The following is a 56,351-nucleotide window of genomic DNA, read 5'->3' on the forward strand; positions in this document are numbered from 1 at the left end:
GACAGTCGTGGCGGAATCATGCACATCAAGTTTGCGGATCATGGTGTAGCGAGTACTGCGTTCCACGCAGTTCACAAGGGACGTTGTGCCTCCTTGCCCGATGATGAGATCGCCTTCCCAATGTCCTGGAATAGCACGGTCTTCAACACTGGCAGGGCGCTTGCTGATGCGGTAGTCCTCACCAATCCAGCTTCGATTACCGCGAGCTGGCAGGCGCGATTGCGGCCTTCGGCCGGTACGCCCAGAACACAGGGCTTTTTCTACCTTCAACTACTGGCGCAAGGCACCTTTAGCTTGGATATAGAGAGCTTGGTAGATGGTTTCATGACTAATCGACATTTCCCCACCTTTACCGAAGCAGCGGGCAAGATAGTTCGAAATCTGCTCTGGTGACCACTTCGTGTTCAACCCCTCGATGACAAAGGCCCGCAACTGCGGGTTGGTATCGAGTTTACTTCACTTCGACTAGCTTCCCACGCGAAAAAGAACCACCCCACACACCCGCACCCACAAAGCAGACGCAAGCACGCAAGGTGGTAAAGCTTCCAGGGCTAGCGCGCGATGCGGATCGCTACCGTCAGGGCGAAAGCGCCCAGGACGGCGATGCCCGCATAAACAATGGCCCACGCCATTCCCAGGCCGTCGGAGGTCAGGCTGGCAGCAGCACTGTATATCCATGCCTGTACGGCGCAGATCCCGGCAATCCCCACGGTTACGCCTGCAGCTTGATCTAGCGGCAAGGCGAGAAGGTTATAGGCCACGAGGGCGACGATAGCGAGAATGGTCAGAGTTAAAGGCATGCTCATGGCTGTCCTTTCTGTCGGGGTGAGCGTGCGCGTTGATCGTCTCATGCGTGTGTGCACACCCCTGGCGGCTGCTTTCGAGGAGCGTCTAGAGGTTGATGTTTTTGTAGCGGTTCCAGGCGTGGCGCTGGCCGATGCCGTGTTCGACCATGATGTTCATAAGTTCGTCTTCGGGCGCGGTTTCTGCGGCGTAGCGCAGTTGTTCTGCCATGTGGTCGAATTGGCGGCGGTAGGATGCACGGGGATGTCGTCGGCGCCGGCACTCCGCACTGGGGATGGTCAGCCCCGTCGACTTCGAGAACCAGTCCGGTTCAACCACCAGCAGAAAAGAAATAGCTGCCTAACCACTAGGTAGCTCCACTACTTGTCCACGATTTGCGGGCAACCCCACGTTGCGGGAATTAGTGCGAGTATCGGAGACGGTGGCGTAACCAGCGCCGCAGATGCTGTCGGCTTGGGCGGAGAGGATCTGGTTGATGAAATCGCCAAGCATTTGGCGCATTAAATCTGGGGAGGCTTGGGTCAGCAGTTCTTCGAGATACTCGGTGGGGTCGATATGATGGGGGTCAGCGGCCATCGCGGTGCGCTTCCTTTCGAGGATAGGTAGAAGGATTCGAAAGGTACCCGCGATGGTCGCCGCATTCGTTCACGGCACCGACATCAGCGGGTCACAGATGCACCACGCTAGCGGACGCAACCCGAGTTCGACGCCCTGGTCAGCAAGCTTGGGCCCATTGTGGAGTGGGGCTAGCGGGCGGGCCCGAGATGTGCAAGGTATTTCCACTAGTCCAGCTTCAGACCATGCTGCTTTAGGGCATACCCACCACTGCGCGCACCGTAGGACGCCTGAACGTAGAGGCACTCACTCGCAAGGGTGGGTGACTTTCGCTATGCCGGGCCACCACGCCAGCCACCCCCACACAGAGGTAGGGGTGACGCCGGTCACGTGATTGATTTAGGCTGTCGTAGCTCGCATTTTCTAACTAATTGAAATCGTTTCCAACTGGAATCCAACCTATTTCCAACCAGAATCTTGTGTTTGGGTTGGTATATTTGCCACACTTCCAAGTGGAACAACATGAAGCGAAAGGAGGAAGCACAGTGAATCTCTTGAAGCGCCACGAGCAAATCGTGGACATCCTCAACTCCGAACAATTCGTCCGTGCCAGCGAGCTGGCGGAATTGTTTGACGTCTCCGTCGAAACCATTCGCAAGGACCTCAACGAGCTGCAGGACAAGGGAACCATCGTCCGCGTCCACGGCGGGGCCCAACTGGCCGAAGGTAAGAAGGAGTCCGCCTACGATCGCCGCCGCAGCATCCACCAGGATGAGAAAGCCACGATCGCGGCGCTGGCGTTTCCCTACATCGAGAATGGGCAAACCATCTTTCTCGACTACGGAACTACCACCTACGCCCTGGCACAGGAGTTGGCAAAATCCAACCTCAGTCTCACCGTGGTGACCAACACCCTCCCCATCGCCCAAGTGTTGTCCGAACATCCCACAATCCAAACCATCGTGCTGGGTGGAATCCTGCGCAAGAACGAGAACTCTTTCTACGGCCCGCTTGCGGAGTCCGCAATTGATTCCCTGTACTTCCACGTCGGTTTCTTCGGCTGCGCGGGCATCAACGCCCAAGCCGGAGTGACCAACTTCCACCCCATGGAGGTTGCCACGTCCAAGAAGGCCTTCTCCCACTGCGGATCCGCCTTCATCCTGGCCGACTCGTCCAAGTTCGGCGAGATCGCTCCCCACAAGTTGGACGATCTCTCCAGCGTCACCGCGTTTATTACCAACGCGTCGCCCTCAGCGGAGATTGTCACCGCCATCGAATCGGCTGGTTCCCGACTCATCACCACATCGGAGGTTATCGATGCTCTTTGATTCCGCAGTTCAGTTCCCGCGGCTGCACGTCGAATCCCAGGCGGAGCTGTTCAAGGTCCTCGGCAACGCCGCCATCGAGGCCGGCTACGCCAAGCCCGAATATGTCGACGCGCTGCTCGCCCGCGAGGCCGAGTACCCCACGGGCCTGCCCATCTCCGGCGGCGTGGCCATCCCCCACACCTCCGCCGAGTTCGTCACCGGCAACACCATCGCCGTGGCAACGCTGGACACCCCGGTTATCTTCCATGAGATGGGCGGAGACGCAGACTCCACGCTGGAGGTCTCCACCGTCCTGCTGCTCATCCTTGGCCAGGCCGACATGCACGTCAAGCTTCTGTCCCAGCTCATCAAGAAGATCCAGAAGTCGGACTTCGTCGAGGAGCTGCAGGCAGCACCGGATGCCGAGGCACTCGCCGCCATCCTTTCAGCCACGTTCCCCGAGAACTCCGAGAACCCCGTATAACGGAATACCCCACTTCCACAAACCACAACCACTCAAGACAAGGACATCATCATGAGCAAGAAGAACATCATCGTTGCCTGCGGCGGCGCCGTCGCCACCTCCACCATGGCCGCCGACCGCATCCGTGAGCTCTGCAAGGAGAACGGCATCGAGGCCGACGTCTCGCAGAACCGCATCAGTGAGCTGGGCTCCGTCGCCTCCACCGCGGACCTCATCGTCACCACCGCCAAGGTGGATCGCGATTACGGCGTCCCGGTGGTCCACGGCATCGCCTTCGTCTCCGGCATCAACGTTGAGGTCACCGAGCAGAAGATTCTCGACGTCCTCAAGGGCTAGTTCTCACGAGGCTGACGCAATCGCGCCAGTCAACACAACAGCTCAAATGCAAAGGGTCAAGCGCCATTGGCGTGACGCTTGACCCTCATAACAACCAGATGCCCGCCATTGGCGTGGCGGCACCTGTTTCCCCTCCACAAACCAACTCGAGAAAGGGAACGCAATGGATACATTTCTCAACGCAATCCAATACATTGTGGACCTAGGTCCGTCGGTGATGCTACCACTCATCATTTTCGTCCTAGCCCTGTGCTTGCGTCAGTCCGTTGCTAAGTCACTGCGCTCCGCGCTGACCATCGGCGTCGGCTTCGTCGGCATCTCGCTCGTCGTCGACTTGCTCACCAGTTCCATGGGCCCAGCCGCCCAGGCCATGGCCGATAACTGGAACCTCGGCCTCACGGTCGTGGACCTCGGCTGGCCCGGCACCTCCCCCATGGCATGGGCCTCGAACCTCGGCCTCGTGGCCATCCCCGTCGCCATCGCGGTGAACGTGGTCATGCTGCTCACCAAGACCACCCGCGTCCTCAACGTGGACATCTGGAACATCTGGCACATGGCCTTTACCGGCGCCATCGTCCAGATCGCCACGGGCAGCTTCTGGCTTGGCATCCTCGGCGTCGCTATCCACGCCGCCATCGCCTACAAGCTCGGCGACATGTGGGGCAAGGTCACCGATAACTACTTCGGACTCGAGGGCGTGGCCATCCCCCACGGCACCTCGGCCTACATGGGCGTCTTCGCCACCGTCGTGGACGACGCTATTGAGAAGATTCCGGGCCTCAACAAGATCAACCTCACCACGGAAAAGCTCGAAGAGCGCATGGGCGTCTTCGGCGAGCCGCTCATCATCGGCTCCATCCTGGGCTTCATCATCGGCCTGCTGGGTGGCTACCCCATCGGCGACTCCCTCAAGCTCGCTGTAGAGATGGGCGCCGTCATGTTGCTCATGCCCATGGTGGTCAAGCTCATCATGCAGGGCCTCATGCCGGTGGCCGACTCGGCCAAGAAGATCCTGCAGAAGCGGTTCTCCAACGGCGAGTTCCGCATCGGCCTAGACCCGGCCCTGCTCCTGGGCCAGCCACAGGTCATCTCCGCCTCCCTCATCTTCATCCCGTGGACCGTCATCCTCGCGGCCCTCATCCCGGGCAACACGGTCCTCCCGTTCGGCGACCTGGCCACCATCGGCTTCTTCGTCGCCATGGCAGTCGGCGTCCACAAGGGCAACATGTTCCGCACCCTCATCTCCGGCACGTTCATCATGGTCATCACGATCTGGATTTCCAACCAGATGGTTGGGCTGCAGACCCAGCTCGCATCCGACACGGGCCTGCTGGGCGGCGCAAGCCAGGTCGGTTCCCTGGACCAGGGCGGCTCTCCGCTCACGTACCTGCTGGCCAAGGGCCTGTCCGGCGAGTTCGGCATCGGCCTGCTGGTCATCCTCGTGCTGTACGTCGGCGCCTTCGCCTACACCTACGTCAAGTACCGCAAGGGCACCATCTACCGCACCGACGAAGAGATCGCCGCGGCGGACGAGTCCGCCCAGCCGGCCGAAGGCACCAACGCTGCCTAGCCGGCAGCTACCCCTATCCGCCCCTCATCTCAACGCGGGTGCCGCCTCTGAGCGCGCCTGCGCACCACACCGAAACACCACGTTTCAACCTTTGGGAGTTCAATCATGTCCACCTCCACCACCATGTCCACCATCGCCGTCACCGGTGTCAAGGAATTCACCGAAATCACTAAGGCCGTCCCCACCCCCGGCACCGGCGAGGTCCTCATCCGCGTCGGCTACTGCGGCATCTGCGGCTCCGACATTCCGCGCTACTTCGACGGCGGCGTCCACTCCTTCCCGCAGGTCCTGGGGCACGAATTCTCCGGCACCGTCGCGGCCATCGGCCCGAACACCGAGCTCGACGTGGCCGAGAGCGACAAGGTCATCGTCGCCCCGCTCGTCCCGTGCCACGAGTGCGAATACTGCCAGGCCGGCAACTATTCGCTGTGTCCCAACTACTCCTTCATCGGCTCGCGCCAGCAGGGCGCCTTCGCGGACTACGTCCTGGTCCCCGCCGTCAACGTCCAGTCCGCGGGCGACCTGCCGCTCGACATCGCTGCCCTCGTGGAGCCGCTCACCGTTGCTCTCCACGCGCTGGACCAGGCCGGCCCGGAGGCCATGGCTGACACGAACAAGCCGACCCTCATCCTTGGCAGCGGCGTCATCGGCCTCATGGCGCTCATCGCCCTGCGCTCCCGCGGCTTCGAGGACGTCACCGTCGTGGACATCAACGACTGGGTCCTGGGCAAGGCCACCGAGTTCGGGGCGAAGGCCACCGTCAACTCGCTGCAGCAGGATCCGCAGGAGTTCTTAGCGGACCGCGCCCAGCCGGCTCTGGTTATCGAGACCGCCTGCGCCCCCATCACGCGCACCCAGGCCCTGGCCTGCGCGGGCAAGAAGGCCAAGGTCGTCTTCGTTGGCACCCCCACCAAGGACTGGACTCTTCCGCCCAAAGAGTTCGAGTACATCCTGCGCAAGGAACTCGCACTCTTCGGCTCCTGGATGTCCTACTCCGCCCCTTACCCGGGCCACGAGTGGTCCGAGGCCGTGGAGATCCTCTCCGGCCTAGGCGAGTCCGCCCGCGGCTTCATCTCCCACGTCTTCGACTTCACCAACGCCGCCGAGGGCTTCGAGGTCATCCGCGACCCGCAGCAGGACCGCCTCAAGATCATGTTCCGCGTGAGCGACAAGTCCGGCTCCGCCTCCTCTGCCACGGCCTAGGGGATCGCCATGACTATCCACTGCATCACCCCGAATCCGGCCATTGACGTGACCTACACCGTGGACACGGTGGTCCTGCAGAAGGTCAACCGCGTCCGCGAGGTCGCCCACCGCCCCGGCGGCAAGGGTGTCAACGTTGCCCGGCTTGCCGATGCCCACGGCTCCGCGCCCGTTGCCACTTACGGCTTCCTCGGCGGCACGGAAGGCGTCCTCTTCAAGGAGCTGCTCGACCAGCTCGCGCCCGGAATCGACCAGCGCTGGACCGAGGCCGAGGCGCAGACACGCCGGACCATCGCGGTGGTCGACAGCGCGGACACGACGATGCTCAACGAGTCGGGCGCCCCGGTCCCCCAGTCGCTCTGGGAGCAGCTCATCGCTAATCTCACCGCACACCTGGCATCCAAAGACTGGGTCACCATCTCTGGCTCCCTGCCACCGCAGACGGATCCCACGATCTTCGCCGATATCGTCGCCGCGATCCACGACGCGGGCGCCCGCGTCCTCATCGACACGTCCGGCCCGGCCCTGTTGGCCGCAGCCCGCGCCGGCGCCGACATCCTCAAGCCGAACCGCGACGAGCTGCTGGAGGCCACCGGCGCGGCCGACGTCCACGCCGGGATGGCGGCCCTCCAGCAGCTGGGTGTCCCCGTCATCATCACCTCCATGGGCGAGGACGGCGCGCTGCTCTCTGGCCCCGACGGCGAGGTCACCGCGCGCCTCGACTCAATTCTGGAGGGCAACCCCACCGGTGCCGGCGATGCTCTCGTCGCGGGCGTCGTCTCCGCCCTTGCCGCGGGCGAGGAGCTCTCCACCGCGCTGCGCGACGGCATCGCCTGGTCCGCGTCCGCCGTGCTTGCCCCCGTCGCCGGCGAGATCGATGCCGCCGACGTCGCCCGCCTGCGCGAACACATCACCGCCTAAACCCACCCCATCCACCACACACCTCGAACTTTCCAACGAAGGAGTTCACATGCTAGCCAACCTGCACAGCCTCGCCGCCGACGCACGCGCCGCCGGAGTCGGCCTCGGCGCCTTCAACGTCATCCACCTGGAGAACGCTGCCAGCCTGGTGCGCGCCGCCGAGCTCGCCGATGTCCCCGTCGTTCTCCAGATTTCCCAGAACGCCGTGAAGTACCACGGCGGTCAGCTGGCCCCCATCGCGCTGGCCACGCTGGCCATTGCCAAGGCGTCCTCCGCCCGCGTCTGCGTCCACCTGGATCACGCCGATGATCTGGAACTAATCCGGGAGGCCCTCGACCTGGGCTTTACCTCCATCATGTACGACGGCTCCCGCCTGCCCGATGACGACAACCGCGCCACCACCTGCAAGGTGGCCCAGTGGTGCCACGACCGCGGCGTGAGCATCGAGGCGGAGCTCGGCGAGGTGGGCGGCAAGGACGGCGTCCACGCCCCCGGCGTGCGCACCGACCCGGAGGACGCCCGCCAGTTCGTGGCCGACACCGGCGTCGATCTCCTGGCCGTGGCTGTGGGCTCCTCGCACGCGATGATCACCCGCGATGCCGCCCTAGATCTGGACCGCATCCGCGAGCTGCGCACCACCGTCCCCGTGCCGCTGGTGCTCCACGGGTCCTCCGGCGTCTCCGACGAAAACATGGTCGCGGCCATCGCCGCTGGAATGACCAAGATCAACGTGTCCACCCACCTCAACAAGGTGTTCACCTCCACGGTGCGCCGCCTTCTCGCGGAGAACAAAACCCTCGTGGACTCCCGCAAGTGGCAGGGCCCGGCGCATCAGGCCATGCAGGATGAGACTCGGCGCCTCCTGGAGCTCTACGCCGAGGGCCCTGCGGCGCTGCGGGAGCTGGCGTCATCGGCAAGCTAGCTGCGCCCGAACCCACCCCTTAGCCCCCTCACCTGCTACGGTGAGGGGATCTAATCCCCTACTTCAAGGAGTTCCCTCGATGCGCCCCGCGTCCTCGCCGGCCTCACCGCCTTCGCCCTTGCTCTGACCGTCGCCCCCGCCGCACAGGCCGGCCCGCACAAGACCTGCAGAAGCTGTCCTCCGCCGCCCAGCAGGGCGCACAGCTTGGTGGCACCATGGCCTCCTCCCTGGCCGGCGGCACCACCAACGGCCCTGACGGCCAGCCGCAGGTCAAGCCGGCCGGCGCCATGACCCTCATGTCCTCCGCACCGACCTGGGCACTGCTCACCGTCCCCTTCTCCGTACTGTCCTCCGTGGGCGGCGCGGCGGGTGAGCTGCTCAAGCGTTAAACAGTACTGACGACTTGGCGGGCGTATTCACCTACATGGAGATCGATTGCTCCAAGGGTGAGCAGGCCTACGACGGTGGAGTTAATAGCGTCAGCAGGCAGGGCTTCATGTGCTCCTTGGGCTTCGAGGTGGCTTCGGACGGTTGCGGCGTCGCAGGGGCGGGATTGGGAAAGCAGGTCGGCCATTGCGGTGAAGATGTGGGCGAAGATTGGGCTTTCGAAGTCGTCGGCGTCCAGTGTAGTGGCAATTGCTTGAAGGCGTTCGGTGTCGCGGTTGTGCATCATCGCGCCTAAAAGGCAGGCTTCTGAGCTGGAGATCGTTACCTCGATGTTGAGGTTGATATCGGTAACCAGGACGCTTCAGGGTTTAGGCCCGGCTAAACGATCTACAGCCCGCTTTTGCGCCACGAGGGCATCGTAGCCAGGCTCAGTCATCCCACGGGCGATTTCTCTACTAATCGTCGACTGATTCCGGCCAAGCTGGGCTGCAATCTCACGGTGAGTATGGCCCTGCTTCAGCAGATAGGCTATCGCTATTCGGCCATGGCGGATAAGACGCTTTCCGCGTCCTACCTTCGATTCGGATTCAGTGGGATGATCATTGAGTACCAAACGCCCAGACATGCGATTATGGTGCCACGTTCTCACCGTGTCAGCGCAGCGATCAACTACCTGGCCGACTTCCTTATAGCTTTTTGCCAGCATCAACAAGTTTTAAAGCTTTAGCAATGCGATCCCGCTCAATTTGTATGGCTCCACCGCGACTGTTGTTGGCGAGTTCAATACCGTCTTGCGCAAGGTATCGGTAAGCCGTCTGTGGGAAACCTGTCTCTTTCAGTGCGCTATGCGCAGACTGGCCGCTTTCTACAAGAGCAACGACCTTTTGGTATTGATTTTTGTATTTATCCTCATTCAGGCTCCGATGGCGCTTGCCGCGGCTAAGTCCCTCAGCCTGACGCCACACCCTCGCCTGAGCCATCGAGACCCCCAACTCCTTGAGGGTCACCGACATCGGACACGCATCATGCAGATACGCCTGCACATACCGCTCACGTAGCTTCTCATCACCTGACATCTACACAACCTCCCAGCTGTATAGATGCATTCACCACCTGAACTCGCCTGAATCTCGGCGGGGATCTTTGGAAACTCGGGCAGTTTTGTTAGAGCAGGTGCGCTATCTCCCGCAGTAACTCAACGATGGAAGCGCTAGTTCTTCTTCACCGCGTAATACACCGGCAGGGACTTCCAGTTGAACGTCACGTCCTGGACGTTCTCGGACCAGCCGCCAACAACGTTCGGGTAGAACAGCGGGATTGAAGGAAGGTCACGCAGCAGCAGCTCTTGCGCCTGGTTGTAGAGCTTCGCGGCTTCCTCCTCATTCGCGGCGCCGTTGGCCTTCACAATCAGCTCATCGAATTCCGGGTTGGAGTACTTAGAGTCATTAGAGGCCACACCCGTGGTGAAGTTCGGCCCAAGGAAGTTACCCATCGAGGGATAGTCGGCGAACCAGGCGGTGCGGTATGCGCCGTCCATACGCTCGGTGCGGTAGGCATCGCGGAAGGACTTGAAGTCCGGGTAAGGGTTGCCCACGGCCTGGATTCCCAGCGTGTTACTGATGCTATTAGCCACCGCATCGGCCCAGTCCTTGTTGTCACCATCGGTGTTGTAGTTGATCGGGAACGCGCCTTCAAAGGCGCCGTACTTCTTATCGGCCTCCGCCCACAGCTTCTTCGCCTCCTCCGGGTTATAGTTCAGGTTCTCCGAACCCGGCAGGCTGTCGTTGTATCCGTTCAGCACCGGTGAGGTGAACTCCCGGGCTGGGGTGCGGGTGCCGTGGAAGATAGTTTCCGCGATTTCCTCGCGGTTGATAGCCATCGAGATTGCCTTGCGGCGCAGCGTGCCCTCTTCCCCACTGAAATGTGGCGTCTCCATGTGGATGGACATTTCCAGGTAGGTAGCAGCCGGCTTGGTTTCCTGGCGGCCGGCTAGGTCCTGCTCATAACTGCCGAAGGCGGACGACGGGATCGCTTCGAGGACATCGAGGTTATTCGCCAACAGGTCCATGTAGGCTGCGCTGGAATCGGCGTAGAAGGCGAACTCGATGCCCTCGTTCTGTGCTGCACGGTCCCCCTTGTACTCCGGGTTCGGCTCGATGATCAGGTTCTGGTTGTGGTTCCATTCCTTGATCTTGTAAGGGCCGTTCGACACCGGGGATTCGCCAAAGCCCTGCGGGTCCTCCAGCGCGGCCGCCGGAACCGGGAAGTAAGCGTTGTAGCCTAAACGGCTCGGAAAGTCGCTTTCTGGCTGGGTGAGCTCGATGGTGAAGGTGCGTTCATCGATAACCTTGAGGCCCTCCATTTCCTTGACGCCTTCCCCGTAGCCCTTGATGGAGGAGAAGAAGCTCTCATTGAGCTGTTCGTTGGCCACCGCGTAATTCCACGTATCGACGAAGGAATCGGCCGTCACGGCTGAGCCATCAGAGAACTTCAGGTCAGGCTTGAGCGTGACCTTGTAGGTCTTGTCCCCTTCCTTGTCGATGGACTCCGCCATCTCGTTGTGCACGTTGCCGTCGGCGTCGTAGTACACCAATCCGGAAAACAGCATATCGACGATACGTCCGCCACCGTTCTCATTCGTCATCGCGGGAATGAGCCCCTGCTGCGGTTCGGTGCCCAGAACGCGAACATAGTTGGCACCGCCGGCGCTATCGGAGCTATCGCTTCCGCAGGCAGCAAGGGTAAAAGCAAGAGAGGCGGCGCCGACGACGCCGAGGAGCTTGCGCATGAGAGTCCTCCTGAAAGAGCAAAAACAAATTGTGCGTGATAACACTAGAAAGAATTTAGCATGAGGTACCTCACACCGCGGTGTAGTTCAAACACAAAAAGGCCCTCAGGAGAGGACTCAACTGAGCCATCCTGAGGGTCCAGCCCGCGACAGTCCGGGAAGGTCGCTCTCGGGCCCGGCACAACTTGGGCCCTTTTACTACGCCGTCTTTAGTACAACGCGCTGGCCAGCTTCGTGCGCGCGGCCAGCACGCGCGGGTCGCCGGAATCAAAGAGCCCGAAGAGCTCCAAGAGGCGGGTCTTGAGCTGCTCCTTGTCACCCCCGGCGGTACGCTTCATCGCCTCAATGAGGCGCTCGAAGGCGCGGTCGGGAGCACCGGCGACGACCTCCGCGTCGGCGGCGTCGAGCTGCTTTGCCACGTCTTCTGGGGCAGCATCCGCAGCGACGATGGGATCCTCGCTGCGGTTCGCTGGGTCCAAGCGCTTAAGCAGCAGCGTGGTATCACGAGCCTGCTTGATTTCCACGTTGTCTGGCTCAGCAGCCAGGATCTCCTCGTAGGTGGCGATGGCAGCGTCGAAATCGCCGCGGTTGAGCGCGTCCTCAGCAAGGCTCAGGCGCGGATCCGCGGCTTCTTCCTCGGGGTTCTCCCCCGCCACATCTTGGTCAGGCAAGCCCTTGAGCTGGGGGCCGAGCTTATCGACGATCGCCGCTACCCACTGCTCCAGGTTCTCGCGCGGCTGCCCGCCCTCAAAGTTGGTGACGGGCTGGCCGGCGGCGATGGCAACGGTGGTCGGCAGATTCTGTACGCCAAAGACCTGCGCCACCTGGGGCACGACATCGGCGTTGATATAGCCGACGATGAACTTCAGCCCACCTGCGGCCGCCATCTCCTCGAAGTCCTTCTTGAGCTGCTCGGAGGCCGGGGAGCGCGGCGAGCCAATCAAGGCGATGACGGGTGCTTCCGCAGAGCGGCGCACCAAGTCATTCTCGAAGTTCTGCTCGGTGACCTCGAAGAAAGGGGCAATTCCTCCGCCGGAGTTAGCAGCTCCGGCATTTGTGGACTTCGCTTGCGCCCGCGCCTCCGCCTGCTGCTTGATGGCGCCTAGGTCGAGGGCTCCTCCTACGTACGGTCCGGTCACTTATTCTCCTCCAGGTAACGGTTAACGGAATCTACTTTTTGGGTAATCTGCCCAGTCACACCTTCACGGATATCGGCCTTAATCACCAGGCTCGTGCGCGGCGACACGGCGCGCACGGCGTCGGTGGCCTCCTTGATAACCGCGAAGACCTCGTCCCATTCACCTTCAATAATGGTGAACATGGAGTTGGTCTCATTGGGCAAGCCGGAAGCACGGACGACGCGCACGGCTTCAGCCACGGCCTCGGACATTTCAGCGCTTTCATCACCCACAACGGTGGGGGCTACGGAAAAGGCAACAATCATGCCCGCTATCCTACCGCCGCTCCCAGCAGTGCCGGTGCCAGTGGCGGCGGTCCTCGCCGCGCCCGCCTGTATCCCGTGGCCAGGCCACGATGTGCGCCACCCCGGGAGGAATATTCTGGTTGCATCCCGGGCACACGTAGTACTTCTGTGCGGCGGCGCTGCCGACATGCCTCATAACGAAAGGCTCGCCATGGGTCCAACGCGGCCCAGGGACAGTCTGCGAGCCGAGGAAGGCGCTGCCATCGCGCGGCAGTGAGCGCGGCTCCTCACGAATTCGGCGGTTGCGGCGAGGCACTAGAACAACCGCAGCTCGTTGGACTCGATGCCGCGCAGCTCCTGGTAATCCAAGACGACGCAACGAATGCCGCGGTCCTCCGCCAAGGTCCGCGCCTGGGGCTTGATTTCCTGCGCGGCGAACACGCCGTGGACGGGTGCTAGCAAATCATCGCGGTTGAGCAGCTCAAGGTAGCGCGTGAGCTGCTCGACACCATCGATGCCCCCGCGACGCTTTACCTCCACGGCGACGAACTCGTTCTTATCATTCTTGGCCATGATGTCTACCGGACCAATAGCCGTGGGATACTCGCGACGCACGAGCGAGTACTTCTCCCCCAACGTTTCGATGTGCTCGGCCAGAAGCTCCTGTAGGTGTGCCTCCACGCCATCTTTGACCAGGCCTGGGTCTTCCCCCAACTCCATGTCGATCTCTTGGTGGATCTGCGAGATGGTGATGCGCAACTGCTCACCTTTCGGGTTCTCCACCAGCCACAGCTTCTCCCCCGTGTCTTCGCCGTCGATATCCTCAATAGCCGACTCCTCAAAGGTGCACGGCGGCGTCATCCAGTTCAAAGGTTTATAGGCCCGGTCATCCGCATGAACGGACACCGAACCATCGGCTTTGATGAGGATGAGCCGGTCCGCCATGGGAAGGTGGGCGTCGAGGCGGCCTACGTAATCTACGGAGCATTGGGCGATGACAACACGCATGCCCTCTACCCTATCGTTGGGCCCCTACTTCTTGGGTAAGCGGGTAGCCCGCTGGCGCATCTGGTGATAATCCAGCTTCTCTTGACGCTTCGACGGCGCGGATTCGACCCACGCATTCAAGGCCATAATTCCCTGCGCATCGGAGGCAATCTCATAGTCCTGCCCATCGACGCTAATCTGGATGATTTGGTGGCCGGAGGGCATAAAAGAAGCCTCGTCATCGTCCATAGGGCGGATGCTACCCAGTTCGATGTCGAGGCGATTAAAGCGCTTGTTGGCGCGGGGCATGACGGAGCGAAGCTTAAAATACTTCATGAACTCACCGTCATAGCGCACGAGACCATGACGCCATGTATAAGAGTCCTTCGACGGGAGTCGGCGCAACAGAATGCTCGTGCCACGGGATCGCACGGTGAAAAAGCGCACCGCCGCCAGGATGAGGAAAACCAGGAGGACCAGTGCACACAGACCCAAAAGAATTGTTAGCCCCTGAAGCACCTGAGAATTCATGGGTTGATTGTACCGCCGTTGGAGCAGGCAATGCTAGTTCTTGCCAGTTCCTGCTAGCCCTGAGGTACCCCTCTTGCTGAGATCACGAAGAAACCCCACCCCCTCTTAATGAGGTTGTGGGGTTCCTAGGTGAGAGTGGGAAGGGCGGTCATTGCTGCCCGTCGTTTCCCTCTCCGCTCATCCGTTAGCTGTTGTGGCGGCGGGCGGCGCGCAGTGCGGCATCGCCACGAGACCTCGTCAGCTCGTGCTCAGACTTCAGGTCTTCCTGTGCCTGGGCCTCATCGACCTCGGAGGCCCAGATGGACCAGTCAGCGAGGACGGTGATTTTGTTCTCGGACACGGAGAGGAAGCCACCCTGGACGGCGGCGACGAGACGCTTGCCGTCCACCGGGTGGATGGTCACAACACCATTGTCGATCAACTGACCGACCATGGGCTCATGGCCAGGAAGCACGCCGATCTCACCCTCGGTGGTCTCAGCCGTCACCATGGTGGCCTTTCCGGTCCACAGCAGGCGCTCGACGGAAACCAATTCGGCGGTGATGTCAGCCATGTGCCTCTCCCTACTTCTTCTCGGTCAGCTTCTTGTACGCAGCCTCGACATCGTCCAAGCCACCCAGGCCGTTGAAAGCCTGCTCCGGGTAGTGGTCGAATTCGCCGTTGCAGATGCGCTCGAAAGCGTCGATGGTATCGGCCAGCGGCACGTAGGAGCCCGGCAGGCCGGTGAACTTCTCTGCGACGAAGAAGTTCTGGCCCAGGAAGCGCTCGATACGGCGAGCACGCTGAACGGTGATCTTATCTTCCTCAGACAGCTCGTCCATACCAAGGATAGCGATGATGTCCTGGAGCTCCTTGTTCTTCTGCAGAATACCGATGACACGCTGTGCCACCTCGTAGTGGCGCTCGCCCACGATGGACGGCTCCAGAATACGAGAGGTAGAGGTCAGCGGGTTCACTGCCGGGTAAATACCCTTCGAAGCAATACCACGGTCCAACTCGGTGGTGGCATCGAGGTGGGCGAAGGTGGTCGCCGGAGCCGGGTCGGTGTAGTCATCGGCCGGCACGTAGACGGCCTGCAGGGAGGTAATGGACTTACCCTTGGTGGAGGTAATACGCTCCTGCAGCACACCCATCTCATCAGCCAGAGTCGGCTGGTAACCCACGGCGGAAGGCATACGGCCCAGAAGGGTCGACACCTCAGAACCGGCCTGGGTGAAACGGAAGATGTTGTCGATGAACAGCAGCACGTCCTGGTTCTGCACATCGCGGAAGTACTCCGCCATGGTCAGGCCGGACAGAGCCACGCGCATACGGACTCCTGGCGGCTCATCCATCTGGCCGAAGACAAGTGCGGTGTCCTGAAGAACGCCCATCTCCTCCATCTCGAGGAAAAGGTCGGTGCCCTCACGGGTACGCTCGCCAACACCTGCGAAGACGGAGGTACCGGAGAACTCGCGTGCGATACGAGTAATCATCTCCTGGATAAGAACGGTCTTACCCACACCTGCACCACCGAAGAGGCCGATCTTGCCGCCCTTCACGTACGGGGTCAGCAGGTCGATGACCTTAATACCGGTCTCCAGGATCTCGGTCTTACCCTCCAGCTGGTCGAATGCCGGCGGCTCGCGGTGGATGCCCCACTGCTCACCGTCGCGGCCCAGACCCGGCTGGTCAAGGCAGTCACCGAGGGCGTTGAAGACGTGGCCCTTGACCACATCGCCCACCGGGACGGAAATCGGCTTGCCAGTGTCGGTCACGGCGGCACCGCGGACAAGGCCGTCGGTCGGAGCCATGGACACGGCACGGACGAGGTTGTCACCGAGGTGCTGAGCGACCTCAAGGGTGACGGTCTTTGCAACAGCCTCGAGGGAAACCTCGACGGTCAGTGCGTTGTACAGTGCCGGCAGCCCGCCACGCGGAAACTCCACGTCGACGACCGGACCGATGACACGCACCACACGGCCGGCGGTAGCCGACGACTGTGTGTTCTGCTCTTGCAGAGCTGTAGTCATAATCTAGTCACTTTCTGCGCTTTCGGCGAGCGCCCCAGCGCCACCGACGATCTCTGTGATTTCTTGGGTAATCTGCGCCTGACGTGCCTGGTTGGCCACGCGCGAGAGGTCCTTGACCAGCTCGGTAGCGTTGTCGGTTGCAGACTTCATTGCGGTACGGCGTGCGGCGGACTCGGAGGCCGAGGACTCCAAGAACATCGCAAACAGGAGGCGAGAAACGTACTGCGGAAGCAGCGCTTCCATCAGGGTGTCCGCATCCGGCTCGAAGTCGTAATCAGGAGTGATCTGATTGTTCGGCTCGGCGTCGGAAAGCGCGGACTCACCCAGGTTGTAGTCCTCTTCCTCGATAACCGGTACCACCGGCAGCAGCTGCTGCACACGCGCGGTCTGGGTCAGCATGGACTCGAACTCGGTGTACACAACGTGCACCTGGTCGAAACCGCGAACGGTCTCGCCCTCCACGTTAATGCCCTCGCGGGTCTTGGCCTGGCCATTCGAACCGGCAACGAAGCCGTCGATAATGTGGCGGCGCACATCGTGCGTCTTTTCCCAGGTCGGATCCTGCGAGAATCCAGTCCAGCTGCCTGCGACCTCAGCCTCACGGAACTTGTAGAAGCCAACGCCCTTGTTGCCGGTCACGTAGCGGACGGTCTCGAAACCCTCGCTCTGAAGCAGGGCTTCCAGCTCGGCCGCCTTCTTGAAGATGTTGTTGTTGTAGCCTCCGCACATACCGCGGTCAGAAGAGACCACGAGAATGGCGGCTACCTTGGCATCTTCGCGTTCCCGGAGCATCGGGTGATCCAGGGACGTGTGCGCCGCCAGCTTATTGAGCACGTTGGACAGTTCACGTGCATAAGGCTGCGCCGCTTCTACCCTGGCCTGAGCCTTGGTAATGCGCGAGGTAGCAATGAGCTCCTGTGCCTTGGTGATCTTCTTGGTGGAATTGACGGACCGGATACGGTCACGCAGTTCACGAAGATTAGCCATGGTGTTCGCTCCTCCCTTCTCTTTCTAGACGGTTAATTCTTAGAGCGTGCGAAACTCTATTTGGCCGTCTTGCGGGAGACGTTGAGCTCGGTCTTATTCACATCATCCGCGGCGAGCGGGTCAACCGGCGCCTCGGTGCCGAGGTTGTTGCCCTCGGTCGTGCGGAAGGACGGAATGAAGTCCTTAGCTGCTGCAACAAGTGCATCCTTGGACTCGTCGGTCAGAGCGGTGCCGCCCTGGATCTGCTCGAACACCTGCGGGGTTGCAGAGTTGAGGTGATCGTGCAGCTCCTTCTCGAAGCGGCGTACGTCCTCGACGGGAACGACGTCGAAGATGCCCTGGTCTGCGAGGAAGATGGACACCATCTGGTACTCGACAGGCTGCGGGGAGGACTCGGACTGCTTAAGCAGCTCGACGAGGCGCTCGCCGCGCTCCAGCTGAGCCTTGGATGCCGGATCCAGGTCGGATGCGAAGGCCGCGAAGGCCTGCAGATCGCGGTAGGCAGCCAGCTCAAGACGCAGGTTACCGGCGACCTTCTTCATACCCTTGGTCTGTGCGGCACCACCAACACGGGAGACCGACACACCGACGTTAATTGCCGGACGGACGCCCTGGTTGAACAGGTCGGACTCCAGGAAGACCTGGCCGTCGGTAATAGAAATAACGTTGGTCGGAATGAAGGCGGAGACGTCGTTCGCCTTGGTCTCGATGATCGGCAATGCGGTCATGGAACCTGCACCCATGTCGTCGGAGAGCTTCGCTGCGCGCTCCAGCAGACGGGAGTGGAGGTAGAAGACGTCGCCCGGGTAAGCCTCGCGGCCCGGCGGACGGCGCAGAAGAAGGGAAATCGCACGGTAGGCCTCAGCCTGCTTGGTCAGATCATCGTAAATGATCAGGACGTGGTTGCCCTGGTACATCCAGTGCTGGCCCAGAGCTGCACCGGAGAACGGTGCCAGCCACTTGAAGCCGGCGGCATCGGATGCCGGAGCCGCCACGATGGTGGTGTACTCCAGGGCGCCGTGCTGCTCCAGGGTGTGGCGCACACCAGCAATGGTGGAGCCCTTCTGGCCGATGGCGACGTAGATGCAGCGGACCTGCTTGTTCTTGTCGCCAGATTCCCAGTTAGCCTTCTGGTTCAGGATGGTGTCGATACAGACAGCGGTCTTACCCGTCTTACGGTCACCAATGATCAACTGACGCTGACCGCGACCAATCGGGGTCATCGCGTCAATAGCCTTGATGCCGGTCTGCATCGGCTCTTCCACCGGCTGACGCTGCAGCACGGACGGTGCCTGCAGCTCGAGGACGCGGTCCTCTTCAGCGGTGATCGGGCCCATGCCGTCGATCGGCTGGCCCAGGGGGTTAATTACGCGGCCGAGGAATTCCTCGCCCACAGGGATGGAGAGAACCTCGCCGGTCCTCTTGACCTCGTCGCCTTCTTTAAGCGACTCGAAGTTGCCCAAGACCACGACACCGATGGAGTTGGTGTCAAGGTTCTGTGCGACGCCAATCACGCCGCCGGGGAACTCGAGCAGCTCATTCGCCATGACGGACGGCAGGCCCGAAACCTGCGCAATACCGTCAGCTGCCGAAATGACCACGCCGACCTCCTCACGGGAGGCCTCCGCGGAGTAGCTCGAGGTGTAGTTCGCAATCGCGCTACGGATCTCGTCGGAGGAGATCGTCAGCTCCGCCATGTTCTTCCTGCTCTCGGTAGTATCTTCCAGCAATTACTTAATCGTTTCTGTCGTTTCGGCTTATGCCATCTGCGCACGAAGGCGAGCAATCTTGCCTGCCGTCGAGCCATCGATGACTTCGTCGCCGACGCGGATGGTCATACCACCGAGGAGGCTGGTGTCAACCTCAGAGTGGATGGACATCGCACGACCATAGATTTTGCCCAGCTTTTCAGCGAGTGCTGCCCGCTGGCTATCGTTCAGCTCACCCGCGGTGGTCACTCGCGCGATGGTACGGCCCTGCAGCTTGGCTGCGGTGTCCGCCAAACCGGCGAGATCATCAATCGGGTTCTGCTCCGGGCGGCCAATGGCCTGCAGCGCGAGCGCCTCAGTAACCATCGTGACCTTGCCGTAGAGCACGCTTGCCAGCAGCCCGACCTTGCGATCGGACGTAGCAGTACGGTCTGAAAGCAGCTGGGTCAGTTCGCCTTCGCGGTCAAGCACGCGCGACAGGGAGAAGAGCTCGTCTTCTACCTGGCCCAGCTTGCCCTCAAACTCAGCGCCACGCAGCAGTGCGCGGCGGCCGAGGATGATAAGGCCACGGGCGATATCACGCGGCGTCGACCACTGTGCGGCGGCGGCCTCCTGCAGCACCTGGAGTGCTACCGGGGAGACCTTCCCGCCGAAAAGGGTCTGGACCAGGGACTTGCGCTCCTCAGCGGTGGCGGCGTCGTCGGTCAGCGCGACGCGCAGTTCGCGGTCGCCGTCGAGGACGCGGACCACCTCGAAGAGGTCCTGGCCTGCCTGGGTAGCAGTCGCTACCGAGCGGTCGCTGGAGAGAAACTCATCCAGCTTGGACTCAACGGTAGCGAGTGCTTCGCGGCTAGCTGCCTTCATCGTTGCCTACTTTCCGGCCGGTGCCACAGTGTCGAGCTCGGACAGGAAGTTATCAATCGTGGAGGACTGCTTGGTGGCGTCCGAAAGTTCGCCGCCGAGCAGCTTCTCTGCCAGGTTGATGGAGTTCTGTCCGATGTCGGAACGCAGCTCAGACACGACCTGTGCACGGGAAGCTTCAAGCTGCTTCTCGCCGGCGGTCAGGATGCGACGAGACTCTTCCTCTGCAGCTTCCTTAGCCTCTGCCTCGATCAGCTTGCCGCGCTCGCGCGCCTGCTCGCGGATCTCCGCAGCCTCTGCTCGAGCGTCAGCGAGCTGAGCATTGTACTTTTCCAGAGCGGCCTTTGCTTCGGCCTGCTGAGCCTCCGCACGCTTAAGGCCACCTTCGATCCGGTCTTCACGCTCCTGCAGCATCTTGTTGTATGCCGGAAGAACAAGCTTCCAGAACACAATCAGGATGATGGCGAACGGAATGATCGACCAGACCAAGTCGTACATCTTGGGCAGAAGGATGGAGTTGCCGCTCTCCAGCGGCAGGTGCTCACTTCCCTCTGCTGCAAGGTAGTAAATGACGTTGTTCATGGGGCTCCGTTCTTAAAGTTCGATTTACTTTGTGTAAAGCGCTCTTTAGAACAGGAAGCCTGCAACGAGGCCGATAAGTGCCAGGGCCTCAACGAAGGCGATACCCAGGAACATGGTGGTACGCAGCTGGCCGGCCATCTCCGGCTGGCGAGCCATGCCCTCGACGGTCTTGCCGACGAGGATACCGATGCCCAGACCCGGGCCGATGGTTGCGATGCCGTAGCCGATAGCGCCGAGGCCCTTGAGGGTGGACTCGTCAGCAGCCTGAGCAAGAATGATTTCGTTCATGATGAAAGTCGTTCCCTTTCAATGTTTTCCCGCGAATTGTTCCGCGGGGGAAGTGGTGATTTCTGGGGTATTTAGTTAACCGCGAGGTTCGCGTTGTTGTTAGTGCGAATCTGCATGCAGCGACAGTTCGATGTATACCGCCGTCAGCAGGGCGAAAATGTATGCCTGCAGGAAGATGACGATAATTTCGTACAGCGTGAACAGAACCGCTGCGACCAGAGTGAGGCCACTCAGTGCGGTCCAACCGTTGAACTGGAAGAAGAAGAAGTTCGTTGCCGAGTACAACAGGACCAAAATGAGGTGACCAGCCAGGAAGTTCGCCATAAGACGAAGAGCCAGCGTGACTGGACGCATGACAAACGTAGAGAAAGCCTCAATCGGTACAACAAGCACGTGCAGCAGCGGTGGAAGGTTAGGAATAACCACCGAGGACTTGATGAACTTGCCGAAGCCAAAGCGCTTTGCGCCGGCGTAAATCATGGCGATGTACGCAACGACTGCCAGCACGATTGGCATACCGATACGAGCATTCGGAGAGATGTTTAGGGCTGGAACAATGGTTGCCACGTTCCAGAACAAAACACCGAAGAAGATCGTGGCCAAGATAGGAAGGAAACGGCGTCCTTCCTTGCGGCCCAGAATGTCTTCTGCGATGTGAATTCGTACGAAGTCAATCGCATGCTCCGCTACGTTTTGCAATCCTTTAGGAACCAACTTCGGGTTCCTGAAGGCGACAACAAAAAGGAGCACCAAGATAGCCGCCATGAACAGGCGAACCAGCATGATGCGATCCAAAGCGAACCAACCGTTGGCGAAATCGGCGAACAAAAGATCGACGACATCACCATCATCGGTTACGTGCCCCGGGAAAAATTCTGGATCCAGTTCGGGTGCGTGAAACTCACCCTTCATGGCCAATGTCGTAACGCTCAGCGTTCTCTCCCGTGTTCGGGCCACACAGCTTGTCGAAGGCTATGTGGTGCGATGGACGTCTCAAGCTCTTTGCCCTGCTCACGGACTCCGTCGCACATCAGCGTAAACAGGGCAAGGATAAACCGTACTTTTTCGGGATAGCATGACGCTAACCCGCGGTAACCCGAAGAGAATGCTATCAGTTCGCCCTCAAGTTTTCGCACGTGGGGGCAGTGTTGCGAGCCTAAAGGCACAGCCCAGCACTAGAAAGCCTCATAAAAGGCCCGCATTCTGCCAAAACCCTGCTGAGTGTATTTGGTCACATACCCACGTTTTCCCACCTTGACGGGGGTAATGAGCATGCTGAAAGGAGCGTCTTACTACACAAAAAGCCACCCTCCCGGGGTCACCGGAAGCAGTGGCTTTTGATGAAGATTAAGGCGCATTAGGACACGTAGGTCACGTTGGAGGTAATGACGCCCCAGACCTCGGTTCCCAGCGTCACCGCTAGTGCTAGCAACACAGTCACGAACAGCGCCATCGTGTCATAGAACTCCAAGTCCTTAATCAGCAACAGCACCATGATCAGGATGACCACCTTGAGCAACCAGCCGCCGAGTACCACAGCCATCGTGGTCGAGGGAGTAGTCCGCGCGGTGAGAAGCACCGACGCTGCGGTAAAGAGCACGAAGCCGCCTCCGATAGCAGCGCCGACAAGCACTCCCCAGATACCAGGCAACCCGCGGACGCCACCCCAGATAGCCAAGGACGCGATGGTCACTACGACGAGGCCAATGACCCCGAGGCGCAGGGCGCGCTTGAGGGGACGACGATGATCGTCATAGGGCGATAGCTCTTCGGAAGTCGTTGAATCAGTCACAGCCCCATACCCTACCTCAGGAAGGATCCGTTTCCAGCACCACGCTAGTAGAACGCGGACGGCGGCCAATCTTGCCTTGGCGCAGCGGAATCAAGGTCACGCCAAAGGCTACGAGGAGCGCGAAAACAGCCAGCGCCACCGCGACGGGGGCCGGAACGATAGAGAAAGAAACCGCCCCGAAAGCTACCGCGGAGACCCACAGATAGAGCACAAGCACCGTGCGGCGATGCGTGTGCCCCAGCGACAGCAACCGGTGGTGAATGTGGGCCTTGTCGGCAGCGAAGGGCGAGCGCCCCTGCGAAACACGCCGAATAACCGCCCAGACAAGGTCCAGGACTGGAACAAAGACCGCAGCGATAACGACGATGACGGGTGACATCAGCGCCACAATGTCCACGGTGCCGTAGAGGGACATGTTGATCTTGCCGGATGCTGAGGTCGACGCCGCGGCAAGCAACAAACCAATCAGCATCGCCCCGCTATCCCCCATGAAGATGCGGGAGGGCTCGAAATTGTGCGGAAGGAATCCGGCACACACACCAACGAGCGCCGCCGCAATAATCGCGGGCGGATAAGCCGATACTGTACCGCCCTGGTCATGCAGAACAGTCAAGGAGAAAACCAGGATGGCTCCGCCGGCAATCATTCCCAGTCCAGCCGCCAAGCCGTCGAGGCCGTCGACGAAGTTGATGGCATTAATGAGCAGTACGGTAAAGAAAGTAGTCAAGAGTGTTCCCTGGACCTGGTCAAGGATGACCGTGGTTCCATCACCAAAAGGCAGAAAGAGAAGCGTCCACGTCAGCCCCAATCCGCTCATGATGGCCGCGGCTACGAGCTGCCCGATGAGTTTGACCAAAGCGCTTAGCTCCAACAGGTCGTCCACCACACCGACAACCACGATGGCGGCAGCGGACCAGAGCACAGCGTTCATCTCTGGCGTGACGGGCATAAAGCCGCGAGTCAAGGCTGGAAGCTGTCCTGCGAGATAGACGGCGGCGGCAAAACCCGTAAACATCGCCACTCCGCCAAGCTGCGGGGTGGGCTGGGAGTGACTATCGCGCAGGCGGATCTCCGCCACCTGGCCGCTGCGCACTAAGAAGGTGCGCACCAGTCCGGTGGTGAGGTAGGTAAACGCCGCGGCGACGAATATCACCAACGCTAGCTCGCGCAGCGGCACTCCGGTTCCAGCCACTGAAGTCTCCTTAAGAGGATTGGGCGCCCGGGCGGGTGCGCAGCGATTCGGCGGAGACTCCGATGACTTCACCAATCTGCTCGGCGCTCAGCGCGCCTTCGCGCAAGAGGTAGGGACGCGGGCCAGACAGATCGATAATGGTGGAAGGCTTGCCCACCTCAGCTTCTCCCCCGTCGAGGTAGACCGTGACCGCCTTGCCCAACTGCTGCTTCGCAGCAATCGCGGTGGTGGGCGGAGTCTGTCCAGAGATATTCGCAGAGGACACCGCCATGGGGCCGACCTCGCGCAAAAGCTCAATAGCAATCGGGTGCAGTGGCATGCGCAGCATCACCGTGCCGCGGGTATCGCCCAGGTTCCAGGGAAGCGAAGGCGCTTGGGGGACCACAATGGACAGACCACCCGGCCAGAAGGCCTCGATCAGCGTTTGGGCGGTATCATCCAGCGAAGCGACAAGGCCTTTGACGGTATCCCAGGAACCCACGAGCACCGGTACCGGCATGTCCGGGCCTCGGTGCTTGGTGGCCAGCAGGCTGGCGACGGCATCATTATCGAAGGCATCGCAGCCCAACCCGTACAACGTATCGGTGGGCATCACGACGAGCCGCCCCGACTTGGCAGCCTTGACGGCAAGGGCCATTCCTTCTTCGCGTTCTGCCGCGTCAGCGCAGTTATAAATCTGTCCCTGCATTGGTCTCTCCTTAATCCCGTTCCTATCGGCTTGTCGACCAATCTTCGACCAATCTACTGTACTCCCCGCTCTGCTGTGACAAAGCGGGCGGTACCAGTCAGGTCCTTGAGCACCTCGATGTGGCTAAACCCTCCGTGTGCGCGTAGGGCTTCTTGCACCTGGTGCGAGGTGTCGTCGTCGTGCTCGATGCCCACGCGGCCGCCGGGGCGCAGCAGCGCGGCGATGGTCGGGATCATCGCGGTGATGGTCTCCATGCCGTCTTCTCCCCCAAACACCGCCTCGTGGGGGTCTTGGTAGACCTCCGGATCCAGGTCCGGGGTCTCGGGGACGTAGGGCGGGTTGGTCAGCACGAGGTCAACGGTGCCGTGCAGCTTCAGCAAGAGCTCAGAGTCGGTGACGTCGCCCTGGACCACGTCCACCGATCCCGCACCGTCGCGCACAGTACTCGCGGCATTGCGGCGGGTGTAGGCCAGGGCGGCGTCGGCAAGCTCCACTGCCCACACCTCGGACTGCGGCACGTAGTGGGCGGCGTATAAGGCCAGCGCACCGGATCCAGCGCACAAATCCACGACGCGGGGAGGACGCGCGTTAGTCTTCGTCGTCCCCAACGAGTTAAATTTCTTTAGAAATTTAACTCCCCAGTCGGCAAGCACCTCCGTCTCCGGGCGCGGGATGAACACGCCGGGGCCCACCTCGAGTTCGAGGGGTCCAAACCACGCCACTCCCAGGATGTGTTGAAGGGGCTCGCGCGCTTCACGACGCCCCACCAACGCCCCGTATGCCACGTCAAAGCCGGGGACCGGAGCCTCGTTAAGCGGGATATCCATGTGCCCGCAGTGAATGAGGTGGGCCGCCAACAGCCGCGCATCCCACTCGGGTGAAGGTACCCCGGCAGCGCGAAGGCGCTCCGTGGCATCACGAAGCGCCTCCTTATAGGTGTGAAAAGTCACCGTATCTAACCGTGCCTTAGCCTTCTAGCCTTCAGCCTCAAGGCGCTCCGCGCGCTCCTGAGCCTGCAGAGCCTCAATGAGATCCTGCATATCGCCGTCGAGCACGGAGTCAAGGTTGTTGGCCTTGTAACCAATGCGGTGATCGGTGATGCGGTTCTCCGGCCAGTTATAGGTGCGGATGCGCTCCGAGCGGTCCATGGTGCGCACCTGAGAGGCACGCTGCTCGCCAGCCTCGGCCTCGCGGGCCTCGCGCTCCATCTGATCCAGGCGAGCTTGCAGCACCTGCAGGGCACGCGCCTTGTTCTGAATCTGCGAGCGCTCCTTCTGACAGGTCACCACCAAGCCAGTGGGCAGGTGGGTAATACGCACAGCGGAGTCAGTGGTGTTCACGCCCTGACCACCCTTACCGGAGGAACGGTAAACGTCGACACGGATGTCCTTGTCATCGATGTTGACAGAGTCGATCTCCTCCGGCTCCGGGTAGACCAGCACACCAGCCGCAGAGGTCTGGATGCGGCCCTGGGACTCGGTCACCGGCACGCGCTGTACACGGTGGACGCCTCCTTCAAACTTGAACACGCTCCACGCGCCATCGCGCGAGGGGGTCTTGGACTTGAAGGAAATGGACATATCCTTCACGCCGCCGAGGTCGGACTCGTTGAGGCCCAGAACCTCCCACTGGAAACCTGCCTTGTCGGCGAAGCGCTCATACATGCGGGCCAGGTCGCCGGCGAAGAGCGCTGCCTCTTCGCCACCGGCACCGGCCTTGATCTCCATGATGATGTCCTCGGAGTCATGCTCATCGCGCGGGGCTAGCAGATCCGCGAGTTGCTCCTCCAGCTGCACAACGAGCGGCTCGAGTCGGTCAACCTCAGACTGAAACTCGTGATCCTCGTAGGCCATCTCTTTGGCATCGGCCAAGTCCTGGCGGGCCTGAACCAATTCTTCGTTGACGGCGACGATGGGGCGCAGCTCAGCGTAGCGCTTGGACAGCTTGCGGAATTGCGACTGATCCCCGGCTACTTCCGGGTCAGCCATCTGCATTTCGATGCCTTGGTACTCGGAGATGATGTCATCAACGAGGGAAACCTGATTAGACATTACTTGTAGTCCTCCTCGTCCGTATCTGCCGCCATGGGCGCGGACGAAGCGACCTGCATGAGGAACTCGCCGTTGGAGCGGGTCTTCTTAAGCTGCTTGATGAGCAGGTCAATGGCGGCGAAGGAGTCCAGGCCGGAAAGGATGCGGCGCAGCTTGGTCATGATGCGTGCCTCCTCCGGAACCAGCAGGAGCTCGTCCTTACGGGTACCGGAGGGGTTGACGTCCACAGCCGGGAAGATGCGGCGCTCGGAGATGGCGCGGTCGAGCTTGAGCTCGGCGTTGCCGGTGCCCTTGAACTCCTCGAAGATGACGGTGTCACCGGTGGAACCGGTCTCCACCATCGCGGTAGCGATGATGGTCAGTGAGCCACCGTTTTCGATGTTGCGGGCAGCGCCCAAGAAGCGCTTCGGCGGGTACAGGGCGTTGGAGTCCACACCACCGGACAGGATGCGGCCCGACGCCGGGGAGGAGTTGTTGTAGGCGCGGCCCAGGCGGGTGATGGAGTCGAGCAGAACGACGACGTCCTTGCCCTGCTCCACCAGACGCTTGGCGCGCTCGATAGCCAGCTCCGCCACGGAGGTGTGCTCTGACGGCGGGCGGTCAAAGGTGGAGGCAATGACCTCACCGTTGACGCTGCGCTGCATGTCCGTGACCTCTTCGGGGCGCTCGTCCACGAGGACCACCATGAGGTAGCACTCCGGGTTGTTCGTGGCGATGGCGTTGGCAATGTTCTGCAGGATCGTCGTCTTACCGGCCTTCGGCGGGGAGACGATGAGCGCGCGCTGGCCCTTACCAATCGGCATGATGAGGTCGATGACGCGGGTGGTGAGGATCTTCGGGTCCGTCTCCAAACGCAGGCGCTGGTTCGGGTACAGCGGGGTGAGCTTGGCGAAGTCCGGGCGCTCCTTCGCGGTGGACGGATCCAGGCCGTTGACGGTGTCAACCTCCACCAGCTGGTTGTACTTGCGGCGGTTGCGGCCGTTGCCGTGGGTGTGAGTCGGGCCGGAAACCTTGACCTTGCCGGTCAGGGCGTCGCCAGAGCGCAGGCCCAAGCGGCGCACGAGGTTGTTGTTGACGAAGACATCGGAGCTCGCCGCGCGGTAACCGGTGGTGCGCAGGAAGGCCACGTTGTTGTCCACGACCTCGAGGATGCCGCCAACTACCTGTACTTCATCGCCCTCGCGGATCTGCAGGTCATTGCCACCGTTGCCGCCGCCATCGCGGTCACGCCCGCGGCGGTTGCGACGGTTACGACGGTTACGGCGGCCACCGCCACCATTGTTGTCATCGTCGTTGCGGTGGTTATCGCGGCGGTTGTTGTTGCCGCCCCCGTTATTGCCACCGCCGTTGTTGCCATTGCCACCGTTACCGTGGTCACCGTTGTCGGAGTTCTTTCCGCCACGGGACTGGTTCTCCTCGGACTTGCCGTTGTTGTCCGACTTGGCATTGTTGTCCTCGGCGCCGTTGTCATTCCCGTTGCCCTTGGACTCTTCGCGGGCCTCGCGCTCCTGACGGCGCGCACGGTTACGGCGGGCGCGGCGGGCCTGGGAGCGAGACTCATAGCGCTGCTCGTCGTGGCCGCCCTTGTGCTCAGACTCTTGAGCACCGTCCTCGCCCTTGCGGGCATTCTCGGATTGCTGCTGCGGCTGCTCCTGCTGGCGCTTCTTATCCTGCTCCGACTGCTCGGAGGCTTGCTCAGCAGCACCGGCAGGGCGCGAGGCCTTGCGGGCGGCGCGACGCGGCTGTGCGTCCTTAGCTTCGCCCTCGGCAGCAGCCTTCGCGCCGCGTGCCGGAACCTGGCCGGTGGTCAGTGCGGTAATGAGGTCCCCCTTGCGCAGGCCAGAAACGCCGCGAAGTCCGCGCTCCGCAGCCAGCTTGCGCAATTCCGGCAGCTTCAGGGATGCGAGATCCTGTGCTGCGGTCTTGTCCGTATCGCTCACGGATATCCTTTCGTCGCTTCACCAACGCGCGCTGTTTCTTGTGCTGCACCTGCACTGTGCGCGGTGCCGCTCCGAATGGGCGTTGGAAGCCAGTGTGTAATTGAGATGGTCCACCGCCACCAGCGAGTTCACGCGACGGCGATCCCCGTGGGCGGTGGTTTTCTTTGGCTCTCCCCCCTCTCCGGCCCTGCGCTACAGAACATGAAGAACTCCTTGCAGAACTCCTGAAAAGTTCTCGAGGAAGCGGCCGCGGGTCAATCGCGGGGAGATATTTTAAGAAGGCGACTGCGAGCGTGTCTCTCCCCTCTCACCGTCGCGTGCACCGTTGGACTGCCATGAGTTTTCACCGCAGGTGTGTGCGCCGTGGAGGGAGCTCGGAGGTGCGGAGAAGGCCTTCCCCGCCAGTCGCCGACAACTATACCGCATCCTTCCACCGCGCTCACACTGACACGGCTAAAGTAGTGCGCATGCTCTCCACAATGCAGGATATCCCGCTGTCCCTCACTCGCATCCTGGAGTACGGTTCCACTGTCCACGGCCAAACCCAGGTGGTTACGTGGCACAGCGCCAATCCCGGCAATGAACGCGAAGAAACCACCTTCGCCGATATCGGCGCTCGCGCCGCTGCCTTCGCCCACGCCCTGCATGACACCCTCGGCATCACCGGTGATGAACGCGTGGGCTCCTTGATGTGGAATTGCGCCGAGCACCTCGAGGTGCTTTTCGGCACTGCCTGCAAGGGCGCGGTGTTTACCCCGCTCAACAAGCAGCTGATGAATGATCAGATCCGGCACATCATCAACCACGCCGAGGTCCGCGTCATCGTCGCGGATTGTCGCCTCGCCGAGCAACTAGCCCAGGTTCTGGAAGGCGTGGACTGCGTGCGCGCGGTAGTGTTCACGGGCGTCGACAAGCCCAGCACCCCACTGCCGGGCAACGTTGAGGTGTATAGCTACGAGCAGCTACTGGACGGACGCTCCACCGTGTATGACTGGCCGGTTCTGGATGAACACACCGCCGCCGCCCTGTGCTATTCCACCGGCACCACCGGTGCGCCAAAGGGCGTGCTCTACTCCCACCGCGCCCTGTACTTGGAAGGTATGCAGCTGCGCTCCTCTGATTCCTTGTGCGTGACCCACGGCGAAACCTTCCTGTGCTGCATCCCCATCTATCACGTTTTAAGCTGGGGCGTTCCCTTTGCGGCGTGGATGACGGGCACGCCGCTGGTGCTTCCCGACGCCGACGTCTCCCCCGCCACCCTGGCCAAGATCATCGCCGCCACTTCCCCGCGCGTGGCCCATGGCGTGCCCACCATTTGGATTCAGCTCTTCGTGCACTACCTCAAGAACCCACCAGAGCGCATGACGCTGACGGAGATCTTCGCTGGCGGCTCCCCTGTGCCACCGCAGCTCATCAAGAGTTGGGAAGAGCGCTACGGCGTGGACGTGGTCCACGTGTGGGGTATGGCGGAAACCACCACGGTAGGTACCGTGGCGCGCCCGCCCTCAGGCGCCTCGGGTGAGGCCCGCTGGGCCTACCGCATTTCCCAAGGTCGCTTCCCTGCCGCCCTGGAATACCGCGTGGTCAACGACGGCCACGTGGTCAACACCACCGACCGCAATGCGGGCGAGATTCAGGTCCGCGGCAACTTGGTCACCGGCTCCTACTATCACTCACCCACCTCAGAGGATGGCGGTGCTGCCCACGAGTTCCGCGGCAAGGATGTCGAGGATGCGGCCTCGAAGTTCACAGCCGACGGCTGGCTGCGCACCGGCGACGTCGGATTCGTCAACGAGGATGGCTTCCTTACCGTGGAGGATCGCGCGCGCGATGTCATCCGGTCCGGTGGTGAGTGGATCTACTCCGTGCAGTTGGAGAACCTCATCATGGCCAACCCAGTGGTGCTCGAATGCGCTGTCATTGGCTACCCCGACAAGCAGTGGGTCGAGCGCCCGCTAGCCGTCACCGTGCTCGCCGCAGGCATCAGTCCCACCATTGAGACCGCTGAGCGTCTACGCAATGGCATGCGCTCTGAGCTGCCCTCCTGGATGCTGCCGGAGTATTGGACCTTCGTGAAATCCATCGACAAAACCTCGGTGGGCAAATTCGATAAGAAGGACCTGCGCGCCCACCTGGCGGAAGGCGAGTACAACATCATTCGCCTGAAGGGCCCGGGTGAGGCGCAGCGCTTAGACGCCGAAGAGGGCACACCGCAATAAAGGGGCTGAGCGACTATAGATCTGCTTTTACTCCGGCTAAAGTGTGGTTAATGTCTGATCGCGTCTTCCTGCCTACGCCCTCCCCACGCGGAATCCCCCGCGGCGGGGCCGACGCAACGCCTCCGGACCTGCCGCCTGCCCTAAGCGATGGTCGCCGCGACCTGCTCGACCGTTACGGACGCCAAGCACGCGACCTTCGCGTCTCGCTGACGGATCGCTGCAACCTGCGTTGCACGTATTGCATGCCCGCCGAGGGCCTCGAGTGGATGCCCACTGAACAGACACTCAGCGATGAAGAGACTATCCGCCTCATCAGAATTGCTGTGACCCAATTGGGCATCCGCCAGGTGCGTTTTACCGGCGGCGAACCTTTGCTGCGCAAGTCGCTAGAGAAGATAGTCGCCGCCACGACGCAGCTGCAGACGGACGAACAGCTGGCTCCCGCCACCGCCCTGACCACGAACGGCTTGGGACTGCCCCGCCGCCTAGACGGCCTCATTGAGGCGGGGCTTGACCGCGTCAACATCTCCCTAGACACCATTGATCCTGACCTCTATGCCCGACTCACCCGGCGCGACAGGCTCATCGATGTCTTTGCTGCCATCGAAGCCGCAACTGCCGCCCACCGCGAAGGCCGTCTAGGCACGGTCAAAGTCAATGCTGTGGTGATGCCCGGGGTAAATGAAGAGGACATCATCCCCTTGGCACGCTACTGCCTTGGCCACGGTGCACAGCTACGTTTTATTGAGCAGATGCCGTTGGGGCCGCGCGATCAATGGAATCGGGAACAGATGGTGACCGCTGATGATATCCTCGCCCGCCTCGCTGAGGCATTCACCTTGCAACCTGCGGGCGAGCAGCGGGGTTCCGCCCCAGCGGCGCTGTGGGAGGCAACCGGGCTCGATGCTGACACTCCCTCAGGGCGCATTGGTGTCATCGCTTCCGTGACGCGTCCTTTCTGCGGCAGTTGCGACCGCACCCGGCTGACCACCGACGGCGCTGTGCGCAACTGCCTCTTTGGCAACTCGGAAACCTCGCTGCGGGATCTCATGCGCGCCGGAGCCAGCGATTCCGAGTTGGCACACGCGTGGGCCAAGGAGATGTGGGCCAAGCTTCCAGGCCATGGTGTTAACGACGAAGGTTTTTTGCAGCCAGACCGCCCTATGTCTGCAATCGGCGGATAAGCGCTACAAGGTTCCTTTTAATCCCGCTGTTAGGCTATTGACGTGCTGAATTCTTCTCATTCACCTGTTCCTTTTGCTTCCCCACATAGTGCTTCCGGCCCGGGCAACGCCCGCACCCTAGAGGAGCACTTCACCGCGGTGCTCGATCTTGTTCTCAGCTCATCCCCACTGCGTAGTCACGAGCGTGACGTCGATGCCTCCATCGTGGGGCTGGTGTTGGCACAGGATGTTTATGCGAAGTTCCCTCTGCCACCGTTTAGCAATTCCGCAATGGATGGTTTTCTCCTCCACGCCTCTAGCCTCGAGGGCGGTCCGGGCCCGTGGACGCTTCCGGTGGTTGGTGATGTCCCCGCCGGCAGTACTCCGCTCGAGCCTTCCCCAGGCCAGGCTGTGCGCATCATGACTGGTGGCCCAGTGCCTGAAGAGCACTCGGCTCTCTGTGTGGTGCCGGTCGAATTGACTACCACTGCGCCGGGCCCGCAGCCCGTGCCTCAACAGGTCACTATCACCGAGGCGCCACATCGCCGTCACATCCGGTCCCGTGGCGAGCACATAGCCCAAGGGGAGGTCATTGCGCGCGCTGGCGAGCTTGTCGACGCCGGAACGCTCGCCGCCCTACTCTCCGCTGGGGTGTCACGCGTCAGTGTGTATCTGCGCCCGCGCGTTGGGATTATTTCTACCGGGGCCGAGCTCAGCGGGCAGACGCACGATGATCTCACTGCATCAGCAGAGTCCGGTACACGCATACCTGACTCCAATGGTCCCATGCTCAGCGCACTCGCGTGCCAGGCCGGCGCGGAGGTCATCGACACGCTTCACAGCAGCGACGACGCGGCTGAGCTTGCTTCGAAGCTGGACGCTCTCGCTGAACGCTGTGATCTCATTGTCACGACCGGCGGGGTCTCAGCAGGAGCCTTTGATGTCGTGCATGAAACCCTAGGCCAGAACCAGGACGCCTGGTTCGGGCACGTGGCGCACAAGCCTGGTGCTCCCCAGGGGCAGGCCAAATGGAAGGACACACCGGTGCTGAGTTTGCCGGGCAATCCGGTAGCGGCGTTTATGTCTTTTCACCTTTATGTCAGTCAGGCGATCGCTGCATTGGCAGGGCATCCGCGCCCGGAGACACCCTGGCAGCGCCCACACGTGAACGCCACCATCGATGCGACGAAATTCCCGGCGGCTGCGCCGGCGAAAACCACGTTGATACCTGTGCACGTGGATTTCCGGGGCCCTGTACCCGTGGCCGCACCTTTTAGTCACCGCACAGTAGGCAGTCACCTCGTGGCCTCGTTGTCAGGCACGCACGGTTTCGCGGCAGTTCATGCTGGTGAAGAAGTACATAACAGCTTAACGATTTACCTGTTCTAGCAAGGAGAAATACCCATGAAGTTCACCCACCTCAACGAGTCCGGTTCGGCCTACATGGTCGATGTCACTGAGAAGCAGCCCACGGTGCGCTCTGCCACCGCACAGGGCGAAGTGGCTTGCTCCCCAGAGGTTCTTAGCGCGCTGCGCGATGGCACCGTCCCGAAGGGCGACGTCCTTGCGGTGGCGCGGGTAGCAGGCATTTCCGCGGCCAAGAAGGTTCCGGATCTCCTCCCCTTGGCCCACACCATCGGTGTGCATGGCTGTGAACTCAACATCTCCCTGGCCGAGGAGCACGTCTTTATCGAGGCCACCGTACGCACGGCCGACCGCACTGGTGTGGAAATGGAAGCCTTAACCGCGGTGAACGTGGCAGCACTATCCATCATTGACATGGTTAAGGGTGTCGATCGCTCCGCGTACATCCGCCGCTGTGGCATTACCGCCAAGTCCGGTGGGCGCTCGGGTGACTGGTCCCGCGAGTTGCCCGCATGTTAGCCAGAACTGCGCCCTATGCCACCATCATCGTCGCCGGTGGTCGTGGCAGCCGCATGGGCGGAGCGGACAAGGCCAGCCTGCGCGTCGGCGGGCAGCGCTTAGTCGACAGGCTGCACAGTTACCTGCCTTATGGCACGCCTAGCGTGGTGGTATCCCCACACTGGCTGGGCCTCCCGCAGGTCTGCGAATCACCGCTCTACGGCGGGCCCACCGCGGGCATCGCGGCTGGCTACCGCTTCCTCACAAGAGGCGACTCAGCTCAGCACTCTCAGCGCGAACTCGTTGCGGTTTTGGCCGTCGACGCGCCGGAGTCCCCAATAGCTATTCCGCACCTCATCGATGGACTCGGTGAGCATTCAGTTGCGGTTGCTGCCGCAGGAAACCAGATTCAACCACTATGCGCGGTGTGGCGTGTTGACGCTCTAGGCCGCGCATTGACGCGCCTGGGCCGTGTGCACAATCGCTCCGCACGCTCGCTTCTCCGCGCCGCGGACTCGGTAGCTGTCGTCCAGGTGGGTGAGGAGGTCCGCGACTACGATACCCCGCAGGAATTGCGGACTTATGAGCAAAGAATTAGTGGTTCGGTTTAGAGTCACCGCTACTGCAACTGCCGAAAATGTCCGGCACCAAAGGCAGCACCACACCAAGGGTGTCCTCCACCGCCCCACGGGAGGATGCACTATTGATGATGAGGTTTCCGCCGTGGTGGTCAAGGCCGATGATGCCCCGGCACAGTCCAGCCTTTGGCGAATTCTTCAGCCCCTCCATGAGCACTTGGGTCTCCACACCATGTAGGCGCACGCGCACGTAGCGCTCGCTAACCTCCGGAGTGACGTTTCCAACATGAGTGCCGGTTGCACCAATGATGATTACCACCTGTGCGCCTGACTCCAACGCGGCTCTTAATGCCTCATCGATTGCTTCAAAGTTTTCCGCCACCACCGTGGAGCTCACCACCGCGCAGCCGAATTCCTTGGCTAGCTCCTGTGCGCGAAAACCAGCGTTATTGGCTTTCTCCCCGCGGAGTACCCGGTCCGAGGCGACGATGATGGATGTCGTCCATGGCGTCATGTTTCTTCCTCCAGTGGTTAAGAATCGCAGAAGTTGAAATCCACACACAGCCGTCCCGTAGAAATCCGAGCGACAAAGAATTTCGCAACATTTTTGTGTCGTTATTTTCCACGAGATTCTTCTTGTTAAATGCCATATTAACGGAGATACTCGGGTACTTTGGCAGTTACAGGTTCACTTCGACCAAGAGAGGCATCATGTCAGCTCTCACCACCTCAGGAAAGGTCATCCAAGGCTGGGATCCAGAAGATCCCGCCCGCTGGGACTCTAAAATTGCCTGGCGCACTCTGTGGGTATCCACTTTCGTTCTGATCATCGGTTTTGCCACCTGGTACCTGGTGTCTGCCATCGCACCGATGCTCAACCAGATTGGTTTCGATCTCACCAAGCCACAGCTCTATTGGCTGACCTCCATCGCAGGCCTATCTTGCGGACTCTTCCGTCTACTATTCATGTTCCTGCCGGCAATGATCGGCACCCGAAAACTAGTCAGTCTCTCCTCGCTGCTCTTCATCATCCCCATGTTGGGCTGGTTCTTTGCAGTGCAGGACACCTCTACCCCGTACTGGTGGCTGCTCACCCTATCCTTCCTCTCCGGTATTGGCGGCGGCGTTTTCTCCGGATTCATGCCCTCCACTGGTTACTTCTTTCCCAAGCGCATGTCCGGCACCGCCCTGGGCATCCAGGCAGGAATCGGTAACTTCGGCATCTCCTTCATCCAGCTCGTGGCACCGTGGCTTATGGGATTCACCCTGCTGGGTATCGGCTTTGTCGCTCCGCAGCGCACCGACACCGGCGAGATCTTCGTCCACAACCCCGCCATCTTCCTCGTTCCCTGGGCACTCGTCGGCGCCGTCGTCGCGTGGATGGTTCTTAAGGACGTGCCGGTCAAAGCCAACTTCCGTCAGCAGATAGACATCTTCGGCAACAAGAATACCTGGATTCTCACCGTGGTTTATCTCATGACTTTCGGTGCTTTCTCCGGATTCGCCGCCCAGATGGCGCTCCTCATCAACCAGACTTTCGGCGCGGACTCCCAGTTCGCCGGTTCCTACGACAACCTCCCTAAGGGAGCAGCCTTTGCATTCCTCGGCCCACTCATTGGTGCGCTCGTACGCGCTCTCTGGGGCCCGCTGTGCGATAAGTTCGGCGGCGCGATCTGGACCTTCATTGGTTGTGCGGGAATGACCGTTTTCACGGCTGTCGCCGCACTCTTCCTGAATCCCTCCAGCCCGGATCAGTTCTGGTGGTTCTTGGGTTCAATGCTCATCATGTTCTTCTTCACCGGTCTGGGTAACGCCGGAACCTTTAAACAGATGCCTATGATCCTGCCGCCGCGCCAAGCTGGCGGTGTCATTGGCTGGACCGGCGCGATCGGCGCCTTCGGTCCTTTCGTCGTGGGCGTCCTGCTGTCCATGATGCCGGCCGCCGCGTTCTTCTGGGGTTGCGTGGTGTACTTCGCCATCACCACAGTCTTGGTGTGGGTCTACTACGCCCGCCCCAATGCCCCGTTCCCTGGCTAACCGCACCGGGGCTACAGACTCTCCCCGCGAAACTTATCTCAAGGAGACCACCACATGGCTTATTACGATGGGCCCAACAACGACAAACAAAACCCGCTGTTCAAGCTAGGCGCGCACCTCCGCAAGGGCGAAGCCAGCGACTCGGGCCAGCAACTCTTCCTCCGCGGTGGCCGTCAAGCTGATGTCTTCTACCGCAACCGCTGGGCCTTCGACAAGATGGTCCGCTCCACGCACGGTGTCAACTGCACCGGCTCGTGCTCGTGGAAGGTCTACGTCAAGGACGGAGTCATCACCTGGGAGTCCCAAGCTGTGGACTACCCCACTACCGGCGCTGACATGCCGGAGTACGAACCCCGCGGTTGCCCGCGCGGCGCTTCCTTCTCGTGGTACACCTATTCACCCACTCGCGTACGTTATCCCTACGCCCGCGGTGTCTTGGTGGACATGTTCCGTGAAGAAAAGGCTAAGCACGACGGGGATTCCGTCCTGGCGTGGAAGGCAATTCAGGAGGATCCTGAAAAGCGCCGCGCCTACGTCTCCCAGCGAGGAAAAGGCGGTCTCATCCGCATCTCCTACGAAGAAGCCATCGACATCGCGGCCGCCGCACACGTCTACACGCTGCGCAAGTACGGCCCGGACCGCATCTTCGGTTTCACCGTCATTCCCGCTATGTCCCAGGTCTCCTATGGTGCGGGAACTCGTTTCCTGCAAATGATCGGCGGCGTCGCGCTGTCCTTCTACGATTGGTACGCTGACCTCCCGCCAGCATCACCGCAGACTTTTGGTGACCAGACCGATGTGCCAGAGTCCGGAGATTGGTACAACTCTTCCTATCTCATGATGTGGGGCTCGAATATCCCGGTCACCCGCACCCCGGATGCTCACTTCATGGTCGAGGCCCGTTATAAGGGCACCAAGGTGGTCGTGGTCTCTCCCGATTTTGCGGATAACACCAAATTCGCCGACGAGTGGGCACGCATTGAACCCGGCACAGATGCTGCCCTCGCTTTTGCCATGGGGCATGTCATCCTCAAGACCTTCCACGTCGAGCGCCAAGAGCCTTATTTCCTCAGCTACATGCGCAAGTACACCGACGCGCCCTTCCTCATCACCCTCGATGAGCGCGAGGATGGCACCTACACCCCGGGCAAGTTCCTCACCGCTGCTGAGCTGGACACTGACCCCCTGGCGCAGTCCGCCAATGCTGAGTCCCGCACACTCGTGATGGAGGCCAACGGCCGCATCGTGGACCCGGGCGGCACGATGGCCGACCGCTGGGATATGGACTCCGCCAAGTGGAACCTCTCGCAGGACAACGTTGACTCAGTGATGTCTATCGCCGAGACCGACGAGTTTAGCACCGCCGAGGTTCTCTTCCCCCGCTTCGATCTCGACGCCGATGTGGAGGGAGAAACCGCCGATGGCGGTCATGGCCCCATTGGCGCGGGCATCGTCCACCGCGGAGTCCCCGTGCGTGACGTGAATGGCACGAAGGTGACCACCGTCTTCGACATCATGCTGGCCCACTACGGCGTTGAGCGCCCCGAGCTGAATCTCCCCGGCAGTTGGCCGAAGGACTTCTTCGACTCCAGCGAGGTAGGAACCCCAGCATGGCAAGAAGAGCTTACCGGTGTGCCGGCAGAGACCGCCATCCGAATCGGACGTGAGTTTGCCCAAAACGCTGCGGACTCCAAGGGTCGCTCCCAAATCATCATGGGAGCCGGTGTCAACCACTACTTCCACGCTGACACCATCTACCGCACGTTCCTGGCCCTGACCTCCATGTGCGGCACGCAGGGCGTCAACGGCGGCGGCTGGGCTCATTACGTGGGCCAGGAAAAACTGCGCCCCATCAACGGCTGGACCCAGTGGGCTATGGCGACAGACTGGCAGCGCCCGCCGCGCCACATGATCTCCACTGGTTTCTACTACTTCGCCACCGAGCAGTACCGGTACGACAACTCTCGTGCCTCGCATCTCGGTTCCCCCTTGGCCAGCCGCGGAAGCATCGGAGACAAGATGGTCTCCGACACCATGGCTGAATCGATGCGCCGCGGTTGGATGCCCGCCTATCCGCAGTTCAATAAGAACAACCTCATCATCGCGGAAGAGGCTAAGCAGGCAGGCAAGGACATCTCCGACTATGTCGTGGAGAAGCTCGGCACCGGCGAATTGGAGTTTTCCTACGATAACCCTTCGGCCGAGGAAAACTGGCCGCGCATCCTGCTCAACTGGCGCACGAACCTTCTGGGTTCCTCCGCCAAGGGAACGGAGTTCTTCCTGCGTCACCTGCTGGGCGTGGACTCCGACGCCAGTGCTGAGGAGCTCCGTGAAGAGGATCGTCCCAAGACCATCAAGTGGGTCGACGAAGCTCCTGAGGGCAAGCTCGACCTCATGATGACGACTGATTTCCGCAACACTTCGACCACGCTGGTCTCTGACATCATCATGCCGGCGGCTACCTGGTACGAGAAGCACGACATGTCTTCCACGGACATGCACCCCTACTTGCACTCCTTCAATGCCGCCATCAACCCGCCGTGGGAGGCGCGCACTGATTTCGAGGTCTTCAGGGACTTGGCGGCCTCGCTGTCAGATAAGGCGGTCAAGTGGCTGGGTACTCAGACCGATATCATCACGCAGCCTTCCCACCACGACTCCCCCGATGAGATGGGAATGCCGCGCGGTGTGGTGCCGGACGTCGACAAGCAGCACCTTATTCCGGGCAAGACCATGCCCAAGCTGCACGTTGTCGAGCGCGATTACACCAAGATCTACGAGAAGTGGACGCACCTTGGTCCCCTGCCGGCGAAGGCCGGAACCGGCGTGCATGGCACCAAGTTCGATGTGTCCAAGCAGGTCAAGGAATTGGAGCTTATCTGCGGCACCTCAGAGACCTCGCAGGGCCAACTGGTTGACCTCACCAAGGACACCAAGGTCATCGACGCCATCCTTCACCTTTCTGGTGTCTCCAACGGCGAGCTGGCCAAGCAGGGATTTGAGTTCCTCTCTTCACGCACGGGCAAGGACCTCACCCCGCTGGGCGCCTCGGACGAGGATGTGCGCATTACTTGGGACTCCATTAAGGAACGCCCGACTGAAGTCATCACGTCGCCGGAGTGGACCGCGGACAAGCGCGGGAAGCGCCGCTACACGGCGTTCAGCATCAACGTGGAGTTTGATAAACCCTGGCACACCGTGACGGGGCGCATGCAGTACTACGTGGACCACGACTGGTTCCTCGACTACGGCGAAGCCCTGCCGATTTTCCGCCCACCTCTCGACCACGTGCGCATGCACGGCGAGTTCGCCCCGGGCCAAACTCTGCAGAACGAGCGCGGTGAAGTCGAAGTCACGCTGCGGTACTTGACCACACACAACAAGTGGTCCATCCACTCGCAGTACTTTGACAACCTTCACGTGCTCTCCATTTCACGTGGTGGCCAGGTGGTGTGGATGTCCGATAAGGACGCCGCCAAGATTGGCGTGAGCGATAACGAGTGGGTGGAGGTCTATAACCGCAACGGTGTGGTCTCCGCGCGTGCGATTGTCTCTCACCGCATCCCGGAAGGCACCATGATCTGCAACCACGCCCAGGAGCGCACCGTTGGCACCCCGCTCAACGAGCACACTGGGCGCCGCGGCGGTACGCACAACTCGCTGACCCGTATTTCCATTAAGCCGGTGCACATTGCTGGTGGCTACGGCCAGCTGACCTACCACTTCAACTACATCGGCCCCACCGGCAATAACCGCGACGAAGTCACCCGCGTACGCCGTCGTTCACAGGAGGTTACGTACTAATGAAAGTCATGGCACAAATCTCCATGATCATGAACCTGGACAAGTGCATCGGCTGTCACACTTGTTCAGTGACCTGTAAGCAGGCCTGGACCAACCGCGAAGGCACTGAGTACATCTGGTTCAACAACGTAGAGACCCGCCCCGGCGTGGGCTACCCGCGCACCTGGGAGGACCAGGAGAAGTGGAAGGGCGGCTGGGAGCGCACATCCAGCGGCGGGCTCAAACCCAAGGCAGGCGGCCGCCTCAAGAAGCTTGCCACCCTCTTCCACAACCCCAACCTGCCCACCATCAAGGACTACTACGAACCCTGGTCCTACCAATATGAGGACCTCATGGGAGCCAAACCTGGGCAGAAGACCCAGCCCACCGCCAAGCCGGTCTCCCAAATCGATGGCCGCGAGATCAACAAGATTGAATGGTCCTCCAACTGGGACGATAACCTGGGCGGTTCGACGGAAACGCTGGACCAAGACCCCACGTTGCATGCGATGAACCTGCAGGTAAAGAAGGAGATCGAAGACTCCTTCATGTTCTACCTGCCGCGCATTTGCGAGCACTGCCTCAACCCCACCTGCGTCTCCTCATGCCCTTCAGGTGCCATGTATAAGCGCACTGAGGACGGCATCGTGCTCGTGGATCAGGATCGCTGCCGAGGCTGGCGCATGTGCGTCTCCGGCTGCCCTTATAAGAAGGTGTACTTCAACCACAAGACCGGCAAAGCGGAGAAATGTACGCTGTGCTACCCGCGCCTTGAGGTGGGCCAGCCCACCGTGTGCTCCGAGACTTGCGTCGGTCGCCTGCGCTACCTGGGCGTCATCCTTTATGACGCCGACCGCGTAGCAGAGGCTGCTGCCGTTGAGGACGAGAAGGACCTCTTCGAGGCACAGAAGTCCGTGATGCTCGACCCCCACGACCCTGAGGTGGTGCGCGCCGCGCAGGCCGAAGGTATCCCGCATTCTTGGATCGATGCCGCGCAGAACTCACCAATCTACGACCTCATCTTCACCTACGGTGTGGCCCTGCCTCTGCACCCAGAGTTCCGCACCCTCCCCATGGTCTGGTACATCCCGCCGCTGTCTCCCATCGTGGACCAAGTCAGCGCCACCGGCAATGACGGTGAAGACCACAAGATTCTCTTCAGTGCGTTGTCGAATATGCGCATCCCGCTGGAGTACCTCGCAGGCCTCTTCACTGCGGGCGATACCGTGCCGGTGGAAAAGTCCCTGCGCCGTCTCGTGGCCATGCGCTCCTATATGCGTGATATCAACCTCGGTAACGAACCGCAGGAGGAGATCGCTCAGGCCGTGGGCATGACAGGTAAGGACATGGAGGCTATGTATCGCCTGCTGTCCATCGCCAAGTATGACGATCGCTATGTGATCCCCACCGCCTCCCCGGAAACCCCGCGTGGCATTTCCGCTCTCGATCCTTTCGGCGGCGTCGATCCAGCGCGCCAGAGTGATGAGATCTTCCATGACCTGGGCATGGGAGCACCCGAGGCCTGCTCCACTGGAGCATCGGGGGAAGGCCAGCCGGTCTCCTTGTTGTCCTGGACAGGGGATCGCCCCGATTCCATGTTCCCGCCCAAGCGCGAGGATTAAAGGCCAGCGTCCACACCAGCATGTACAAGCTAGGAGAACGAGGATGAATATCTTTGAGAAGCTGGCGCAGCGCCGAGCCGCAGCCAAGCTCAGCGCTACCCACCGCAGCACTGCCTCACACGGCGGTCCAGCGGGCGCGCCGCTTGACGACGCCATCGCTGGTTACGGAACTCCGGCCGGCATCGGCAGCGCGGGCGGGGCGAAGGATCTCAAGCGAACCGCGCGCACCCACACCGGGCCGGTCCCGACGGACTTCGTGGATCCGGTGAGGATGAGCGAAGAGCAACGCCGTACTGTAGCGATGTCCGCGGCCGTGTTGCTCCACTACCCCAACGCGGACTACCTTGAGCGGCTTGCCGTGGTGGAGGAATCTACCGCCGGGCTGCCTGAGGAAGTGCGAACCTGCTTTTCGGAGTTTGCCGCGTGGGCCACAGAAGCCGGCCTACGAGCCATCGAAGAACACTACGTGGAGACTTTCGATCAGCGCCGCCGGTGTTCGCTCTACCTTTCCTACTATGCGGTAGGTGATACCCGCCAACGCGGCATGGCAATCCTGGCCTTCCGCCAACAACTAGAGTCGATGGGGCTTTTCCCCAACGACGACGAGCTAGCTGATCACCTCTGCGTGGTCCTCGAAGCTGTTGCCATGGCTGAGGGCGCTCATCACGCGCACGCCATCGAGATGCTGGCCAGCCACCGTCAGGGCCTCGAGGTGCTGCGCGCAGCATTGCTGGGTTTGGGTTCACCCTTTGCGTCGCTCATCACCGCGGTGTGCGCATCCCTGCCTGCCGTGGATCCCGACACCGCGCAAAAATACGTTGACCTTATCCGCACGGGCCCACCGGCAGAGATGGTGGGCATCGCTGATCTTCCATTTCCGACCACCCAACCCGACTACATTTAAGGACCACCCATGGACTATTTCACTAACTTCCTCTGGGGCGCATTCCCGTGGTTGGCTATCGCTGCCTTCGTTGTAGGCACGTTCTGGCGCTGGCGCACAGACCAGTTTGGCTGGACCACGCATTCCACCCAGATCTACGAGTCAAAGCTGCTCCGCCTTTCTTCCCCGCTGTTCCACTGGGGCATGGTCTTTGTGATCATCGGCCACCTCATGGGCCTCGCCATTCCCAAATCCTGGACGCGGGCGATGGGAATTAGCGATGCCGTCTACCACCTCATCGCCACCATCCCCGGTACTCTTGCGGCCATCGCCGTCGTGCTGGGCTTCATCGGCTTGCTCTACCGCCGCATAGTCAATCGCTCCGTTTTCCTGTCGACCTCAACCTCGGACAAGGTGATGTACCTCGTGCTTGGCCTAGCGATTGCCTCCGGCACTATCGCGACGGTAAGCACCCAGGTATTTGGTGGGCCTCATGGATACGACTACCGTGAGACCATCTCCCCGTGGCTGCGTGATTTGTTGGTGTTCAATCTCCACCCGGAAACCATGGCGGATGTGCCGTGGCAATTCAAGGTGCACGTGCTTTGTGGATTCACCATTATCGCAGTATGGCCATTTACCCGATTGGTGCATGCCTTCTCCGCCCCGGTGGGCTACGTCACCCGTCCGTACGTGGTCTACCGTTCTCGGGATAACCGCACCACTGATATGCGCGGTCACACCGCGTGGGAACCTGTACGCTCCCACCGCGCGCAGCTCGATGCCAGCGAGACTCCCTCGCACGGCGCCTAGTTAATGCTCAAGCGGCTTGGCACAGCCCTCTAAATGAGGGCCGCTGCCAAGCCGCTTTACTGTCTCCCTTCGGCTTGTAGCCGTTTACTCGACAATGAATTGTCCGTGCTGGCCCTTCTCCGCGTTCGTCATGAGGTGGTTGACAAAGGAGTAGGTCCCCGGCTCGTTGAAGGTCATCTCCACGAATCCGCCCTGGGCAGGTAGAAGGTCGAGCGCCTGGGATCCGGAATCCTTCGCGCCCTTAATCAGGTAAGCGCCTTCCTTGTACACGGTGTCGAATTGCTCGCCCACGACGTGGAAGCTCAACGGCAGATCCGGGCCGAGGTTAACCAGCCAGATGCGCACGGTATCGCCCACCTTCGCGCGCAGCGGGGCTAAGCCTTCGTCATATTGATTGGGATAGTAGTTAAAGGCCGTGAGGTCATAGTCGCCGTCGCTGACTCGCTGCGCATCCGCACCGTCAGCTTCCTTACCGGCGGAGGCCAGGAAGACCTCGCTCGCCGTCATGACGTACTCCGCATCGACGTCTGCCAGCGCATCCTCGCCGCGCGGATCGATGATCACCGCTCCTGCCATGCCGTTGGCAATGTGCAGACTCATCGGCATGGTTGAGCAGTGGTACATCCAGATACCCGCCCTGTGGGCCTCGAATTCATAGGTCAGCGATTCACCCGGCTGGATCGTCTTCATGTTCTTATCCGGGTTGACCTCACCGGCATGAAAATCCACCGAGTGCCCCATCGAGCCTTCGTTTTTGATGGTGATGCGGAACGTATCCCCTACCTTGCCGCGCAGAGTTGGTCCGGGCGCCTGCCCGTTGAAAAGCCAGCGAGTTTGGCGCACTCCTGGGGCGACTTCCATCTCTTCCTCAGTCATCACCCAGGTTTCCTCATGGAGGTCGCCTTCGGCGGGGGCAAGGGAGGCGTCGACGGCTTCGAAACCTTCGCGAGCTGCCATGCGCTCGGCAACCGAGGGCACCTTCGCCGGGGCACCAGCAGAGCCCGTGCTTTCCGATACCCCCGCATGATCATGCCCACTCGAAGCGGAGTCATCGACATTGACCATGAACGTCATGCCCTGCATCTTGTGGCCGGCGATCGTGCAATATCCTTCGATGGACTCCTCAATGACCCCGGCATCCAGCTGCACGGTCTCGCCCGGTTCTACCCGTCCGGTCTCCTCGCGTCCGATCTTCAGGTCATGTACCTGGTCACCGGTGTTGGTGAAGTTCACTACGAGGTGACTGCCCGCGGCCACGTCAATGGAGGACGGGACAAAGGCCATGCCGTCCACGGAGACGTCAACAGTCACGGCGTCGGCGGATGCCACCGTGGCTGGGTCCTGCTTGCCTGTGGCCGAGTTGAACACCGCCAGCCCAATGACGGCGAGAAGCGCCACGATGATAATGAGCCAGGATGCCCATTGCTTCTCAGAATGCTCCTGTTTAACGGGCGCGCTTGACATGAACTTCTCCTTGAGGTGACGAGACGGCCCACACCAGGGCCACAATATTGGCGATGAGGCCTAGCCCCATCATGATAAGCCCGGCGAAGGACACGCCAGCAATGCCAAGAAGGCTGAGCACGCCGCCGAGATTGATGAGCCCCACGCGCAGGAACCCTGCGAGGTGCCCACGTGCGGGACGTGCCGCCCCGGCCAGGATGGGCAGCATGTGGTGGAGCACCCCGGTCACGAGCTGCAGTAGGCCGGCACCAAGAAATGCCGGCATGAGCAGCAAGGTAACCGCACGCGGGTAGGCCCCTGCGACGGTAGCGGCGGCATCACCGGCGCAGAGCGCCACCATCCACACCAGGCCTGCCATCGCGGACACGCTTGCCGTCGTCTTTTCGCCGCCAAGAGCGCTGGCAAACACGGGCTGGATGATGAGCACGGCAGCGAGCACCGTGAGCAGCTGTGCCATGCCGGCGGCGCGGGTGAGCCCGGAGGCGTCGGCAAGCATGGCCGCCGCCAGGCCCACGCAATGCACTGCCAAAGCCCGGCTGCACCGCGCCCGGGCCACCGAGGAAAAGGGGGTCCGGGTAAACGTCGGCACAAGCGTGATGACCGTGCCCAGGATAGTAAGCAAGGCGAAGCCCCACACCATCCCGCGTGAGTGCGCTGCCACCAATAACGAGTAGTTTCCCACCCCGTGCGCAGCAAGGATGACCACGAGCACCGAGAGAACCATGAAACAGGCCGCAGCCAGATAAAAGGGCACGGTGACGGCGAAGGAACCAGACAATGACCCCCGGAGCTTGCCCCACAGCGCCCGCAGGTGCCACGCAACGGCAGCGATGACGAGAGCGGAGCCGATATCCGCAAGCACGCCCCAGTCGTAGCCTGCGCGATCAACGAGTAAAAGAACCAGCCCCACCTGAACCAGCCCCACCCGCGCGCCCACCCCGAGGAACCCTGTGGCCGGGGTGCGGGTCAGCGCCTCCGTGAAGTGGGTGCTGAATACGAGGATGGCGGTGGTCAGCGCCCCGAGGGTGAAAGGATGAATGAGGTCCCACCATACGACGGGCGCGCCCCAGATATTCGCCACGGTGATCCCCACGCCTGCCACAATCCAGAACGCGACGAGGCTGAAAGCAATGGTGTGCCAGCGCCGGCGAGAAGCCAGGGAGACATCACGCAGAGACATATCTGACATTTTTATTTGCACGGATATAATCGTAGTAAATTAGTTGCACGGGCAGCAACGCCCGCCGCCCTAGAACTCGAAAGGGATAACCCGAATGAACTTGCCGCTTGTTGACGCCTCCAAGGGCCACGACATCCCCACCCTCAACGCCTCCGAAATCCCTCACGCAGTGCGCCACGGTGCCATCCACGGAGCGCTGGGCACCCTCAACGTGGGCGAATCCATGATTCTCATTGCTCCCCACGACCCGCTTCCGCTGCTCAAGGAGGTGGACCAGCGGGAGGAGTCCTTCACGCGTGAGTACCTCAAGAAGGAACCAAAGGAAGTACATATTAAATTCACGCGAACCGCGTAGAGCTCCCGTAAGCTGACTGAACATGCGCCTTCTCAAGATTGCCGTCCCCGTCCTTGCCGCCGCGCTGACTGTCGCTGGCTGCACCTCCAGCTCCGACGAGCCATTGCAGGTATTTGCAGCGTCCTCCACGCGCGTGCTCAATGACGACCTCTCCAGCGCTTCTGAAACTCCGCTGGCCTTCAACAATGGCGGCTCTTCCGCGCTCGTTCAACAGATCAATGAAGGAGCGCCCGCAGATCTGCTCCTTACTGCCTCTCGCGAGACCATGGAGAATGCGACTGCGCAAGGCAGCGTGGACACTCCTGTAGCCCTCGCTAGCAACGTCATGGTCATGGTGGTGCCGAAGGGCAATCCTTTAGGTCTGCGCTCCGCTGCCGATCTGGATTCCTCCGCACGCTTGGTTCTTTGCGATCCCAGCGTTCCCTGCGGTGCCATTTCCACGCGCATCATGGAGGCCAATAATTGGGATCTGCAGGCCTCCTCCTTGGAGGGACAGGTAGCTGACGTCCTGGGTAAGGTCGCCTCAGGTGAGGCGGACGCAGGGTGGGTTTACTCCACTGATGCCGCCGCTAACGAGGATGTCGAGGCCATTCCGCTCGACCACGCGGAAAACTTCCGCAACGAGATCATGGGCGCGGTGGTGTCTGATTCACCACGGCATGAGGAAGCCCAAGAGGTCCTCTCGCTCCTCGAGTCGGATTTTGATAGCACCTGGGAAAAGTACGGTTTCACCCCGGTGAACTAAGTGTCACCCACGTTTTTGCGCGAGCAGCGCCCGCGGACAACCTGGCCGGCCATCGCCACCGGCGCGCTCGCCGCGCTCTACATCCTTGCCCCGGTCCTCGCCCTCGGAGTGCGGGTACCGTGGCCGAAGCTCTCCGACACGCTGAGCGCTCCGGCGACCCATGACCTCCTCCGCGTCAGCCTCTCCGCAGCGGCCTTGTCGACCTTGCTGTCGACATTCCTGGGCACCTGCCTGGCGCTGTGGCTCCAGCAGCTACGCCGTGTTTCTCACCTTGTGAGGCTGGTGGTTTACCTCCCTTTGGCCTTGCCTCCTGTGGTCGGCGGCTTGGCCCTTACCGCGCTACTCGGGCGCCGTGGACTCCTTGGCCCGGCATTGGAGCAGGCAGGGCTGCACGTCTCTTTCGCCTTCCCCGGTGTCGTGGCAGCACATCTCTTTGTCACCCTCCCCTTCGTGGTGGTGGCGGTGGATTCTGCTTTGCGGCAGCTCGATCCTGAGGTCGTGGCTAGCGCGCGGGGCATCGGCCTCAGCACAAGCACCATCCTTCGGCACATCATCCTCCCGGCTATCCTCCCCGCCGTGTTCACGGGCGGTGCACTGGCTTTCGCCCGCTCACTGGGTGAATTTGGAACGACGATCACCTTCGCCGGATCCCTGCCCGGTTCTACCCGAACCATGCCGAGCGGTATCTACCTTGAACGTGAAGTCAGCGCGGACAATGCCTATGCTCTGTCGGCCGTGTTAATCGGGATAGCCATCCTTACGCTCATCGCTGCCGGAATGCCCCTGCTGCTACGGCGCCGCCGCGAGCAAGCTGTACGCGCTTTGCAGCCGATGGACCCAAATGCACTCCGCGCGGCGACTGCCCCGCTGACGCCGCCCCACGATCTTTCCGTGACGGTCGGCGACACCACCACGACGTTCCGAGGCGGGCGCGTAACCGCGGTGGTCGGACCCAACGGCGCCGGTAAGACCACACTGATGCGTTTTATTAGCGGGCGGCTCCAGGGAGCGCAAACTAACACTGAACGCGTCATCATGCTCTCTCAAAACCCCGGGCTACCGCCCACAGCCACCGTGGCTCAAGCGTTGACCATGGTGACCAATGACCCGCGACGGACGGAGGAGTTACTGAAGGCCGCCGGACTGCAGGAGCTAGTCCATGTCTCCGAGCTCTCCGGCGGCCAGGCCGCGCAAGTTGCACTTCTGCGCGCGCTCGCGGCACGGCCAGAGGTATTGGTTGCGGATGAGCCCTTTGCCGCCATGGACGTCGAATCCGCCGCACGGTGGCGCCACCTCCTGTGTATCTCGGCCGCTGACCGCACCACGGTCATTGTCACCCACAGCCGCGTGGACCTCACCACGCTTGCGGATGACGTCGCGGTGATGGAAGCCGGCGAAGTCACTTCCCAAGGCCCTGCGGACCGACTATTGGAGCAGCCCACCACCCGCTTCATGGCGGAGCTAGCGGGCGTTAATGTTCTGCGCGGTTCCCTCAGAGGAGACGCGTTTGCTCCAGACCGCGACGGTGAGCACTGGGCGGCCTTCCCGCAGTCAGCGCTGCACTTCGACTCCACTGACGCGCAGCATGCCACCAGTTTGAGTGCCACCATTGTGGCTGATTTGGGAAGCTCTACCCTCGTTGATATCGACGGCCAACGGGTCACGGTGGGCCAGCCAGCGCGTAAAAACGCTCCCGGTCAGGCGGTGCCGGTGGCGCTCGACTCCAGCGCCCTCACGGTCTATACCCGTACTTAATCTACTGGGTCTGCCCACGTCGTGAGGAAGATCTCGGTATTTAAACTCACCACGATAGTAGAAATTCGACGGAGTGGATGTAGGATCCTCGTAGCGTTTACCAAGGAGCTACAGTCCATGTCCACAATGTCTACCCATAGTCCTCGCTCATCTAGCGAGCTATTTCCTGACACGATGAGGCTCTCCCCCAAGCAGCGCGAAGTCCTCTCGGTTCTACAGACGTTCCCGCAAGGAGCGCGGGCCGCAGCAATTGCTAAGAAAATGGGCATGCACGTTAACACAGCGCGCGGGCATCTGGACGAACTCGTCGGAGCCGGGGCGGTGCGGGTAGTCACTGCCCCAGCGAAAGGGCGTGGGCGCCCCTCCCTGATCTTCCAAGTGCGGGTACCCGACAACCGTTCGGTGGCGGAAGAATACGTCACGCTGATTAGCGTGTTAGTCAAAGCGCTCGCGGATAAAAATCAACTCAATGATTATTCTTCCGAACAAGCACGAGAGATCGGCCGCGCATGGGCTAAGGCCGCGGCCAGCAGCCACGGCGCTGAGGCGCTGGCACCGCTCTACCAAACCATGCGCGATATGGGCTTTGACCCGGTAACCTCGGCCGAGCAATTCGACCAGGAGGGCCGCACCGACGTGGAGCTGAACGCCTGCCCCTTTGTGACCGCCGGTGTAGAGCCCTCCCCCTTCGTCTGCGCCATCCACGATGGCTACTTAGAGCAGGCGGCTGCCGATTCCGGCGGTCGGTTAAACCTGAAGCTCATCCCCAAGTCCGGCAACGGTGTGTGCCGGATCAGTGTGGAAAAGTCCAGCTAACTAGCCTAGCCACGCTCGACGGAGACCGGCCCGGCGACCTCCAGCTCCAGCACGCGCAGGTTCTGCTCGCGGGCGTCATCGAGGATGGCTTCCTCGATGGGCTCGGTGTGCAGGACCATGACGGTAGGGCCGGCGCCCGACAAGTAGGCGGCATAGCCGCGGTTGCGCAGACGGTTGACCCACTCCGCGGTAACCGGCAGCACGTCAGCGCGGTAAGGCTGGTGCAAACGGTCGCGGGTGCCTTCCCACAGCAGGTCCGGATAGGCCGTCAGAGCCGCCACGTTCACCGCGGTGCGGGAGACGTTGAAGGCGGCGTCGGCATGCGTGACGTGCGAAGGCAGCACGCGGCGCACTGCCTGCGTCGAGGCATGGAAGTCCGGGACCAAGGCCGTCGCCTTGATGCTCGGGTGCACCTCTAAGGTGGCGGCGCGGTACTCCGGAAGGGAGCGGCCGTCGACAGGCACGGTGGTCCAAGAGACCACAGCATTGCCTAACACGGAGGCCGCAGCATTATCCGGGTGGCCTTCGAAGGCAGATGACAGCTGCACAACCTGCTCTTCGGAGAGTGGGAATCCAGCCAAGCCGTTGCCCGCGGCAACACCTGCCACCGCGGCGGACGCCGAGGAGCCCAGGCCACGGGACTGCGGGATGTTATTCGTGCACACCACGCGCAGGCCAGAGACTTCGACGTCGGCGGCCTTGAGTGCGGAACGGATGGCCTTGACCACGAGGTGGGAGCCGTCGCGCGGCAGTTCATCGGCGCCCTCTCCGAAGATCTCTACCTCCAAGCCGGAGCGGGTGACCTCTACCTCCACGGTGTCGTAGAGGCTCAGCGCGATGCCGAGGGTGTCATAGCCCGGCCCCAGGTTGGCCGAGGAGGCGGGAACCTGGACGGTGACCTTGGAGCCTACTTCGATATCGATACTCATTGTTGTACCTAAGCTCCTTAGACGCCCAGGCGGATGACGGAGTGAACGGCCTTGACCTCATCGAGCTCTCCAAGGGCGGCGACGATATCCTCGAGGACTGCTTCCTTCGCCGCGTGGGTGACCACAATGAGGCGAGCGGTAGCATCGCCGTCTTCCTGGCGCACGGTGCGCAGGGAGACCCCGTGGCGGGCAAAGACACCGGAGATGGCGGAGAGCACGCCGGTGCGGTCTTCAACTTCCATGTCGACGTGATAACGAGTTTCCACTTCTCCGAACTCCGCAATAGGTAGGTTGGCGTAGGTGTTCTCCCCCGGTGCACGGCCGCCGTGGACAATGTTGCGTGCCGCACCGATGACATCACCCAGCACAGCAGATGCCGTGGGGTTACCGCCGGCGCCGTTGCCGTAGAACATCAGCGAGCCAGCGGCCTCTGCCTCGACGAAGATGGCGTTGTAGGACTGGCTGACCGAAGCCAGCGGGTGCTCCTTCGGCACCAAGGTCGGGTGCACGCGGGCGTTGACGGATTCCGCACCGGTCTCCTCATCGACGAGGCGCTCGCAGATAGCCAGCAGCTTGATGGAGTAGCCAGCCTGATTAGCAGCCTTGATGTCATCCGCGGTGATCTTGGAAATACCCTCGCAATAAACATCGTCGAAGGTCAGGCGGGTGTAGAAACCCAGGGATGCCAGGATGGCGGCCTTGGAGGCGGCGTCGTGGCCCTCCACGTCAGCGGTAGGATCGGCCTCCGCATAGCCCAGGCGCGTGGCCTCAGCCAGTGCGTCCTCATAGGAGGCGCCGGTGGACTCCATGGCGTCCAGGATGAAGTTCGTGGTGCCGTTGACGATTCCGGAGATGCGCTGGATCTTGTCACCGGCTAGGGAGCGGCGCAGCATGCCAACGACCGGAATGGCGGCGGCCACGGCGGCCTCGAAGTACAGGTCAACGTCGGCGCGGTCGGCGGCCTCAGCGAGCTCATCCGCGTGTGCGGCCACGAGAGCCTTGTTGGCGGTAACCACGGACTTGCCGGCATTGAGGGCTGCGAGGACGAGCTCGCGCGGGAAATCAATGCCGCCGATGACCTCGACGACGAGGTCGATATCATCGCGCAGGACAAGCGCCTTGGCGTCGTCGGTCAGCAGCTCCGCCGGCACGCCCGGGCGCAGCTTGTTCTTGTTGTGCACGGCGACGCCGCGGATCTCCACGGGGCCGCCGATGCGGTGCGCAAAAGCGTCAGCGTTCTCCTGCACGAGGCGGAAAACCTCGGCGCCCACGGTGCCAAATCCAAGCAGCGCGATTCCTACGGGTTCGCCTTCGGGCTTCTTGCTACGGTTCGTCGTCGTCATGGTGTCCCCTTGTTGAAATTGCGAAAGATTCTTACGTGCTAGCCCATCACTATACAGAACGAGCTGTCTATTTCTATACAAAATGGCCGGCACAACGTGCGACCGGCCATGTCTTTGTGAATAAAATGCGGTGAGCTGTGGCAACGCCGCGCTAGTCGACGTCCAACGCCAGCAAGTCCTCCACCGTTTCCCGGCGCAGCATGAGCGAGGCTTTGCCGTCACGCACGGAGACGACCGCCGGGCGCAAAGCACCGTTATAGCGCGAGGCCATCATGTACTGATAGGCACCGGTGGTGGCGAAAGCGAGGAGATCCCCGGTAGTGATATCCGAGGGGAAACGGCGCTCGTTGACCAGAATGTCGCCGGACTCACAGTGGAAGCCCACGATGCGCGAATCTACGGGCTCGCCCTGGGTGCGGCGGTTGACCACGCGCACGTCGTACTCCGAGCCATAGAGCGCCGGCCGGATGTTATCGGACATGCCACCGTCCACGGAGAGGTAGCGGCGCATCGGCAGATCCGCCTTGCCGGTCTCCACATCCTTGACCGTGCCCACCCGGTAGACGGTGACCGCGGAGGCGCCCACTAAAGAGCGGCCGGGCTCCACCAGCACGAAGGGCGGCTTGATACCGAGCTCGGTAGCGGTGCGCTCCACGGCGTCGAGCAGGTCCTTGGCCAGCGTGGCGACGTCGAGGGCTTCCTCGTATTCCATGTAGGGAATGCCGAAGCCGCCGCCCAAGTCCAGTTCCTCGAGGGCAACTCCGAGCTCGGAGTGGATGCGCTTGTACAGGCTCAGCACGCGCTCGGCTGCCAGCTTGAAGCCATCGGCGTTAAACACTGAGGAGCCCACGTGGCAGTGCAAGCCCACGAGCTTAAGGTTCGCGGATTCCAGCACCGTGCGAGCGACATCGAAAGCGGCGCCGGTGGACAGGGAGATGCCGAACTTTTGATCCTCGTGAGCCGTGGCGATGAATTCGTGCGTGTGGGCATCCACGCCAGGCTTCACGCGGATCATCACCGGCTGCACACGCCCGGCGGCCGCAGCGATGCTGTTGAGGCGCGAGAGCTCCGACGCGTTATCCAGCACCACATGGCCAATGCCCTCGTTTACGCACAGTTCGAGGTACTCGTCTTCCTTGTTATTGCCGTGCGCGGTCATGCGCTCCGACGGGAAGTCCGCGGCAAGCGCCAGCTTGGCCTCGTTAAGGGAGGCCACGTCAAGACACAGGCCCTCCTCATCGACCCAGCGCACGATGCGCTTGGTAATGAAAGCCTTGGAAGCATAGTGCACGTGGTCAGGGCCGCCGAAGGCCTGGGCCATGTCCCGGCAGCGCGAGCGGAAGTCCTGCTCATCGAAAACATAGAGCGGGGTGCCGTATTCTTCAGCCAGCTCGGTCAGGGAAACGCCACCAATCGAGACCACACCATCGGAGCCTCGAGCGGCGTTGCGCGGCCATACGTGGGCCGGAAGAGAATTGAAATCAGTCATCGATACCTTTTCTTACATCTTCTCCGGTGCGCTGACCCCGACCATGGTCAAGGCATTGGACATGACCTGGCGGGTGGCGCTGGCCAAGGCGAGGCGTGCAGAGTGAATCGGCTCTGTCTCTTCACCGGCCTTTGGCAGCACCTGGCACTGGTCATAGAAGCGGTGGAACACGGCGGCAAGCTCCTCGGCATAGCGCGCGATGCGGTGCGGTTCGCGCAGCGTGGCGGCGGTGGCCACAACCTCCGGGAACTCGCCCAGGGTGCGGATGAGGTCGCCCTCCTTGTCGTGGGTGAGGAGGTCGAGGGGGGCGTCGCCAAGCGCGGCGGTGTCGAAGCCCAGCTCTGCTGCCTTGCGCAGGATAGAGCAAATGCGAGCGTGGCCATACTGCACGTAGTAGACCGGGTTATCCGCCGACTGCGAAGCCCACAGGCCCAAGTCGATGTCCAGGCTGGAATCCACGGAGGAGCGCACCAGGGAGTAGCGGGCGCCGTCGACGCCAATGGCCTCGACAAGGTCATCAAGGGTGATGACGGTGCCGGCACGCTTCGACATCTTGACCGCCTTACCGTCGCGGACCAGGTTCACCATCTGCCCGATGAGCACCTCGACGGCCTCCGGGTCATAACCCAAAGCCTGGGCCGAGGCACGCAAGCGGGCGATGTAACCGTGGTGGTCAGCGCCCAGCATGTAGATGGCCAGGTCGTGGCCGCGGTCGAATTTATCGGCCACGTAGGCGATATCACCGGCGATATAGGCAGCATTGCCATCGGACTTGATGACCACGCGGTCCTTGTCGTCGCCGTATTCGGTGGACTTCAGCCACCACGCACCCTCGGCTTCGTAGAGTTTGCCGTTGTCCTTGAGCGTCTGGATAGCCTTCTCCACGGCACCGGATTCGAAGAGAGAATTCTCGTGGAAATACACGTCGAAGTCCACGCCAAACTCGTGGAGTGACTCCTTGATCTGGGCAAACATCATCTCCACGCCGTCAGCGCGGAAGTTCTCCTGGACCTCGGCATCGCTGCCCTCGAGAGCCTGCGGTTTCTTCTCCACTACCGCCTGCGCGATGTCCTTGATGTAGTCTCCGCCGTAGCCATCCTCCGGGGTGGGCTCGCCCTTGGCCGCGGCCACGAGGGAGCGAGCAAAACGGTCGATCTGTCCGCCGTGATCGTTGAAGTAGTATTCGCGAGTCACGTCCGCGCCGGAGGCCTCGAGCACGCGGCCGAGTGAGTCACCCACGGCGGCCCAGCGGGTGCCACCCAGATGGATCGGGCCAGTCGGGTTCGCGGAGACGAACTCCAGGTTGATCTTCTTGCCCTGGTAGGTGGTGTTGCTGCCGAAGGCTGCGCCGGCGTTGAGGACCTGGGCCACGATGGCGCCCTGCGCTGCGGCAGCGAGGCGAATATTAAGGAATCCCGGGCCCGCGATGGAGGCCTCATCGATGGCGTCATTGCCGGCGAGGGCATCCGCCAGCCACTGCGCCAGCTCGCGGGGCTGGGTGCCGGCCTTCTTGGCCACCTGGAGTGCCAGGTTGGTGGCGTAATCGCCGTGCTCCGGGTTGCGCGGGCGCTCCACGCTCACGGTCTCCGGCAGGACGGAGGAGTCCAGCTCATGCTCGGTGAGCACGGCGGCGGCAGTGTTCTTGATCAGGACGGAAAGATCTTCAGGATTCATAGGGCCAAAGTCTATCGTCTCCGCCGCTTGGAGGCGCTATCAGGTCTCAGACGTTAGCAAGGTCACTCACCCCCATCGGGTGAACAATGCAGCACAGCGAAGCGCCAAGTTCTACCCTAAAAGGCGTTATCTGAATCGATTCAATCTTTCGCCCTCTCGCTCGGCCGAAACATGCGGTGCCGCATCCTGGGAATCTCCACGAGGACGCCAGCGGGAGCCAACTGGAATTGAGATTTATGTCAACCTTCAACATCACCACCGACGCCATTGCTGGCAACGTCGGGCTCACCGCGCTGGTGTCCACGTTGCCGCTCATCGCGTTCTTCATCATGCTCTTGGGGCTCAAGGCCCGTGCCCACACCTCGGGTGCGGTAGCGCTTCTCGTGGCACTCCTCATCGCAGTCTTTGGCATGGACATGCCCACCGGCATGGCCCTGTCCTCCGCGGTGCGCGGCGGGCTCTTCGGTCTCTTCCCCATCGTCTGGGTGATCATTACTGCCATCTGGTTCTACGAGGTCACCGTGGCCTCCGGCCGCTTCGAGGACCTGCGCAAGACCTTCGACTTGCTGGGTGATGGCGATATTCGCATCCAGGCTATCCTCATTGCTTTCTGTTTCGGCGGACTGCTGGAGGCACTCGCCGGCTTCGGCGCACCGGTGGCTATTACTGCCACGATGATCCTAGCGCTGGGCGTGAAGCCCCTAAAGGCTGCCACCACCGTCCTCATTGCGAACACCGCCCCGGTGGCCTTCGGTGCCGTGGGCATCCCGGTCACCACCGCCGGTTCCGTGGGCGGCCGTACTGCTGAGCAGACCGCGGACATCGCCAGCCTCATCTCCCTGCAGGTGCTGCTCATCGCGGCGGTCGTGCCTTTCTTTATCCTCTTCATCCTCGACGGCATGCGCGGTGTTAGGGAAGCTGGCCCCGCAGCCGCCGTCATCGGCATCTCCTTCGCCATTGCCCAGTGGGCCGCGGCCACCTTCTTTGCCTACCAGCTCACCAACGTCGTGGCCTGCATCGTCTCCCTCGGCGCGGGCTTTATCTTCCTGCGTGTATGGAAGCCCAAGGGTGTGGACAGCCTGCGCGAGCGCATGGAGCTGCCCGCCCAGGAGGAGGTCACGGACCTCAATGGCAGCCGCATCTGGATGGCACTGCTGCCCTATGCAGTGGTCACCGCTGTCTTCGCCATCGCCACCGCGTGGCCGGCCATCTTCGGCTTCCTGCAGGTTAACGTTGCGTGGCCGCTTCTCGACGGCACCGTCTTCGACGCCGAAGGCCAAGCCATGGACACCGCCTTCACGTTCAACGTGCTGGGCAACC

At 61.5% G+C, this 56,351-nt stretch carries 56 protein-coding genes and 1 pseudogene (1 of these 57 only partly in view); 24 read left to right on the forward strand and 33 right to left on the reverse strand.

Translation table 11 applies throughout. The features are described from left to right. On the forward strand, positions 1–393 hold a 393-nt coding region (locus HMPREF2537_RS13170), incomplete at its 5' end, for a hypothetical protein (protein WP_210383651.1). A 158-nt stretch (positions 394–551) separates the two neighbouring features. On the opposite strand, the gene HMPREF2537_RS10540 is transcribed toward HMPREF2537_RS13170, so the two are convergent. From HMPREF2537_RS10540 to HMPREF2537_RS10545, 3 genes and pseudogenes are all read right to left on the reverse strand, one after another. Further along, a complete protein-coding gene (locus HMPREF2537_RS10540) occupies positions 552–806 on the reverse strand; it encodes a hypothetical protein (RefSeq protein WP_070528721.1) in 255 nt (84 codons plus the stop codon). Between the two features lie 85 nt (positions 807–891). Next, positions 892–1,014 carry a hypothetical protein gene (locus HMPREF2537_RS13130; RefSeq protein ID WP_256375087.1) on the reverse strand — a complete coding sequence of 41 codons (123 nt, stop codon included), beginning with the start codon at positions 1,012–1,014 and terminating at the stop codon, positions 892–894. 180 nt (positions 1,015–1,194) lie between these two features. Next, a pseudogene (locus tag HMPREF2537_RS10545) lies at positions 1,195–1,380 on the reverse strand (transposase); the annotation flags it as partial. Between the two features lie 524 nt (positions 1,381–1,904). Here HMPREF2537_RS10545 and HMPREF2537_RS10550 point away from each other — a divergent pair. From HMPREF2537_RS10550 to HMPREF2537_RS12850, 8 genes are all read left to right on the forward strand, one after another. Continuing rightward, positions 1,905–2,687, forward strand: a complete 783-nt coding sequence (locus tag HMPREF2537_RS10550; RefSeq protein ID WP_049156266.1) for a DeoR/GlpR family DNA-binding transcription regulator — start codon at positions 1,905–1,907, stop codon at positions 2,685–2,687. After that, a complete protein-coding gene (locus tag HMPREF2537_RS10555; RefSeq protein ID WP_049156269.1) occupies positions 2,677–3,150 on the forward strand; it encodes a PTS sugar transporter subunit IIA in 474 nt (157 codons plus the stop codon). The genes HMPREF2537_RS10550 and HMPREF2537_RS10555 overlap by 11 nt, the downstream gene beginning before the upstream one ends. A gap of 51 nt (positions 3,151–3,201) precedes the next feature. Then, a complete protein-coding gene (gene gatB / locus HMPREF2537_RS10560) occupies positions 3,202–3,486 on the forward strand; it encodes a PTS galactitol transporter subunit IIB (protein ID WP_049156272.1) in 285 nt (94 codons plus the stop codon). Between the two features lie 163 nt (positions 3,487–3,649). After that, positions 3,650–5,056, forward strand: a complete 1,407-nt coding sequence (locus HMPREF2537_RS10565; RefSeq protein WP_049156273.1) for a PTS galactitol transporter subunit IIC — start codon at positions 3,650–3,652, stop codon at positions 5,054–5,056. A 105-nt stretch (positions 5,057–5,161) separates the two neighbouring features. Then, positions 5,162–6,259 (forward strand): galactitol-1-phosphate 5-dehydrogenase, encoded by a 1,098-nt coding sequence (locus HMPREF2537_RS10570; protein ID WP_049156276.1) that lies wholly within the window; start codon positions 5,162–5,164, stop codon positions 6,257–6,259. A gap of 9 nt (positions 6,260–6,268) precedes the next feature. After that, the gene (locus tag HMPREF2537_RS10575; RefSeq protein ID WP_049156279.1) at positions 6,269–7,180 is read left to right on the forward strand and encodes a 1-phosphofructokinase family hexose kinase; all 912 of its coding nucleotides are present in this window, start codon (positions 6,269–6,271) and stop codon (positions 7,178–7,180) included. 49 nt (positions 7,181–7,229) lie between these two features. After that, entirely contained in the window at positions 7,230–8,102 is an 873-nt protein-coding gene (locus HMPREF2537_RS10580) for a class II fructose-bisphosphate aldolase (protein ID WP_049156282.1), read from the forward strand. Between the two features lie 215 nt (positions 8,103–8,317). Then, positions 8,318–8,491: a hypothetical protein gene (locus HMPREF2537_RS12850; protein ID WP_161799814.1), complete on the forward strand. Its 174-nt coding sequence runs from the start codon at positions 8,318–8,320 to the stop codon at positions 8,489–8,491. Here the strand turns inward: HMPREF2537_RS12850 and HMPREF2537_RS10585 are convergent. The 23 genes from HMPREF2537_RS10585 to rho form a co-directional block, all read right to left on the reverse strand. Further along, positions 8,488–8,844, reverse strand: coding sequence for a DnaB-like helicase N-terminal domain-containing protein (locus tag HMPREF2537_RS10585; RefSeq protein WP_141759852.1), 357 nt, complete (start codon positions 8,842–8,844; stop codon positions 8,488–8,490). The genes HMPREF2537_RS12850 and HMPREF2537_RS10585 overlap by 4 nt on opposite strands. A gap of 6 nt (positions 8,845–8,850) precedes the next feature. After that, complete coding sequence (locus tag HMPREF2537_RS13175) at positions 8,851–9,195, reverse strand: helix-turn-helix domain-containing protein (RefSeq protein WP_083299017.1); 345 nt, start codon at positions 9,193–9,195, stop codon at positions 8,851–8,853. Continuing rightward, a complete protein-coding gene (locus HMPREF2537_RS10590; protein ID WP_049155054.1) occupies positions 9,176–9,565 on the reverse strand; it encodes a hypothetical protein in 390 nt (129 codons plus the stop codon). The genes HMPREF2537_RS13175 and HMPREF2537_RS10590 overlap by 20 nt, the downstream gene beginning before the upstream one ends. Positions 9,566–9,699: 134 nt before the next feature. Continuing rightward, on the reverse strand, positions 9,700–11,277 hold the full coding sequence (locus HMPREF2537_RS10595) for a peptide ABC transporter substrate-binding protein (RefSeq protein WP_070528728.1): 1,578 nt from the start codon (positions 11,275–11,277) through the stop codon (positions 9,700–9,702). Positions 11,278–11,486: 209 nt separating this feature from the next. Next, the gene (locus HMPREF2537_RS10600; RefSeq protein WP_070528731.1) at positions 11,487–12,416 is read right to left on the reverse strand and encodes a tetratricopeptide repeat protein; all 930 of its coding nucleotides are present in this window, start codon (positions 12,414–12,416) and stop codon (positions 11,487–11,489) included. Then, positions 12,413–12,721 (reverse strand): thiamine-binding protein, encoded by a 309-nt coding sequence (locus HMPREF2537_RS10605; protein ID WP_049155059.1) that lies wholly within the window; start codon positions 12,719–12,721, stop codon positions 12,413–12,415. Before HMPREF2537_RS10605 ends, HMPREF2537_RS10600 begins: the two co-directional genes overlap by 4 nt. Before the next feature lie 10 nt (positions 12,722–12,731). Further along, positions 12,732–13,016 carry a hypothetical protein gene (locus HMPREF2537_RS12560; RefSeq protein WP_083299018.1) on the reverse strand — a complete coding sequence of 95 codons (285 nt, stop codon included), beginning with the start codon at positions 13,014–13,016 and terminating at the stop codon, positions 12,732–12,734. After that, positions 13,016–13,708: an endonuclease NucS gene (gene nucS / locus HMPREF2537_RS10610; RefSeq protein WP_070528735.1), complete on the reverse strand. Its 693-nt coding sequence runs from the start codon at positions 13,706–13,708 to the stop codon at positions 13,016–13,018. The genes HMPREF2537_RS12560 and nucS overlap by 1 nt, the downstream gene beginning before the upstream one ends. A 24-nt stretch (positions 13,709–13,732) precedes the next feature. Further along, the gene (locus HMPREF2537_RS10615) at positions 13,733–14,218 is read right to left on the reverse strand and encodes a DUF2550 domain-containing protein (protein WP_070528738.1); all 486 of its coding nucleotides are present in this window, start codon (positions 14,216–14,218) and stop codon (positions 13,733–13,735) included. A gap of 184 nt (positions 14,219–14,402) precedes the next feature. Continuing rightward, entirely contained in the window at positions 14,403–14,771 is a 369-nt protein-coding gene (locus tag HMPREF2537_RS10620; RefSeq protein ID WP_070528741.1) for a F0F1 ATP synthase subunit epsilon, read from the reverse strand. A 10-nt stretch (positions 14,772–14,781) separates the two neighbouring features. After that, positions 14,782–16,230 carry a F0F1 ATP synthase subunit beta gene (atpD, locus tag HMPREF2537_RS10625; protein WP_070528745.1) on the reverse strand — a complete coding sequence of 483 codons (1,449 nt, stop codon included), beginning with the start codon at positions 16,228–16,230 and terminating at the stop codon, positions 14,782–14,784. 3 nt (positions 16,231–16,233) lie between these two features. After that, on the reverse strand, positions 16,234–17,217 hold the full coding sequence (locus HMPREF2537_RS10630) for a F0F1 ATP synthase subunit gamma (protein WP_070528748.1): 984 nt from the start codon (positions 17,215–17,217) through the stop codon (positions 16,234–16,236). A 56-nt stretch (positions 17,218–17,273) separates the two neighbouring features. After that, positions 17,274–18,914, reverse strand: coding sequence for a F0F1 ATP synthase subunit alpha (gene atpA, locus HMPREF2537_RS10635; RefSeq protein ID WP_070528750.1), 1,641 nt, complete (start codon positions 18,912–18,914; stop codon positions 17,274–17,276). A 60-nt stretch (positions 18,915–18,974) separates the two neighbouring features. Next, complete coding sequence (locus HMPREF2537_RS10640) at positions 18,975–19,790, reverse strand: F0F1 ATP synthase subunit delta (RefSeq protein ID WP_070528752.1); 816 nt, start codon at positions 19,788–19,790, stop codon at positions 18,975–18,977. Between the two features lie 6 nt (positions 19,791–19,796). Next, entirely contained in the window at positions 19,797–20,369 is a 573-nt protein-coding gene (locus HMPREF2537_RS10645) for a F0F1 ATP synthase subunit B (RefSeq protein WP_046648931.1), read from the reverse strand. Positions 20,370–20,414: 45 nt separating this feature from the next. Continuing rightward, on the reverse strand, positions 20,415–20,657 hold the full coding sequence (locus tag HMPREF2537_RS10650) for an ATP synthase F0 subunit C (protein ID WP_010187073.1): 243 nt from the start codon (positions 20,655–20,657) through the stop codon (positions 20,415–20,417). Between the two features lie 99 nt (positions 20,658–20,756). Then, a complete protein-coding gene (atpB, locus tag HMPREF2537_RS10655) occupies positions 20,757–21,569 on the reverse strand; it encodes a F0F1 ATP synthase subunit A (protein ID WP_070528755.1) in 813 nt (270 codons plus the stop codon). A gap of 445 nt (positions 21,570–22,014) precedes the next feature. Continuing rightward, positions 22,015–22,449, reverse strand: a complete 435-nt coding sequence (locus HMPREF2537_RS10660; RefSeq protein WP_010187077.1) for a Cg1360 family ATP-synthase-associated protein — start codon at positions 22,447–22,449, stop codon at positions 22,015–22,017. Between the two features lie 16 nt (positions 22,450–22,465). Next, positions 22,466–23,641: an MraY family glycosyltransferase gene (locus HMPREF2537_RS10665; protein ID WP_070528758.1), complete on the reverse strand. Its 1,176-nt coding sequence runs from the start codon at positions 23,639–23,641 to the stop codon at positions 22,466–22,468. Between the two features lie 10 nt (positions 23,642–23,651). Next, positions 23,652–24,329 (reverse strand): L-threonylcarbamoyladenylate synthase, encoded by a 678-nt coding sequence (locus HMPREF2537_RS10670; RefSeq protein ID WP_070528761.1) that lies wholly within the window; start codon positions 24,327–24,329, stop codon positions 23,652–23,654. A 53-nt stretch (positions 24,330–24,382) separates the two neighbouring features. Continuing rightward, positions 24,383–25,279, reverse strand: a complete 897-nt coding sequence (prmC, locus tag HMPREF2537_RS10675; protein WP_070528763.1) for a peptide chain release factor N(5)-glutamine methyltransferase — start codon at positions 25,277–25,279, stop codon at positions 24,383–24,385. A gap of 24 nt (positions 25,280–25,303) precedes the next feature. After that, positions 25,304–26,380, reverse strand: coding sequence for a peptide chain release factor 1 (gene prfA, locus HMPREF2537_RS10680; protein ID WP_010187085.1), 1,077 nt, complete (start codon positions 26,378–26,380; stop codon positions 25,304–25,306). Further along, positions 26,380–28,320 carry a transcription termination factor Rho gene (rho, locus tag HMPREF2537_RS10685; RefSeq protein ID WP_070528766.1) on the reverse strand — a complete coding sequence of 647 codons (1,941 nt, stop codon included), beginning with the start codon at positions 28,318–28,320 and terminating at the stop codon, positions 26,380–26,382. Before rho ends, prfA begins: the two co-directional genes overlap by 1 nt. Before the next feature lie 467 nt (positions 28,321–28,787). Between rho and HMPREF2537_RS10690 the strand changes: the two genes are divergently transcribed. The 5 genes from HMPREF2537_RS10690 to HMPREF2537_RS10710 are packed head-to-tail and all read left to right on the forward strand — an operon-like array spanning position 28,788 to position 34,176. After that, positions 28,788–30,539, forward strand: coding sequence for a long-chain fatty-acid--CoA ligase (locus tag HMPREF2537_RS10690; protein WP_070528770.1), 1,752 nt, complete (start codon positions 28,788–28,790; stop codon positions 30,537–30,539). Positions 30,540–30,589: 50 nt separating this feature from the next. Next, positions 30,590–31,723 carry a GTP 3',8-cyclase MoaA gene (gene moaA / locus HMPREF2537_RS10695; RefSeq protein ID WP_070528773.1) on the forward strand — a complete coding sequence of 378 codons (1,134 nt, stop codon included), beginning with the start codon at positions 30,590–30,592 and terminating at the stop codon, positions 31,721–31,723. 42 nt (positions 31,724–31,765) lie between these two features. Then, positions 31,766–33,091: a molybdopterin molybdotransferase MoeA gene (locus HMPREF2537_RS10700; RefSeq protein WP_246820312.1), complete on the forward strand. Its 1,326-nt coding sequence runs from the start codon at positions 31,766–31,768 to the stop codon at positions 33,089–33,091. A 15-nt stretch (positions 33,092–33,106) separates the two neighbouring features. After that, a complete protein-coding gene (gene moaC, locus HMPREF2537_RS10705; RefSeq protein WP_070528782.1) occupies positions 33,107–33,586 on the forward strand; it encodes a cyclic pyranopterin monophosphate synthase MoaC in 480 nt (159 codons plus the stop codon). After that, positions 33,580–34,176 (forward strand): molybdenum cofactor guanylyltransferase, encoded by a 597-nt coding sequence (locus HMPREF2537_RS10710; RefSeq protein WP_070528786.1) that lies wholly within the window; start codon positions 33,580–33,582, stop codon positions 34,174–34,176. The genes moaC and HMPREF2537_RS10710 overlap by 7 nt, the downstream gene beginning before the upstream one ends. On the opposite strand, the gene HMPREF2537_RS10715 is transcribed toward HMPREF2537_RS10710, so the two are convergent. Next, entirely contained in the window at positions 34,160–34,657 is a 498-nt protein-coding gene (locus tag HMPREF2537_RS10715) for a molybdopterin-binding protein (protein ID WP_070528789.1), read from the reverse strand. The two genes, HMPREF2537_RS10710 and HMPREF2537_RS10715, sit on opposite strands and share 17 nt — an antisense overlap. Before the next feature lie 197 nt (positions 34,658–34,854). Between HMPREF2537_RS10715 and HMPREF2537_RS10720 the strand changes: the two genes are divergently transcribed. The 5 genes from HMPREF2537_RS10720 to narI are packed head-to-tail and all read left to right on the forward strand — an operon-like array spanning position 34,855 to position 43,281. After that, positions 34,855–36,180, forward strand: coding sequence for a nitrate/nitrite transporter (locus tag HMPREF2537_RS10720; protein ID WP_070528793.1), 1,326 nt, complete (start codon positions 34,855–34,857; stop codon positions 36,178–36,180). A 54-nt stretch (positions 36,181–36,234) separates the two neighbouring features. Further along, complete coding sequence (locus HMPREF2537_RS10725) at positions 36,235–39,984, forward strand: nitrate reductase subunit alpha (RefSeq protein WP_070528796.1); 3,750 nt, start codon at positions 36,235–36,237, stop codon at positions 39,982–39,984. Further along, on the forward strand, positions 39,984–41,585 hold the full coding sequence (gene narH, locus HMPREF2537_RS10730) for a nitrate reductase subunit beta (RefSeq protein WP_070528803.1): 1,602 nt from the start codon (positions 39,984–39,986) through the stop codon (positions 41,583–41,585). Before HMPREF2537_RS10725 ends, narH begins: the two co-directional genes overlap by 1 nt. Positions 41,586–41,628: 43 nt before the next feature. Continuing rightward, positions 41,629–42,489 carry a nitrate reductase molybdenum cofactor assembly chaperone gene (gene narJ / locus HMPREF2537_RS10735; protein ID WP_070528806.1) on the forward strand — a complete coding sequence of 287 codons (861 nt, stop codon included), beginning with the start codon at positions 41,629–41,631 and terminating at the stop codon, positions 42,487–42,489. A gap of 9 nt (positions 42,490–42,498) precedes the next feature. Next, on the forward strand, positions 42,499–43,281 hold the full coding sequence (gene narI, locus HMPREF2537_RS10740) for a respiratory nitrate reductase subunit gamma (RefSeq protein WP_070528812.1): 783 nt from the start codon (positions 42,499–42,501) through the stop codon (positions 43,279–43,281). An 84-nt stretch (positions 43,282–43,365) separates the two neighbouring features. Here the strand turns inward: narI and HMPREF2537_RS10745 are convergent, their stop codons facing one another. Both HMPREF2537_RS10745 and HMPREF2537_RS10750 read right to left on the reverse strand, forming a co-directional pair. Further along, positions 43,366–44,745, reverse strand: a complete 1,380-nt coding sequence (locus HMPREF2537_RS10745) for a multicopper oxidase domain-containing protein (RefSeq protein WP_070528814.1) — start codon at positions 44,743–44,745, stop codon at positions 43,366–43,368. Then, positions 44,726–45,925, reverse strand: coding sequence for a beta-carotene 15,15'-monooxygenase (locus HMPREF2537_RS10750; protein ID WP_070528817.1), 1,200 nt, complete (start codon positions 45,923–45,925; stop codon positions 44,726–44,728). Before HMPREF2537_RS10750 ends, HMPREF2537_RS10745 begins: the two co-directional genes overlap by 20 nt. Before the next feature lie 94 nt (positions 45,926–46,019). Here HMPREF2537_RS10750 and HMPREF2537_RS10755 point away from each other — a divergent pair, with 94 nt between their 5' ends. From HMPREF2537_RS10755 to HMPREF2537_RS10770, 4 genes are all read left to right on the forward strand, one after another. Continuing rightward, entirely contained in the window at positions 46,020–46,280 is a 261-nt protein-coding gene (locus HMPREF2537_RS10755; RefSeq protein WP_070528820.1) for a DUF2249 domain-containing protein, read from the forward strand. Positions 46,281–46,302: 22 nt separating this feature from the next. Continuing rightward, on the forward strand, positions 46,303–47,025 hold the full coding sequence (gene modA, locus HMPREF2537_RS10760) for a molybdate ABC transporter substrate-binding protein (RefSeq protein WP_070528824.1): 723 nt from the start codon (positions 46,303–46,305) through the stop codon (positions 47,023–47,025). Beyond that, positions 47,026–48,780: an ATP-binding cassette domain-containing protein gene (locus HMPREF2537_RS10765; protein ID WP_070528826.1), complete on the forward strand. Its 1,755-nt coding sequence runs from the start codon at positions 47,026–47,028 to the stop codon at positions 48,778–48,780. Positions 48,781–48,897: 117 nt separating this feature from the next. Beyond that, on the forward strand, positions 48,898–49,596 hold the full coding sequence (locus tag HMPREF2537_RS10770) for a helix-turn-helix transcriptional regulator (RefSeq protein WP_070528829.1): 699 nt from the start codon (positions 48,898–48,900) through the stop codon (positions 49,594–49,596). A gap of 5 nt (positions 49,597–49,601) precedes the next feature. Here the strand turns inward: HMPREF2537_RS10770 and thrB are convergent, their stop codons facing one another. The 4 genes from thrB to argS form a co-directional block, all read right to left on the reverse strand. Next, positions 49,602–50,525 carry a homoserine kinase gene (gene thrB / locus HMPREF2537_RS10775; RefSeq protein WP_070528831.1) on the reverse strand — a complete coding sequence of 308 codons (924 nt, stop codon included), beginning with the start codon at positions 50,523–50,525 and terminating at the stop codon, positions 49,602–49,604. 17 nt (positions 50,526–50,542) lie between these two features. Further along, the gene (locus HMPREF2537_RS10780; protein ID WP_070528834.1) at positions 50,543–51,868 is read right to left on the reverse strand and encodes a homoserine dehydrogenase; all 1,326 of its coding nucleotides are present in this window, start codon (positions 51,866–51,868) and stop codon (positions 50,543–50,545) included. 151 nt (positions 51,869–52,019) lie between these two features. Continuing rightward, positions 52,020–53,357 carry a diaminopimelate decarboxylase gene (gene lysA, locus HMPREF2537_RS10785; RefSeq protein ID WP_070528837.1) on the reverse strand — a complete coding sequence of 446 codons (1,338 nt, stop codon included), beginning with the start codon at positions 53,355–53,357 and terminating at the stop codon, positions 52,020–52,022. Positions 53,358–53,369: 12 nt separating this feature from the next. Further along, a complete protein-coding gene (gene argS, locus HMPREF2537_RS10790; protein WP_070528839.1) occupies positions 53,370–55,031 on the reverse strand; it encodes an arginine--tRNA ligase in 1,662 nt (553 codons plus the stop codon). Between the two features lie 236 nt (positions 55,032–55,267). Between argS and HMPREF2537_RS10795 the strand changes: the two genes are divergently transcribed. Next, positions 55,268–56,351, forward strand: partial view of an L-lactate permease gene (locus HMPREF2537_RS10795; RefSeq protein ID WP_070528841.1) — the 5' portion only. 569 nt of this gene lie beyond the right edge of the window; 1,084 of the gene's 1,653 nt are visible here — the first part of the coding sequence; the start codon lies at positions 55,268–55,270; its stop codon lies off the right edge, out of view.

Origin of the sequence: Corynebacterium sp. HMSC074E01, assembly GCF_001808885.1 — a bacterium.
Taxonomy (GTDB): domain Bacteria; phylum Actinomycetota; class Actinomycetes; order Mycobacteriales; family Mycobacteriaceae; genus Corynebacterium.

Excerpts from the sequence above, each read along its gene's own strand:
- HMPREF2537_RS10540 (WP_070528721.1), bottom strand. The coding sequence starts at position 806 with ATGAGCATGCCTTTAACTCTGACCATTCTCGCTATCGTCGCCCTCGTG.
- HMPREF2537_RS13130 (WP_256375087.1), bottom strand. The coding sequence starts at position 1,014 with ATGGCAGAACAACTGCGCTACGCCGCAGAAACCGCGCCCGAAGACGAA.
- HMPREF2537_RS10555 (WP_049156269.1), top strand. The coding sequence starts at position 2,677 with ATGCTCTTTGATTCCGCAGTTCAGTTCCCGCGGCTGCACGTCGAATCC.
- gatB (WP_049156272.1), top strand. The coding sequence starts at position 3,202 with ATGAGCAAGAAGAACATCATCGTTGCCTGCGGCGGCGCCGTCGCCACC.
- HMPREF2537_RS10565 (WP_049156273.1), top strand. The coding sequence starts at position 3,650 with ATGGATACATTTCTCAACGCAATCCAATACATTGTGGACCTAGGTCCG.
- HMPREF2537_RS10570 (WP_049156276.1), top strand. The coding sequence starts at position 5,162 with ATGTCCACCTCCACCACCATGTCCACCATCGCCGTCACCGGTGTCAAG.
- HMPREF2537_RS10575 (WP_049156279.1), top strand. The coding sequence starts at position 6,269 with ATGACTATCCACTGCATCACCCCGAATCCGGCCATTGACGTGACCTAC.
- HMPREF2537_RS10580 (WP_049156282.1), top strand. The coding sequence starts at position 7,230 with ATGCTAGCCAACCTGCACAGCCTCGCCGCCGACGCACGCGCCGCCGGA.
- HMPREF2537_RS12850 (WP_161799814.1), top strand. The coding sequence starts at position 8,318 with ATGGCCTCCTCCCTGGCCGGCGGCACCACCAACGGCCCTGACGGCCAG.
- HMPREF2537_RS13175 (WP_083299017.1), bottom strand. The coding sequence starts at position 9,195 with ATGCTGGCAAAAAGCTATAAGGAAGTCGGCCAGGTAGTTGATCGCTGC.
- HMPREF2537_RS10590 (WP_049155054.1), bottom strand. The coding sequence starts at position 9,565 with ATGTCAGGTGATGAGAAGCTACGTGAGCGGTATGTGCAGGCGTATCTG.
- HMPREF2537_RS10595 (WP_070528728.1), bottom strand. The coding sequence starts at position 11,277 with ATGCGCAAGCTCCTCGGCGTCGTCGGCGCCGCCTCTCTTGCTTTTACC.
- HMPREF2537_RS10605 (WP_049155059.1), bottom strand. The coding sequence starts at position 12,721 with ATGATTGTTGCCTTTTCCGTAGCCCCCACCGTTGTGGGTGATGAAAGC.
- nucS (WP_070528735.1), bottom strand. The coding sequence starts at position 13,708 with ATGCGTGTTGTCATCGCCCAATGCTCCGTAGATTACGTAGGCCGCCTC.
- HMPREF2537_RS10615 (WP_070528738.1), bottom strand. The coding sequence starts at position 14,218 with ATGAATTCTCAGGTGCTTCAGGGGCTAACAATTCTTTTGGGTCTGTGT.
- HMPREF2537_RS10620 (WP_070528741.1), bottom strand. The coding sequence starts at position 14,771 with ATGGCTGACATCACCGCCGAATTGGTTTCCGTCGAGCGCCTGCTGTGG.
- atpD (WP_070528745.1), bottom strand. The coding sequence starts at position 16,230 with ATGACTACAGCTCTGCAAGAGCAGAACACACAGTCGTCGGCTACCGCC.
- HMPREF2537_RS10630 (WP_070528748.1), bottom strand. The coding sequence starts at position 17,217 with ATGGCTAATCTTCGTGAACTGCGTGACCGTATCCGGTCCGTCAATTCC.
- atpA (WP_070528750.1), bottom strand. The coding sequence starts at position 18,914 with ATGGCGGAGCTGACGATCTCCTCCGACGAGATCCGTAGCGCGATTGCG.
- HMPREF2537_RS10640 (WP_070528752.1), bottom strand. The coding sequence starts at position 19,790 with ATGAAGGCAGCTAGCCGCGAAGCACTCGCTACCGTTGAGTCCAAGCTG.
- HMPREF2537_RS10645 (WP_046648931.1), bottom strand. The coding sequence starts at position 20,369 with ATGAACAACGTCATTTACTACCTTGCAGCAGAGGGAAGTGAGCACCTG.
- HMPREF2537_RS10650 (WP_010187073.1), bottom strand. The coding sequence starts at position 20,657 with ATGAACGAAATCATTCTTGCTCAGGCTGCTGACGAGTCCACCCTCAAG.
- atpB (WP_070528755.1), bottom strand. The coding sequence starts at position 21,569 with ATGAAGGGTGAGTTTCACGCACCCGAACTGGATCCAGAATTTTTCCCG.
- HMPREF2537_RS10670 (WP_070528761.1), bottom strand. The coding sequence starts at position 24,329 with ATGCAGGGACAGATTTATAACTGCGCTGACGCGGCAGAACGCGAAGAA.
- prfA (WP_010187085.1), bottom strand. The coding sequence starts at position 26,380 with ATGTCTAATCAGGTTTCCCTCGTTGATGACATCATCTCCGAGTACCAA.
- HMPREF2537_RS10690 (WP_070528770.1), top strand. The coding sequence starts at position 28,788 with ATGCTCTCCACAATGCAGGATATCCCGCTGTCCCTCACTCGCATCCTG.
- moaA (WP_070528773.1), top strand. The coding sequence starts at position 30,590 with ATGTCTGATCGCGTCTTCCTGCCTACGCCCTCCCCACGCGGAATCCCC.
- moaC (WP_070528782.1), top strand. The coding sequence starts at position 33,107 with ATGAAGTTCACCCACCTCAACGAGTCCGGTTCGGCCTACATGGTCGAT.
- HMPREF2537_RS10710 (WP_070528786.1), top strand. The coding sequence starts at position 33,580 with ATGTTAGCCAGAACTGCGCCCTATGCCACCATCATCGTCGCCGGTGGT.
- HMPREF2537_RS10715 (WP_070528789.1), bottom strand. The coding sequence starts at position 34,657 with ATGACGCCATGGACGACATCCATCATCGTCGCCTCGGACCGGGTACTC.
- HMPREF2537_RS10720 (WP_070528793.1), top strand. The coding sequence starts at position 34,855 with ATGTCAGCTCTCACCACCTCAGGAAAGGTCATCCAAGGCTGGGATCCA.
- HMPREF2537_RS10725 (WP_070528796.1), top strand. The coding sequence starts at position 36,235 with ATGGCTTATTACGATGGGCCCAACAACGACAAACAAAACCCGCTGTTC.
- narH (WP_070528803.1), top strand. The coding sequence starts at position 39,984 with ATGAAAGTCATGGCACAAATCTCCATGATCATGAACCTGGACAAGTGC.
- narJ (WP_070528806.1), top strand. The coding sequence starts at position 41,629 with ATGAATATCTTTGAGAAGCTGGCGCAGCGCCGAGCCGCAGCCAAGCTC.
- narI (WP_070528812.1), top strand. The coding sequence starts at position 42,499 with ATGGACTATTTCACTAACTTCCTCTGGGGCGCATTCCCGTGGTTGGCT.
- HMPREF2537_RS10745 (WP_070528814.1), bottom strand. The coding sequence starts at position 44,745 with ATGTCAAGCGCGCCCGTTAAACAGGAGCATTCTGAGAAGCAATGGGCA.
- HMPREF2537_RS10750 (WP_070528817.1), bottom strand. The coding sequence starts at position 45,925 with ATGTCTCTGCGTGATGTCTCCCTGGCTTCTCGCCGGCGCTGGCACACC.
- HMPREF2537_RS10755 (WP_070528820.1), top strand. The coding sequence starts at position 46,020 with ATGAACTTGCCGCTTGTTGACGCCTCCAAGGGCCACGACATCCCCACC.
- modA (WP_070528824.1), top strand. The coding sequence starts at position 46,303 with ATGCGCCTTCTCAAGATTGCCGTCCCCGTCCTTGCCGCCGCGCTGACT.
- HMPREF2537_RS10770 (WP_070528829.1), top strand. The coding sequence starts at position 48,898 with ATGTCCACAATGTCTACCCATAGTCCTCGCTCATCTAGCGAGCTATTT.
- thrB (WP_070528831.1), bottom strand. The coding sequence starts at position 50,525 with ATGAGTATCGATATCGAAGTAGGCTCCAAGGTCACCGTCCAGGTTCCC.
- HMPREF2537_RS10780 (WP_070528834.1), bottom strand. The coding sequence starts at position 51,868 with ATGACGACGACGAACCGTAGCAAGAAGCCCGAAGGCGAACCCGTAGGA.
- lysA (WP_070528837.1), bottom strand. The coding sequence starts at position 53,357 with ATGACTGATTTCAATTCTCTTCCGGCCCACGTATGGCCGCGCAACGCC.
- argS (WP_070528839.1), bottom strand. The coding sequence starts at position 55,031 with ATGAATCCTGAAGATCTTTCCGTCCTGATCAAGAACACTGCCGCCGCC.